A 57671-nucleotide genomic window follows, 5' to 3' on the forward strand; every position below is an offset into this window, starting at 1 on the left:
CAAAATTGTCAGCATTTGGTTCTTTTTCCTTCAAAAATTCCTCCGCTTGCTTTACACGCCAAGGTTTATGAGAAACCCCTCCCAGCGCAATTCTGGCTTCTTTGATAAGGCCATTTTCAAGATCCAAACCTGTTGCCACTGAAACCAATGCAAAAGAATAGGAACTTCTGTCTCTTAATTTTAGATAAGAATAATTATCGGAGAATCCTTTTTTTGGAAGGTCAATTCCAGTAATGATTTCTCCTGTTTTAAGATTGTTGTCAATATCAGGTGTATCTCCCGGAAGCCTGTGAAAGTCTGAAAATTCAATGGTTCGATTTCCATCGTGACCCGAGATATTGACCACCGCATCCAATGCTGCAAGTGCTACACACATATCGGAAGGAAAAACAGCAATACAATTTTCGCTGTGACCCAAGATGGCGTGAATACGATTGTAACCATTGATTGCAGAACAACCAGAACCTGGCTCACGTTTGTTGCAAGGTGTGTGAATGTCGTAGAAATAATAGCATCTCGTTCTTTGCAAAAGATTGCCGCCGTTAGTCGCCATATTCCTGATCTGGGCAGATGCTCCAGCCAAAATAGCTTTCGACAATAATGGATATCTTCCTTCAATCACTGGATGATAAGCTGTATCTGCATTGATCATCAATGCGCCCAAACGAACGCCTCCATTTGGAAGTTCGAGAAGCTCATTTATATCAGAAATTTTGTTGATGTCAACCAATGTTTCGGCTTCAGTAACGAAGTATTTCATCAGATCGATAAGGTTAGTTCCGCCTGCAATAATCTTATTGTCAGCATTTTCATTAATGACAGAAATAGCATTATTGACATCTGTAGCTTTTTGGTAGGAAAAATTATTCATAAGATATGCCTTGTTTTACGGCCATTACCGCATTAATAATTCCTCTGTTAGCACCACATCGGCAAAGATTACCGCTCATCAGATCCTGAACTTCTTCACGCGTTTCTGCTTTATTTTCATTAAGTAAACCTATCGCACTGCAGATCTGTCCTGGTGTGCAATAGCCGCATTGGAATGCATCATGATCAATAAATGCTTGTTGAATCGGATGAAGTTCTCCGTCGTTAGCAATTCCTTCAATCGTTATGATCTCTGTAGCTTCCTGCATCACGGCGAGCGTAAGACAGCTTAATTTTCGTTTTCCATCTATCAGAATGGTGCAGGCGCCGCATTGCCCGTGGTCACAACCTTTTTTGGTTCCTGTCAGATGTATCCTTTCACGGAGTGCATCCAGAAGTGAGACCCAAGGTAATATTTCAAAATGATGGTCTTCACCATTCACTTTAAGTGTAACTGACTTTTTTCCGTGATTTCCCATATGATGTAATTTGGTGTAGCGAACGTATTACAAAAAAAGAACCGTTATGCGAACATAACGGTTAATTGGAATCATTATCAATTGTAGCGATTTTGAAAATTTGCTTTTAGTTGATAGATTTTCTTTTAATTATCAATTCATAATTATTGTTTTGATAATGCCATTAATATTTTGTCTGGTGTAATCGGCAAGTCTCTCATTCGCAAACCGATGGCGTTGTAGATCGCATTTGCAATGGCTGGAGCCGTTCCGATAATTCCCACTTCTCCCAAACCTTTCGCTCCGGATGGATTGATATTTGGATCAGGCTTGTTTATAAAATCAACTTCGATGATCGGCGCGTCTGCATTCACGGCGAAGTGATATCCAGCAAGGTCGTTGGCAATCAATGATCCTAGTTTGGCATCGATTTGATTTTCTTCCATCAAGGCCATTCCAATTCCGCCCACTGCTGCTCCAGACATTTGATTGGCTGCCGCCTGAGAATTGATGATTTTCCCACCATCACCCACTACAGCCAGCTTATCTACTTTAACTTTTCCTGTTCTTTTATTCACGCGAACTTTGCAGAAATGAGCTGAGGACGAACAAAACGCAAATTTCTTTTGCTCATCACCTGGTTTGGATGACACCTCAACTTTCACCTCATCCAGATTATTCTTTTCGAACAGTTCGTTGTAGGAAACAGAAACGGTAGCATTATTTTTTAAGGCAATTTTTGATTCGGTAAGGATAATGTGATCTGCAGGAGCACTTTTAAAACCAGAATTAATGGTCGAAGCGTATTCAGCTAATTTTAACTTTAATTGATTGCTCACTTCGAAAACAGCACCACTCACGGATGACAATCCCGTACTTCCACCCTGACTTGGCGCCGGAGGAAGCGCTGAATTTCCAAGTTCAATGCTGATCTTGTCTTTTGATATTCCTGTGATCTCGTGCGCGATATTCTGCATTCCGGTTCCAGTTCCGGTTCCGATATCGGTCATCGCTGTCTGAACTTTCATACTGCCATCTTTATGGAAAATAATTGCTGCCTTTGCTTCACGCCGTCCAGCGTTCCACATCCCGACAGCCATTCCGTAGCCAATGTACCAATCGCCTTCAATGGTACTTGCCGGTTTAGGTTTTCTGGCGTCCCATCCTATCATTTTAGCACCTCTTTTGAGGCCTTCATCTAGAAAATGAGTCGACCAAGGCAAGCCAGAATCTGGATGTTTTTCTAAGGAGATATTCTTTAATCTTAATTCTACCGGATCCATTTTCAATTTATAACTTAATTCATCCACGGCAGATTCCAATGCAAAAACGCCGGTACAATCGCCTGGTCCTCGCATCCAGGTTGGTGTACTGAGATTCAAAGGGACGATGGCAGCTTCCGTTTTCAAATTGGGAAGTTTATAGATCAATCTGGTAACTCTGGTGATGCCGTCATTAAAATTTTCATACAATGAGGTGCCGTTCTTTGCCTGATGAAGTACACCCAAAAGATTGGCATCTTTGTCTGAGCCTATCTTCAGTCGTTGCCACGAAGCTGGTCTGTATCCTGTGCCTGAGAACATTTGAGGTCTAGTCAACATCAATTTGACTGGTCGGTTCACTTGTTTAGCGGCCATTATTGAGGCTAGGACGTGTGGCCAAACGCGCAATCCGGAGCCAAAGCCACCACCTACAAACTCGCTGAAAACTTCTATATTTTTTTCTGGAATCCCGAACAGTTTACCGATTATTTTCTGAACATTGTTCACACCTTGATTCTTGTCATAAAGCCTTAAAGTGTCATTTCCTGTCCAATGTGCAATCGTAGCGTGCATTTCCATCGGATTGTGAATGTCAGCTTTGATATTGTACTGTTCATCGATAATGAAAGGTAAATTCTGCCACGCCTCCTCACTTCCTCTCTCTTTTCCTTCCGGTTTCAAAGGAATTAATTGTTTTGCAGATTCAAATTCGATAACGAAACTGTCCTTCTGATATTCTGCTTCTACCATGGATGCTGCAAATGTGGCATCTTCCAAGGTTTCCGCAATGACCATCGCAATCGGCTGACCTTTGAAGAAGATCTTATCTGTATGGAAAACAGGCAAACCGAATTTTGACTCTTTGATCTTATCTTCAGTTGCCATCCCAGGAACCAAAGGTTTATGTAGATGTGTGATTATATCGATCACGCCTTCGACCTCTTTGGCTTTATCAACCAAAATTGATTTGATCTTGCCAGACGGAACTGTACTATTGACCAAAACGGCATAGCAGACATTTTTCACCTGATATTCCGCGGCAAATTTTCCATTGCCCGTCACTTTTTCTACGCCTTCTACCCGACCTTCAGGTTTCTTAAATTTATTTGTAATGATATCAATAAATCCCATAATTTCTTAATTTTTAATATAATATAAAACTTATTGATTCAAACAATCTTTTAGGGCTGTGACGATTGCTCCTTGAAGCATTGGTATTTTGTAGGCGTTTTCTGATAGCGGCTTTAAATCCTTTGTGGCCAGTTTTGCCGCTTCTACAAAATTATCTTCCGTCGCACGTTTACCTTTCAGAAATTCCTCCGCATCGTACCAGCGCCACGGCTTGTGCGCAACACCGCCAGAAGCAAGACGAACATCGTTAATCCTCTTTCCATCCAGATCCAATGCTGCTGCCACGGAAACCAAAGCAAATGCGTACGAAGAACGATCCCTAACTTTCACATAACTGAAATTTTTATTGAATTTGTTTTCTGCAACATCTATTTTTGTGATGATTGCATTCGCAGGTAGATTATTGTCCAGCCAAGGCGTTGAATCGGGTAATTTGTGAAAGTCTTTGAAAGGAATTGTGATCTCTTTTTGCTCGGCCGTAACTGCCGTAACAGTGGCATCCAAAGCAACTAAAGAAATACAAAAATCAGATGGATGGACAGCGACGCACTGGTCATTATATCCAGCAATGGCACTCATTCGGTTTCCGCCTTCTATGGCACTGCAACCGCTGTTAGGTGTTCTCTTGTTGCAAGGTGTTGTGATATCATAAAAATAAGGACATCTTGTGCGCTGCAGCAGGTTTCCCGCAGAACTTGCCATATTTCTGATCTGAGGAGAAGCTCCCGTCAAAATAGATTTGGAAATCAGAGGAAACTTGTTGAGGATGGTTTTATCTGTTGCCACCTTATTATTACTGGCCATTGCGCCGATGGTGATTACAGTATTTTTATTCTCGACAGTGTTGGAAATTGCTGTCGTGACATCGATCAATGTTTCGGGCTGGGCAATATTTTTCTTCATCAGATCCACCAGGTTTGTTCCACCAGCGATGTAGTTGCTTTTTGCCGATTTCAGCGCGAGTGCCTCCGGAGCTGAATTTACTTTTTCAAAATTAAATGGTCTCATTGTGCTGCTACTTTTTGGATGGATTGTACAATACCGTTGTATGCGCCACATCTGCAAAGATTGCCGCTCATATATTCTTTGATCTCTTCTACCGAACCTGTGTGACCTTCATTGACGCAGGCGACCGCGGACATGATCTGTCCAGGAGTGCAATAACCACATTGGAATCCATCACATTCAACAAATGCTTTCTGCATCGGATGAAGTTCTTTGCCATTGGCCAAGCCTTCGATCGTTGTAATTTCTTTTCCCTGAGCCATTGAGGCAAGTGTGAGGCAACTTAGCGCTCTTTCACCATCGATGTGAACGGTGCAAGCGCCGCACTGTCCGTGGTCACAACCTTTCTTTGACCCTGTGAGATTGAGTTGTTCGCGGACAAGATCTAGTAAGGTTGTACGCGTATCAACATATAAGGTGTGACTCGTTTTGTTGATATTCAATGTCAGTCTCGATACATTTTTCTTTGGGATCAGATATTGTTTGACATCCTGGTAGAATGCTTTCACCGATGTTGGAACTGCGGCAAATGCTGCCAACAATCCTGAAATCTTGAGGAAACTCCTCCTGCTGTATTGTTCTTTATGTGCCATACTTAGTTGTAACTAATTAAATTCTCTACCGATCTTTTGCATCAAACTTTAAGCCTTGAAATTAATTCTGATGATTCTTACAAATATCTAGTAATTAAATTCTAACAAGCTTATACAGATCACTGTTTCATCTACCATTATTACTGATTTTTAAAACTTAGACCTATAAAATCTATTATTTATGTAAATTTGAATAGAAAGAAATAAATTTAGGCATATTTTTCCATAGAATATTTCTAAATTAGGTTTGAAAGTAATTAACATCAATGTCCAATGAAAGAGATCAATGATATCGTAAAAGCTTACCGAGAAGCAAAGGGCAATGGTCTAAAGACTGCCTTGGCAACGGTCGTGAAGGTTGAAGGTTCCTCTTACCGTCAGCCCGGCGCAAGAATGCTGGTGACGGAAGATGGACAACTTACGGGCGCGATCAGCGGTGGATGTCTGGAAGGTGACGCCTTGAAAAAAGCGGTATTGGCTATTCATCAAAAAAATAACAAGCTAATAACTTACGACACCAGCAATCCTGATGATGTAGAATTTGGTGTTCAGTTAGGTTGCAATGGAATTGTCCATATACTTTTTGAATATATTGATGAAAACGCGGCTCAAAATCCAATTTCTCTTTTGGAAAAGACAGCGGAAGGCCGCAATGAATCGGTTGTTACAACTATATTTTCATTAGAGAAAAAAAATACTCAGATAGGGACCATTGCATCGATCATAAATCAAGAAGTCACATTATTGGATCCAAATACCATTTCAGAAACTGAACTATTGAACTTTTCTTCACAAGTTTTCGAAGGAAAAAAAAATGTGATCAGAAAAGCTTCATCCAATGAGATCCTATTCCAATATATTCCGCCGCAAACCACACTGATCATCGCAGGAGCAGGAAATGACGTTAAGCCTTTGGTAGAGACAGCTTCAATCCTTGGTTGGAAAATAATTCTTGCCGATGGAAGAGCTACCCACGCACAAAAAAAGCGGTTCCCGAAGGCGGACGATGTTTTACTTGCCACGCCCGAGGAGATCATTAACAAGATCGAAATCGACGAGTCAAGCATTTTTGTTTTGATGACGCACAATTACAATTATGATCTGGCATTGCTAAAACTGATCATTCATAAGCCTTTAAAATATATCGGCCTTTTAGGTCCGAAGACAAAACTTGACAGAATGATCGAAGATATTACCAGTTCTGGTATGGTGATTGGTAAGGAAGAGCTAAATAAACTTTTCGGACCAGTCGGTTTGGATATTGGCGCAGAGACTTCGGAAGAGATTGCGATTTCCATAGTAGCGGAAATACAGGCAGTTTTGAATCAACGAAAAGGTCTTTCTCTGAGAGATAAAAAAGAAAAAATTCATACTGATATTGTCAGTAATTAAATAAAAAAAATAATGCTGACCGATCAATTTGGCCGAACCCATAATTATCTGCGGATATCTTTGACCGATAATTGCAACCTGCGCTGCTTCTACTGTATGCCAGAGGAAAATTATGATTTCACACCAAATTCAAAGCTGATGCAGGTGGATGAGATCGATACCATTGCGAAATTATTTGTTAGGCACGGTGTCAATAAGATCAGGCTTACTGGTGGAGAACCTTTCGTGAGAAAAGATGCTTCAAAGATCATTAGTAATCTTGGAAAATTACCGGTTCAATTGACCTGCACCACAAACGGAATTCGCATAGACGATATGCTTCCTGAAATTGTTAAAGCCAATTTCCACAGCATCAATATCAGCCTGGATACTTTAAAAAAAGATAAATTTCTGAAAATTACCCGTCGGGATTATTTTGACCGGGTTTTTCGAAATATCGACCTGCTTCTAAAGAATAACATCAAGACCAAGATTAATGTCGTGGCAATGAAAGGTGTCAATGATGATGAGATCTCGGATTTTATTTCATTCACAAAGAATAATCCTGTGGATATTCGTTTTATCGAATTTATGCCTTTCAGCGGGAACCAATGGAGCAGCAACCAAGTGATGACGCAGATGGAAATTCTGGATATTATTAATGAAAACTATGACTTCATTCCCTTGCCAATTGGTCCGAATGATACCGCAAAAAGTTACAGCATCAAAGGTCACCAAGGAAGTTTTTCCATCATCAGTACGATGAGCGAGCCGTTTTGTAGTGGCTGCAACAGAATAAGACTCACGGCTGACGGAAAATTGAAAAACTGTCTGTTCTCAAAGCAAGAAACCGATTTGTTGACGCCATTGCGAAATGGTCAGGATATTTTACCGATCATCGAAAGTACGATCTGGTCTAAGGCAAAAATACAAGGCGGACAATTGAATGAGCAATTTGAAAAGATCAATGCTTCGATCATCGAAAACAGAAGTATGATCACAATCGGTGGATAAATGAAAAATACTGGACTTATATTATTGGCAGCAGGAAATTCCTCGAGAATAGGAACTGCAAAACAGCTTCTCTCCTACCAAGGAAAAACATTGCTAGACAGAACCATCGATACAGCGCTGGAAGTTTTCAATCAAGACCACATCATCCTGGTGTTAGGTGCCGACCACAATGAGATAGCTTCGAAAATCCAGAATAAAAACATAAAGATTTCCATCAATGATGATTGGCAATCTGGAATGGCTTCATCAATAAAGATTGGACTCGAAGCCTTACTAAAGCAGTTTCAGGATCTGGAGCATTGTTTTATCTCGGTCTGCGATCAGCCTTTTTTGACAAGCAATATTTTCACCAAGATGTTCCAACTAAAGGAGAATTCAAACAAAGAGATCATCGCGGCTCGGTATTCCGATACAATAGGTGTTCCGGCCTTATTTTCTAAAAAATATTTTGAGGTTTTGATGGAACTTTCAGGTGAACAAGGTGCGAAGAAAATCATTCAGCGAAGTATGGAAGATGTCGAAGCATTTGAATTCGAAAAAGGCGCTATTGATATTGATACGAAAGTGGATTACGAAAATTTAAAATTAAAAGAATGATCAGCGTACAGGAAGCTCAGGACATCATCAATCAAAATATTCCGAAAAAAAAACATCAGATTCTCCCTTTAAAAGAAGCATTAGGTTACACGACTGCGGAAGATATCTATTCAAAATATAATATTCCAAATTTTCCCCAATCTTCAATGGATGGTTACGCGATCCGTTTTGAAGATAAGGATTTAAAGCTAAAAATTGTAGGCGAAATGTCTGCTGGAACTACAGAACAGTTTCAACTTGAAAACGGAACAGCTTGCAGAATATTCACTGGAGCGCCACTTCCGATTGGTGCAGATACAGTGGTGATGCAGGAAAAAATTAAAATCGAAAATAATGATTATCTGATTATTGAAGATTCTGAACTCGAAAAAAGTTTAAATGTAAGAGATGCCGGCAGCGATGCGAAAAAAGATACTATTGCAATTAGCAAAGACAGCTATCTTTCAGCTGCAGCAATCGGTTATCTGGCTGGGATTGGCTGTACGGAAGTTCAAGTTTATGCGCAGCCTTCGATTTCATTGATTTTAACGGGGAATGAATTGGTGCAACCAGGAAACGATTTGGAATTCGGTCAAGTTTTCGAATCAAATTCCTATCAGCTGGAAAGTGTCCTGAAGCAATGTGGCATTAATTCGATAGAAAAATTTTGGGTAAAAGATGATCCTCTGGAAGTTGAAAAAACCTTGAATTTAGCGATTTCAAAAACCGATATTGTGATTTTGGTTGGCGGCGTGAGCGTCGGCGACTACGATTACGTCATTGATGCTACAAAAAAATGTGGAATTGAACAGCAGTTCCATAAAATCAGACAAAAACCAGGAAAACCGTTTTATTTTGGAACCAAAGATGAAAAACTGGTCTTTGGATTGCCGGGAAATCCATCGTCGGCGTTGACTTGTTTTTATTTGTACATCGCACCTTTGCTTTCAAAAGTAATGAAGCGTCCGACAATAACTGAAAAAATCAACGCAACTACAACTTCTGTTTACAAGAAAAAAGCTGGCCTGACGCATTTTCTCAAAGCAACGTACGCTAACGGAAAAGTTACGCCACTTCACGCGCAGGAATCTTACCGTCTACAGTCCTTTGCAGAAGCCAATTGTTTGATGATCTTGCCGGAAAATTCAGAAGGTTGTGAAAAAGATGAGGTTGTAGAAATCATATTATTAAAATAAAGATCGAGGAATGAATGTAGAAATATTTTATTTGATTTTATTTGTCATCGCAGCTTTGTATGCGGCAGTCGGACACGGCGGTGCAAGCGGCTATTTGGCTTTGATGGCCTTGTACGGCGTCGCGCCAAAAGAGATGAAACCGACCGCTCTCGTTTTGAATTTGTTCGTGTCATTGACCGCTTTCATACAATATTACAGAGGCGGACATTTCAAACTTCGAACCTTTATTCCCATTGCTATTGCCTCTATTCCACTGGCCTTTGTTGGCGGCATGATCCATATCGAAGACCATTTGTACAAACGGATATTAGGTGTTTTGTTACTTTTTCCTGTCATCCGGTTTTTCTTTTTCAAAAGTCCGGAAGACAGTGAACTCAAGGATCCTCAGATCTATCTATCATTGATATTCGGAGGAATTATCGGTTTACTTTCTGGCATGATAGGCATTGGTGGCGGAATCTTACTTTCTCCGGTTCTGATCCTGTTGAAATGGACCAATCAAAAACAAACGGCAGCCATCAGCGCAGCTTTTATCTTTGTCAACTCTGTCGCAGGATTAGGCGGAATGTTTACCAAAGAGATTTCATTTACAAATGATATGTGGATGTATATTGTTTATGCATTTGCCGGTGGATTGTTAGGTTCTTATTTGGCATCCAAAAAACTACATCAAAATGGATTGAAATATGTCCTCGCAGTCGTACTTTTGATGGCTTCCTACAAATTAATATCAAGCACTATTTAAAAATGAAAAATTTTGTCTTATTAATATCTTTTCTTCTCACTACTTTAAACTTTGCCCAATCGAAAAGCTTTGAGATTATTGATCCTGACAATCAAAAGATAACGGTCACATCTGCGGATTTATCCAAATATTCAAAACATACAATCGATAGCCTTCAGATCACCAATCATTTGAAGGAATATCGCTCGACAATCAAGAATGTGAAAGGTGTTTTGCTTCGAGACGTTCTTTCTAAAGTTTCATTTAAGGAGAAATCGCCAAAGGTTTTAAGCGAATATTACATTGTTTGCGTTGCAGAAGACGGCTACAAAGTGGTTTTTTCCTGGAACGAGATCTTCAATACTTCTGTTGGTGACAGAGTTATCATCATTCCGGAAATTGAAGGCAGACCAAAAGATGGCATCTCCACCTTGTCGCCAACCGATTTTGCAACAGGAAGACGTTATGTCAAAATGCTGAAAACAATCCAACTTAAAAAAATAGATTGATGGCCACTATTAAGATCATAAGCTTTGGCAGATTGAAAGAAATTATAGGTTCAGATCTTGAATGGGAAGCTGAAAACTCAGATGAATTTTTGAATCAGCTTAATGAGAAATTTCCTGAGCTTGAAGATTTAAAGCTTAGAATCGCGGTCAATCAATCGATCATTTCAGAAAATACAGAATTAAAAAATAACGACGTGGTAGCTTTGATGCCACCCTATTCAGGCGGCTAATATGATGTTGAATTTGGAACGATACGACAGACAAATCAAACTCCAGGGTTTCGGAATCGAAGCTCAGGAAAAATTGGCATCAGCAAAGGTTCTTGTGATCGGTGCTGGTGGTTTGGGCTGTCCTGTTCTTCAATATCTGACCGCAACAGGTGTTGGAAATATTGGTATTGTAGATGATGATCGAGTTTCGCTCAGCAATTTGCATAGACAGATCCTCTACACAACGAGTGACATCGGGAAGCTCAAGACAGAAGCTGCATTTGAGAGGCTTAGTTCAATGAATCCTGAAATTCAAATCAATGTTATTACGGAGAGAATTAGTACAAAAAATGCCATTCAGATTTTATCTGATTATGATTTCGTAATTGATTGCACGGATAACTTCCCGACACGCTATTTGCTTGATGATGCCTGCAGGATCTTGAAAAAGCCTTTGATATTCGGGGCGATCTATCAGTATGAAGGTCAAGTCGCTGTTTTCAATGTTGAAGATAACAAAGAATCTTCAACGCATTATAGAGATCTTTTTCCTCAACCACCAAAACCCGGAGAAGTTCAGGATTGTAATGATGCTGGTGTTCTTGGCGTTTTGCCCGGAATTATTGGAACATTGCAAGCGACAGAATTGATCAAGCTGATCACAGGAATCGGAGAACCATTGATCAATAGATTAATGACCATCAATGTTCTGGATTATCAAACTGCCATTTTCGACATACCAGCGGAGAATCTAACTGACAAAAATATTCCTTCTACGATAGCTGAATTTGAGAAGATGGATTATGAAGTTCACTGCGGAATAAAGCAGATTGGAATTAAAAATATTTCTCCTGCAGAATTTTATTCAATTTCAAAACTTCCAGAAACCATCATCATAGATGTACGTGAGATCGATGAATATCCTAAGCTTGAGATTCCTTATTTATCGATACCTTTATCTCAATTAAAAGAGAATTCGACACAAATTCAGCACAAGAATGTCATTGTAGTCTGTCAGTCAGGTAAGAGAAGTCTTGCAGGTGCGCAAGTTTTACAGGAAATTCTTGGTTCTGATTACAACATCAGCCATTTGGAAGGTGGCATCAATCAATTAAATCAAAAGATCAATGAGTAAGATCAAAAATATATTTCAACATTTACCAATTTCGCCGTTGTTCATCGCAGAAAGTATCACAAAACATTCTTCGAAGACGGAAATTGGGGCACATCAGATCTTCTTAGGACAAATCCGTGCTGATAAAATTGACGGTAAAACGGTAAAAGCCATTGAGTACACAGCTTATGAAGATTTGGCATTGAATCAAATAACCGAAATTCGAGAAGAGATCTTCGCTAAATATGACATCACTTGTATGCACATCCATCACAGTCTTGGTATTGTGAATGCTGGGGAAATTTGTTTGTTTGTATTCACCTCTTCCAAGCATAGAAAAGAGGCGACTTTGGCCTGTAATGAAGTGGTGGAACGCATTAAGAAAGAACTTCCGATCTGGGGCAAAGAGATCTTTGAGGACGAAACACATCAATGGAAAATAAACCAATAAGCAATGGTAGATATTACTTTTAAAACTTTCACACTTAGAAAAGCGATCGCTGCGGCGACAATTAAAACTTCAAATATCTCAACTGTAGAAGCCGTGAAAAATGGAACAGTTCCAAAAGGCAACGTCCTGGAATTTGCAAGAGCTTCCGCGTTGTTGGCGATCAAGAAAACAAGTGATGTGATCCCAGATTGTCATCCTTTGCCGGTTGAATTTGCTTCCATCAATTATGAAATGAATGATTTGAATATCAACATTACTGTCGAGGTCCATACCATTTACAAGACCGGCGTAGAAGTTGAAGCTATGCACGGCGCATCTGTAGCTGCTTTAGTGATCTATGATATGTTGAAACCAATCGATAAAAATGTTGAGATCTCCAACATCAAACTTCTGGAGAAGCAGGGTGGAAAAAGCAATCAGGAAAATATTGAGACAGAAAATTTGAAAGCTGCGGTCGTGGTTTGCAGTGATTCTGTTTCGCAAGGCATTAAAGAAGATATTTCAGGTAAATTCTTGGTCGAGTCTCTTAACAACCAAGGAATCAATCATATTGACTACTCTATTGTCCCCGATGATCTTCTGGCCATACGCCTACAAATCGAATTGTATAAAATCAAAGGCTGTGATCTACTCCTATTTACAGGCGGCACAGGTTTGTCAGAACGTGATGTAACGCCAGAAGCCGTGCAGCCATTCATCACAAAGGAAATTCCAGGTGTTATGGAAACTGCCAGAAATTATGGACAAGACCGCGTGAAAACATCGATGCTTTCCAGAGGAATTGCTGGTTTTTCTGATGATATGTTGATTTTAACTTTGCCTGGATCCGCAGGCGCTGTGAAGGAATATGTGCAAGCCTTGTTCCCGCAGATTTTGCACGTTTTTTCAGTGAAGAACGGAGATAGTCATTAACTTTCTTTGCGTAGTTGAAGTACTATTTTCTCGATTTTTTGTATCGCCGTTTCAATCTCCGATCTGGTACTAAATTTACCTAAACTCAATCTAATTGAAGAAAGCGCATCCAGATCACTTATTCCCATTGCCTTCAAAACGTGAGATGGTTTGGATGTTGTCGCATTGCAAGCCGAACCGCTTGATACACAGATATTGCCGAGCGACAAGATCATCTGTTCAGAATTGACATTCGAAAAGCAAATATTAAACGAGTTAAAAATTCGATTGTCCTGATCTCCATTGATGAATGTGTTGGGAATTTTTAATAGAGAATTTTCGAGTTCATCTCTTAATTCTTTAATTTTTCGTGAATCCGACGCCATTTCTTTTATTGCTATTTCCGCTGCCTTTCCCATTCCGATGATTCCGGGAACATTCAAAGTGCCGCTTCGCAAGTTGAATTGCTGAGCTCCGCCGTGGATCTGCGCAAACATATTTTTCTTCAGATGTGACGATACGTACAAAGCACCAATTCCCTTTGGTCCATAAAATTTGTGAGCCGAAAATGCCATTATATCAATTCCAAGATCTTTGACATTCACCGGAATTTTTCCCACGGCCTGCGTCGCATCACAGAAAACAAGACAATTTTTGTCGTGAGCGATTTTGGTAATTTCTGTGATGGGCTGGATGACGCCTGTTTCATTGTTGACAAACATCACACAAACCATTAAAGTTTTATCAGTGATTGCATTTTTCAAATCATCAAAATTGATCAGTCCATCATTTCCTACATCGAGATAAGTTACAGAAAATCCCTGCTCTTCAAGATTTTGACAAGTGTCCAAAACTGCCTTGTGTTCGGTTTTGAATGTGATGATATGATTTTTACCATTCACTTTCTCAATCCCTTTTAAAGCTAAATTGACAGCTTCCGTTGCGCCAGATGTATAAATGATCTCTTTTGGATTTGCCGAAATTAATTCTGCGATCTGTTCTCCAGCTTCATCAATCGCCTCTTTCACAGTAAGCCCAAACAAATGAGAACTTCCCGAATTGGCATACAAAGAATTAAAATAAGGAAGCATCGCGTCGACAACCCGCTGGTCAACAGGCGTTGTAGCATTGTAATCCAAATAAACGAAATCAGTCATATTATTAAAAAATAGAATAATTACAAGTTAGATAAATTTTATAAAATTATCACCAAGTTGATCAATTAAAACGATTCAAATACAAAGCCTCTAAGTCCATCAAAAACCATATCAACAAGTGTGGAATCTAGTGATGATACGCATTTGTCTACACTAATGTCAACACGATAAGTACGGTAAACAGTGATTTTTAGAATAAATTTACTTAAACAATTAAATAGTATTAGATGAAAATCACTACCAGATCTATTGTCGTTTTGGTGACCGCACTTAACATAAGTGTTGCAGCACAAAGCGATAATCTCAAAAAACAAAATGGCTACCTCGCTTCAAAATCGAATGGAAGCATTTCTTTACTATCGCGCTGGAATTCCTTCAAATCGAATCATAAAAACGTAGCCTTTCTCGATCCTCAACAGAAAATGCTTTCTCAAATGGGTCTTCCTACATCTGAATCAAAAGTATTATCCAAAACCAATCAATTTTATGGTGGCGAAGCGTACAAAGGGAATAATGTGCCTTACGCTTCTATAACGGATGCACTTGGGAACACTTACATCACAGGTGGCAGTTCAGATGAAGACCAGGCTTCCGGAGATTTTTTCACAATCAAGGTTGGGCCTAATGGACAGATATTGTGGGAAAAACGTGAGCAGGCAGCGCCTTTTGCTGTGGAATATGGAATGAATATCACATTTGATAATTCTGGAAATATCATTACATCCGGCCTCAAATGGAATGGAAATGATATGGACATCCGCGTGATCAAATATGACACTTCCGGTTCCAAACTTTGGGATTCGACATTTGATAATGGAAATCAAGGTCTTGAGGTTCCAAACAGTATGACCACAGATGCCGATGGGAATGTCTACATCACTGGAATTGCCTGGTCTGGTAGTTCGATAGATTATCTGACCATCAAATATAATAGCAATGGCACGGAGCAATGGCATCATACCGAAAATCCTGCAGGTGGAGAAAGTTGGAATGAGGCGACCGCTGTAGCTGTGGATGCGAATGGTAACGTTTTGGTTACAGGCTACAGTCCGAATGCTGATGGCTGGCTAAACTATCACACCATCAAATACAATTCCGAAGGCTCAAAACAATGGGAACAAAGCTATAATTACGAGAGTGCAGATCCCGAGAATCTTGCTGAAGTGACAAATTCTGTAGCCCGAGCAATTACTACTGATAACGATGGCAGTATCTACGTCACCGGAACTTTTGATACATTCCTAAACAGAATTGGAACCATCAAATATAATTCTGAAGGGCAGCAAGAATGGATTCAAGCTTACCGAAGTGAGAATGAGGGCACAATGGGTTGGAAAATTGGACTAAGAAATGATAAGTTGTATGTCGCAGGAAGCCACTCAGGGAGCTTTTCAGATGACGGAACTGTGTTACTTTCTTATAATAAAACTGGTGAAGTCAATTGGACCAAAGAGACCAGCGACCTCATCGACATTAACAATGCGACATTGACTTTTGATTCTGAAGGCAATATCATCACTTCAGCCAACGGTATGACGCCTGGCGCCGAAGAATGGGAGCAGGATGTTGCGGCACGTGCCTACAAATATTCGGAAGATGGAAACTTATTAGGTCAATCTGCTTTTGTCATTTCCACTGCCACAGGAATGGCAAGTATGGGACAAATGGCTGGAGTTGGAACAGATAATGAAGGGAATATTTATTTTTCGGTCAATTCATATTATACCGAAAAAGGTGCTGTCTATGAAACTGTAAAATCCACATTTGCTACCAGCAGTCCAACCACCGAATGGAACACCGTTTATTCCAATCTGGGTACAAAGGATGCTGCGATGCTCAATTCTTTTAATGATGCCAATGGCAATACATTTTCAACGGGTTCGTACTACACTTACGCCAATGGAATGTTGAATAGCAACTATTTCCTTGTGAAGCACGATGCAGAAGGCAACTTGGCTTGGGATGCGGTCTATAACTCAGAGAATGGTAATGCTGCAGAAGGTATCATCGCCAGAGCTGATGCTAGCGGAAATACTTATGTCTGTCTACTGCCTAGTTTTGAACAAAATCCTCCAGCTTTGAAGGTCATAAAACTTTCGCCAGAAGGCAGTCAACTTTGGACAAAGGCTATCGAGCTGTACAATCCACAAGTTTTTGTAATGGAACCTCAGGCTGATGGTTCTCTCTACCTTGGTGGTACCGCGAAAGAAACTGAAGCTAGTAACAACAGTTCTTTTTTAGGAATCAAATTGGCTGCAGATGGTTCTCAAGAATGGAAAACATACATACCAGGAACAAGCGGCAACAACATTTACCGAGTAAGTGCCGGAAAAGTGGATTCCGACAAACGTTTGATACTTACAGGTGCGCACGGCAGCGGCAGCTTCATCTCGGAGAATGTTAACTTGACTACGGTTCAGTTCAATGCTGATGGCTCTGCTGGATGGATTGCTCCTATTTCTATCAGTGGTGGAAACTCTTATGGAACAGATCTTTACATTGCAGCTGATAACAGTATTTATATCAACGGCTACACAAAAAATAATGATACCTATGCTGATGACATTATCACAGCAAAATTAAGTGCAACTGGAAATATACTTTGGAGTAAAACCTTTGGTGATGCTGATAGAGATGAACGCTCTTACACAATCAAGCCATTTACTAACGGCGACATAGGCGTAGTTGGATACAGTCTCGCATTGGACGGAGACATCCACAATACATTGGTGAAGTACAGCGCAGGTGGTGAGCAGCTTTGGGATTTTGAATCAGAAAATATGCGTTATTACAACGATTTTCACATTGATGCTTCAGACGTCTGCTACATTATGGACCAAGTCCTCATCGACCCATTCCCACACAAGATATTCAATCAGCCATTCCCTATTGCATCTTTGATCAAGGTTGATAAAAACGGACAAAACAGCAGTGAGACCTTGTTTACAGGTCCGGCCTATGCCGAGTTCTTTGGGCAAAAGCTGATTCCACATTCCGATGGTAGACTTTTGTTAGCCGGCAGCGTGGGCAATCAATCTTTCTTCAAAGGACTTTACTTTTTCGAGACAGAACACGATGCTACGCTAGGCCTGTCGGATGAACTTGACGCTTCGACCACAAAAGACGTATTGGGACAAAACTACCCTAATCCTGTTTCAAATATTACAACAATTCCTTTTACACTCGCAAAAAGTGGTCAGGTTGTTTTAAGATTGTTCAATATGCAAGGCAGTCTGATCAAAGAAATAACGAATGCTAATTATGCCAAAGGTCCTGGTAAAGTCACATTTTACACCAACGGTTTGCCGACAGGAGTCTACCTTTACCAATTAGAATCGTCTGGTATCAAACAAACCAAAAAGATAATCATCAAATAGTTTCGATAAGCTAAAAAAAGAGACTCTGGGTAAATATCCAGAGTCTTTTTTTGTTTATGAAGTATAAAAATTTAAATTTGATTATTATACTGAAGATGAGCAAACTAAAATCTATAATAAATCTATGTTTAATTTTACTGTTCGCGCTTTCCTGCAGCGATAATGCGGAACGCACTTTTAAAGATAAAAACTCTCCGAAGAGTACATCGGCTGACCTTAGGAACTTGGGCGATGAGCAGTGGCATCTCGGAAACTATCAGGAAGCACTCCACTATTTTACCAAGGCTTATCAAAAAGTAAAAGCATCTGGTGATGAAGCTGAAACAGCAACCTTGCTCAACAATCTTGGACTGGTGCATTGGCGTCTCGAAAATAACACTGCCGCTATGGAATGCTACACCGAAGCCGCTGCATTGGCAGAAAAAACGGGAATGAAAAGACTATTGGGACTCACGCATACCAACCGTGCGATCATCTTAAAAGAGCAACGAAACTTCAATGAAGCATTTGTTCAAAATAATGAAGCCATCAGGCTTTTCAAAGACATTGATAAACCTAGGGATCTGGCCATTGCATACAACAATCAAGGTCAGATCTACCGCTACTCGAAGGATTATGTTCAGGCCTTGAAATTCTACCTTTTATCATTAGACGAGTGTGAGAAAATAAACTACACAGAAGGTATGGCAACGGCCTATCAGAATATAAGCACCATCTATGCTAAGCAAGGTCATCAAGCGGAAGCACTGGATGCAGCTCGCAAATGTCTGAAAATGAGTTACTCCATCAAAAGTAAAGTGCGTGTGAGTGAGGGATTGTATGAGCTTTCCCACACTTTTGACCTTTTTAAGGTTAAAGATTCTGCGTTGTACTATTACAAGAAACATTATGAGGTAGAAAAAAGTCTGATGAAAGCGAATCAAAGTAAAATATTGTCGCAGTTTCAGGCCAATCTTGGCATCGAGGTCAAAAATCTTCGCATCAAAAATCTACAAAATGAACAGAGGATTGCCAATGACCGATTTATGTTCGTTGGTGCTTGCGTTCTGATTGCTTTGCTGATCTCTGCATTTTTTATCTACCGCTATCTTTCGGTCATCAAATTCAGAAAAAAACAATTGGAATTGGAACTTGAAAATTCTAAACAACTGATCCAAAGCAAGGAAGAAGATCTTAAAACCTACATCATCGACCTTACGGACAAAAACAATATCATCAGCAAACTGCAAAAGCCTGAAAAAGAACCAATCGATATTGATTATGAAGTCAGCGAACTTCTAGAACAAAAAATATTTACAGATGATGGTTGGGATAAATTTAAAAAACGATTTGCAGAAATATATCCGGATTTCTTCATTAAAATTAGACAAAGTGCAATCGCTGTCACGGAGGCTGAGGTAAGGATCTTGGTTCTAATGACATTAAAATTGAACGGTAATGAAATGGCAAACATCCTTGGCATTTCTCCGCAAAGTGTGAGAGCCTGTAAGATGAGGTTGAAGAAGAAATTGCAGGTCAACAACTATGATTCTGTGGAAACTTATCTACAATCTATTTTTGCTTGATGAAATTGATAGTTTAAAAATCTTTATTAAATAAATCATAGAGACTGTTGATAATAAATCTACTTTATCCATTGACCACACGTTCTTGTTTTAGTTTGTCCAATTCTAGTTTAAAGCATCCTAAAATAAATTCGGTGTAATACAATTGGGCATTCACGGCTTTTGTTCGGGAATGCAGATCCAATCTTTCGGACAAGATCACGGTTCCTTTGTAGGAGATGGAAAAATAAGCGTAAAGTTTCTTATTGGATTCTTCCACTGGCGCCGCATAACCTGTGACGGCTATGGACCAATCTGTTTTATACAACTTTGCCACGTTCAATGCCATAGTATCTGCAACAAGGGAAGATACACTGTTGGTGTTCTCTGCCTCACTTGGATCCACCTCCAGAAGGCTAACTTTCTCGTCCTGGCTGTAAACGGTCATTCCGCCGACAAAAAACCTGGAAGCGTCTTTCATCTGTGAAAATGAAAACTGCAGAAAGCCAGAAGTCACACTCTCGGCAATGGATATAGTTTCATCATATTGCAGCATTCGGCTTCCAATATAATTGAGTAAATTTTTCAATTCAACAATAAAAAAAATAAGTGATCTTACCGAAAGTTCATCAGAACTAACACCGATTTGCGATGATTTTAGAATCATAAATAATGGATCTTTTTTAAAGCCACACCGTACTTTTGTACTGTAGCTAAACGAAATTAGCAAAACAAAGACCCTTTTCTTATGACCTCAATCATTTTCATCAAAAAATTAAATTTTATCTGCTTAATAATGAAGTTTGACATCTGTATCCGGCCAGACATTAATCAAAAACAAACAACCAATTTCTGTTTCAAATTTCTAGAGGTATGATATTTGGTAAATTTTGAACAACTTAAAAAGTAGAACAATGTTGAAAAAAGGAGATCACGTGAAATGGAAATTCCAGTTTGGAGAAACACATGGAATCATCACAAATATTCATACCAAGGATTTTGTCTTTATGAACAGGCAAAGAAGAGCAAGCGAGGAAAATCCGCAGTATGAGGTGATGAGTGAAAAGACCGGCAAAACAGCTGTTCATAAATCATCTGCCTTGAAAAAGATATGATTAGATGACTTCTGAGGAATTTTAGGTTAGTAAATTAGCAACTTTTTCCTCAAGTTCATTCAGATCAAATGGCTTTGAGAGGTATGCATCTGCATTAGCTCTGGCGGACAATTGTTCGATATCATTGTTAGCAGTAATAATCATTACCGGAATCTCATTGTAAATCTCCTGGCTTTTTAATAAGCGGGTGGCTTCTATACCGCCAATGACAGGAATGCTAATATCCATCATAATTAAATCTGGCTTAAAAAGGCTGACTTTGGAAATAATATCATCTGCTGTTTCGGCAATCTCAACTTGATATCCCAAATCTTTAAAAATAATCGAAACCACTTCCAGCGTGGCAATATCATCATCAAAGATTAAAATTTTCTTATTACTCATTAAACCTAATTTTGTCAAGTCTCAGGCACAAAAGTAAAAAACATTGCTTTCTATTAATATGATTTGGATCACATCAGTCCGATCATCAAAAATTGAAATTATTAACTTTAGAAATGAGTTAATAATAAGCGTTTGTTATTTTACGATGGAGCGTTGCAAATAATACATAATTTATCTTATCATAATGAAAAATAATATGTTGCGATCCATTACGATATTATTTTGTCTTTTGCCGGCCTGTCTCAATTCGTATTATTTTTCGGCATAAAAATTAGTTGTTCTAAATTTAATTAAATAAACAATTGTATTTAAATATGCTGATACCAGAATTACTACTTAAGGACTATGGAGCTACCGTTGAACATTACAAACAGGGCGATGTCATTTTCAGTGAAAACGAGACACCCAAAAATTATTACCAGATTATCTCTGGAGGCGTCAAATTAAACCATTATAACGAAGAAGGAAAAGAACTCATCTTTGCGATTCTAAACGAAGGATTGAGTGTCTGTGAAATGCTGTTGTTTATAGATCACACTTTTCCCGTCAATGCTGTAGTGTTTGACCACGCGACTGTACTTAGGTTGTCTAAGTCCAAATTCATTAAGATGCTGGACGATCATCCAAAAATATCAAGGGAAATCAATAATTTTCTGGCCGAGCGCTTGTACCAAAAATACATTATGCTTGAGAATAATTCTTCTCTCCACGCCAATGTCAGAATAAAAGGCGTACTGGATTATCACAAAAGTTTCAGCCCGGACCAGAGCCAATTTTCATTTCAAGTTCCTTTGACACGTCAGCAGATTGCTGCAATGACAGGTCTTAGAATAGAAACGGTGATCCGGAATATCAAGAAGTTTGAAAAGGAAGGTATTCTGAAGATTATTGGTGGGAAAATATATTATTGATGCTTTATTAATAAAAGATTTTTCTATTGACTATTTTGACCACATTCTCTCTTTCCATAGATTTCAAGGTTCTGATTGTGGTCTCCACTCTCATCCCTGTCAGGCTGGCCATTTGTTGTCTGGTTAAAGGAACCTGAAACGAAAATGCAGAGATGTCCGTCTGGAGGCCTTTGAGATGATCCATCAAAACCCTGAGTTTCGTTGCAGGATCTTTGATAGACAGAATCTGCCTCATTACGAATTTCAAAAACATAGATTCCGACAAATTCTGAATCATATCCATTTTCAGTTCAGGATGATCATCCAAAATTTTAAAAAATTTGATTTTGGAGATTCTTAAAATTTTGCAGTCAGAAATTGCAACAGCATTTGCAGGATATTTCTTTTTGATAAACAGAAGAAATTCGCCTACACTCTGCCCTTTTGTAACGATGTTTTGGATAGATTCTTTTCCATCCTCGTCATAATTATTAAGCTTTACATTACCCTCAATAATCTGATAATAATAGTTGGGCTCACTACCTTCGGAAAAAATAATATCTCCAGCATCATACGTCTTTACCCTGCCAATTCCTGCTTTCGCAATTAACTCTTCAATAGCCATCGAACTTTCCTTACTTAAAAATTACAGTTTATTGATGAATCGGATAGTTTGGGAAGAGAAATCAGTGGTATTAAGAGAGTAGAAATCGAGCATAGTTTAAATTTTCAATTCAAAAATAAACAGAACTTAGAATGAATATTATGATTAGGGTCATATTATAAACTGAAAAAAAATTTTAATACATTCTGGTTATATTTTATTTCATTCATTATGAGATTGTTTTTGCTGATAATGCTTGGCGGGAATTTTGTATCAAAAAGAACTTAATATGATACTATGAATTGGGACTGGAATAAGATTTTTATTGGTGACCTAGATTTCAGTTTTACGCTGGAAATTGTACTCCGCACGATTATTATGTTCAGCATGGTTTTGCTGATCCTGCGCTTATCGGGTAAAAAAGGCGTCCGGCAGCTTTCACTTTTCGAAGTAGCGATTATCATAGCTCTCGGCTCAGCAGCGGGAGATCCAATGTTTGCTAAGGACACTCCAATTCTTCCGTCTGTCATTGTATTTGTTTCTATCATTGCGCTTTACCGAACGATTACCTACTTCGCTATGAAAAGTGAAAAATTCGAAGATATCATAGAAGGCGAACCATTGTATGTGATAGAAGATGGTAAATTCGTTTTAGGAATCAGAAAGGATCATACGTTTGCCAAGGATGAATTTTTTTCGGAAATGAGGCAGCAGTCTATTGAGCATGTGGGTCAGGTAAAAACTGCCATTTTGGAAACTACAGGCAATATCAGTTTTTATTATTTTAAGGACGAGGAAGTTGTTTATGGGCTGCCAGTTCTACCAAAAGTTTACAAGAAAAAACACATTTCAATTCCAAAAAAAGATGTTTACGCCTGCAGTTACTGTGGTCAAACCGAAGAATTAGAATCGGGAAAGCAGGAATGCGCAAGATGTGGTCGCGATGAATGGGTTGCTGCAATCAATACTTTGAGACTAAGCTAAATTTCAATATTGAAGATAATTTCGATAGAACTTTTTCTGATCAAAATTTATGGAGCTGCTTTTCTTATATCACGTTTAGGTTGAGTGTAATAATGTCGGGAGATTTGTAATAATCGATATCTTCCTCTGCTAACTCAAAACTGAAAGCTGGAAAATGATTGGTTTTTAATGTATAAGTAATACTCTTGGACGTCAAGTATTCCTGAATTGTCATAATTAACTTCTGTATAATCCAGACATTCATTGATGCATTTTGATTGATGAAAAGATCAATGGATTTCCAAATTTTAGTAAATGTCTGCTCTACGATTTCCTCCGCATATTCTTTAGATTTTACGGCTTTTACTGCCAGTCCATACAAGATGCAACTATATCTGGAATACATATATTCAAATCCTGATTTACTTCTTTCTTTGATTAATAAATACAGCTCTGTGTCGGACATTATTGGAAAATTATTTTCAGCCACTGGTCTAATTACTTTTATTGTTGATGTTTTATTGGAAATCAACGGACTCTTTATATAAATGGATCAAATAATTATAAACAAATACTAATATCAAATTAATATCAATCAGTTAATAATAATGTATCCTTTCAATCATTTGTGTTAATTATTCATAAAATCATCAGTCAAATTCTTGTCTGCAAATTGTATGCTAAAAATAACAAGCGGGTAAATACAACTCTATAAACATATTACGAAATCGAGAACAATGCAGATAGAACATCGATATTCAGGCACTTTTCCTTTTTTTTAATTATTATAGTTTCGGATAAAAAAATGTTAAGGTTAGGCAGTTAAATCATATATTTTAAATTAAGAATTTATTTATATTTACTTTTGCTTTTTTATTAGGAATATGATCGAAAATACTTTTGGCAAAAACATCGTGCCTGAAAATGATGCAGAACGTCTCGATGCGCTGCACCGGTACAGGATTACGGATACACCTTCAGAAGATAGTTTTGATGGCCTGGCAAAGTTGGCGACACAAATCTTTGATGTTCCTATATCTCTTCTATCTTTGGTGGATGCAGAATCTGTTTTTTTCAAAGCCAATATTGGGATGGGAAAAGCTAGGGAAGCCAACAGAGGCAAAAGTCTTTGTGCACTAGCCGTCCTGGATAAAGAAGTAACTGTCTTCGAAGATGCTTTAAAAGAGCCTTGTCTGATGGCAAATCCTAATGTGACAGGAGACTTTGGATTGAGATTTTATGCAGGCGCACCACTCATCACACACGACGGTTTTCTGATAGGAACTTTATGCATCATAGACCAAAAGCCTCGCGAGTTTTCTGATTCTGATAGGCTTATCCTGGAAGGTCTTGCAAAAACAGCGATGGATCATATTGAATTGAGAAGATCTTCCCTTGACACGATTGATGAACTTCAGAAATCCAATCAGGATCTTGTAGAAACCCGGCAAAAGGTGGAAGAAGCGTTACAGAATCTTTCAGAATTCAATGTTGAGATGGAGGCTACCAATGAGCAACTGAGCATGGCAAATGAAGAATTGAACAGATCTTCAGAACTAACCACGATTTTAAATAATGATCTTCAAAAAAGTGAACTGAGATTACAATCTTTTATCAGCAAAGCACCGGTAGCCTTTGGTATCCTGACTGGTCCCGATTTGATCATAGAAGTTGCGAACAATATGATCCTCCACATCTGGGGTAAAACAGAAGAAGTAATTGGACAACCAATCACAGAAGCACTCCCGGAACTGAAAGATCAACCGTATTTTTCTCTTCTGAATCAGGTTTTCAGTACGGGAAAAACCTATCTCGGTGACACTGCATTGGTAAAGCTGGAGACAGATGGGAATCTGCAGGATCATTATTTTGATTTTATCTATGAGCCATTAAAAAATGACAAAGATGAAACTATTGCTATTATTGTCATCGCAAATGAAGTCACAGAGCGTATCAATAAAAGATTAGCCCTAGAAGATCTCAACCAGCAGCTTCAGATCGCGTTGCGTGCTGGGGAATTGGGTTCTTATAATCTTGATCTAATCAGCGGAAAAATAAGCTCTTCGGCACAATGCAAGGCTAATTATGGACTAAGCAACGAGCATCCATTTGATTTCGATGAATTAATGACCATCATACTACCAGAATACAGAGATACAATTAAAGAAAAAATTAATCAGTCGATAGAAAACCACACATCTTTTACAGCGGAATATCTCGTACGCTGGCCAGATGAGTCGCTGCACTGGATCAGCGCCTCGGGACAGCCAAGCTTCAATGAGGAAGGTACTGCGACCAATATGATTGGCGTTACGGTGGACATTACGAAACGTAAAAATTACGAAACCCAGAAAGATGATTTCCTCGGGATTGCCAGCCACGAACTCAAAACTCCTATTACAAGTCTTAAGGCAACACTCCAGCTCCTGCAAAGACTACGGGATAAACCAACGCACGAGATGGTACCAAGGCTAATCGACCAATCTGCGAACAGTCTCGAGAAACTCAACAAACTTGTGGATGATCTTCTGAATATCCACCGTGTTACTGGAGGACATCTGGAACTGTCAAAAGAATGGTTTACCGTATCAGAAATGCTGAATGTATGCTGTGACCACGTCCGAATCGATGGAAAGCATGACCTTGTAGTCAAAGGTGATTTGAACGCCAAAATTTATGCAGATGAGCACCGCATTGATCAGGTGGTTGTTAATTTTGTGAATAACGCTGTAAAATACGCACCACACTCAAAAACAATCGAATTGATTGTGGAACAGTTATCAGATGCAGTAAAAGTAAGTGTTAAAGATTATGGAGAAGGAATAGATCCGCAAGTACAACCCTATATCTTTGACAGATATTACAGGGCAAGTCATAAGGGTAAAGGCTATTCTGGACTAGGTCTTGGCTTGTACATTTCCGCAGAAATAATAAGAAAACACGGTGGTGAAATAGGCGTAGAAAGTCAATTGGGAGGAGGAAGTAGTTTTTGGTTTACTATTCCTAATGAACCAAATTATTTATAAATTAAGAGAAAATAAAAAATTTAGGACATAATTAGTACAGGTTCAGAAAGAATAATATTTAGGGGCATAATTTTGGTTTATTCTTTTTTCGAAAAGATCAAGTCGTGCAGTACTTAGTTACGTTACGATAATTAATATAGTATTTAAAACAGTCAACATTGGAAACATATATTGACAGCGGCGAGGTGAATGATAATTTAGATAACAACATTTACCTGCAGGCGCTCAACTCAGCAAAATCAGGCATCATCATTACGGATAACAGGCAGCCTGATAATCCGATCATCTATTGCAATCAGGCTTTTGAAAATATCACCGGCTACGCACATAATGAAATCATTGGTCACAACTGTCGTTTTTTACAGGCTCAGGATCGTACACAACCTGAACGCCAAATCATAAAAGATGCCGTGAAAAATGGAGAAGAATGCAAGTTGGAAATCAGAAATTATAAGAAAAACGGCACGTTGTTCTGGAATGAGCTCACAATCTCGCCAGTAAAGGACAAAGCAGGCAATGTGACCCATTTCATAGGTGTACAAAACGACATTACTGACCGCAAAAAATATGAAACAGAACTGCGCGAAGAAAAAGCATCCGTAGAAAAAAAGATAGAAGAACGCACAAGAGAGCTTAATGAAAATGAAGCGTTTCTTTCCAGTATCATCCAAACCGTTCGAGAAAGCCTTTTGGTTCTAGATGCAGACTACAGAGTACTCAGCGCAAACACACACTTTTTAAATTCATTCAAAGTAACTCCGGAAGATACTGTTGGAAAGATATTATTCGAGCTTGGTAACCACCAGTGGGATATTGAAGCTTTGAAAGTATTATTGACGAAAATACTACCGACTAATAATCCCGTAATCGATTTTGAAGTGGAACACGACTTTCCATACATAGGGAAAAAAATTATGTTGGTTAATGCCTACAGAGTCGAATTTGAAGGTCAATATAAAGACCGCATTCTTATTGCTATTGAGGACATTACAGATAAAAAAGAAATTGACCGCCGCAAGGATGATTTCCTTTCCATCGCCAGTCACGAACTGAAAACTCCGTTGACAACGATAAAAGGTTTTGTCCAGCTTCTGGAAAGAATGGTTCCTGACAATGCTTCAGACAAATTTGTATCAACACTTGGAAAAGTATCCGTGTATGTGGACAGACTTAATAATCTGATTTCGGAACTGTTGGATACTTCGAAGATACAATCCGGAAATATTGAGATTCACAATGAGCCGTTTGATCTCGATAAGCTCCTAAGAGATACCGTTGAAAATCTGGCTTTAGCAACACCGGAATACACAATCACAATCAGCAGTGATACGAATGCTACAATCCTGGGCGATGAACTTCAGATTTCTCAGGTGATCAATAATCTGATATCAAATGCCGTAAAATATTCTCCCAATAACAAGAAGATTGATGTTTATTGCAATCGTGTCGGTACCTTCGTAAAAGTTTCTATTAAAGATTATGGGATGGGAATCAGCCAGCAGGATCAGTCAAAAATATTTGACAGGTTTTTCCGCGCAAGGGATATACAGAAGAAATTTCCGGGAATGGGCATTGGATTATACATCTGCCACGAAATCATTGCCAATCACAACGGAACACTATGGGTAGAAAGCGAAATCGGTTCAGGATCTACTTTTAACTTTACTTTACCGATTATGAAAAACTAAACCATGGAAGGAAAAAAAATAATGATCTGTGATGATGACGCCGGCATCCTGGAAGTGTTGGAAATGATGCTCGAAATTGAAGGCTACACAGTTTATACAGAAAGCAACAGCACCAACTTAATAAAAGAGATCAATAACAATAAGCCGGATCTTTTACTGATGGATCTTTGGATGCCCGTCTTGTCAGGTGATCAACTCCTAAGAACTATTCGCGGAACGAAGGAACTAGAATCTCTGCCAGTCATAATTCTTTCGGCAAGCGTGGATGGAAATGAAATCGCAAGCAATGCCGGAGCCAACGGTTTTATTGCAAAACCCTTCGATATGGATGCAGTTTCATTAAAAATACAAAATATGCTGATTGATAACTAATTACAAGCTATATCTGAAGTAAAATTTATTTATTATTAAATTACAAAGGCAATGAAAAAATAAACTCAGAGCCCTTCCCGATTTCACTTTCTACTGCAATGGAACCATTGTGATGATTGATGATTTCCGAGCATAAATAAAGTCCAATCCCAAATCCGGAGATGAGGTGCATATTTTTACTCTCTACTCTATAATAACGATCGAAAATGTGAGCTGCATCTTTCTTATCAATTCCCCTGCCCTCATCTTTTACACTCACATAAGCAAATTCTCTATCTGAATAGCAGGAAACTTTTATAGTACTTCCTTTCGGAGAATATTTGACTGCATTACTGATGAGGTTATGGATGACCTGCCCTATCTTATTTTTATCAGCATTAACATTGATAGACTCCACAGGATCGAAAATGAGTTGATGACTATCCACTGTTGATATCGATTCTTCCTCAGCTTCCTTGATTGATGCAGCGAGATCAAAAGATTCCTTGTGAATATGTATTTTTCCAGACTCAAGCCTAGAAATATCTAAAAATCCGTTGATCATCGTCGTCATCTTGTTGATCTGATGATCTGCCTTACCCAACATTACTGAAACGCTCTTATCCTCTGTATCCGCAAATTTTCGTTGCATCAGCTGGATATAAATTTTCATAGAAGTCAGAGGCGTTTTCAACTCATGACTCACCATACCTATAAAATCATTCTTTCGGATTTCGTCTAGTTTTTTTTCAGTAATCTCGTTGATGACACCTGTGAAATACTCTTTACCATCTTTGTGCTGTACCTCACCTATCGCGCGTACCCATCTAATTTTTTCATCGTGATAGCCAATGATCTGATATTCCATATCGAATCGGCTGCCCTCAGAAAAAGCACGTTCAACACTTGCAGCCACAGATTCCCGAAAGTCTGGATGTATTTGATTGACCGCAGCATCATAGGGCATGACTTCGTCTGGATGGAATCCAAAAAATTGTTTAAGTTTTGGTGATGCGGTAAAAGTCCGGCCAACGTCGCTGATTTGAAAAGTCCCTAATCCTGCAGCATCAATTGCCATCCTTAAGTTTTCTTCTGCTCTTTTGATCTCAGCATCTGCTAAATACTGGTCCGTAATATCCATCACAATACCGCTGAAAGCAGAAAAATCACCGGAAGGATCTGCTTTTAGATTTCCTATGGCACGCAGCCAGCGGAGACGCTTGTCGTGAAATCCTATCACCGGATAAGTTACATCATAATCTCCATTATTATAAATAGCGTTTTCAAGTTTTTCTGAAACGTATGGTCTGTAATCATCCGTAATCTGTGCCAAAGCCTGCTCAATGGAAAAAGTTTCATCTTCGTGATATCCAAACAATTCCTTGGAACGCGCATCAGTAATGAATTCTCTCGTCGTAGAATGGACAAACCAGGTCCCGAAATTTGCAGCATTCACAGCTAACCGGAATGCAATCTGGCCTTCCTCAATCTTTTCGTTAGCTTTTATCAATTCTTCGTTGATTTTAGCGACTTCAGCGAGACTGATCTCAAGTTCCTGATTGGTATTGGCCAGCTTTTCATTTAATTCCTGCAAAACCTTTGAACTATTTTCCAAATTTTCTTCCCACTTCTTCCTTTCTGTCACATCTCTGGTAGCACCTGCAATGGCCTCCAGATCACCATTTTCATTGATGACAGGTGTGAAGATATAATCATAAACCCGTCTTCCAAGAACTGCGTGGGGAAAGGATACTTCGCCACGGATAGGCAATTTGGTTTCCTTGATCTGATCGATTTCTTTCTCGTGCATTTCTGCATGCCAAGGTTCATAGCCGTTCTCGAGCAGAGTTTTACCGATAGAATCATCCCAGGTTTTACCCCACATGTTCAGCAATGCCTCATTGGCGTAGGTAAAGCGATAATCCAAGTCAAATACGTAGAGAAGATCAGGTGTGGATGAAGTAATGGTTTCATATAGTCTTTTTTGTTGGTCAGATTGTACCTTGGCATTCTGAAGAGCTTCCTCAGCTTCTTTTCTTTGGGTAATGTCTTTCGCTATCCCAAACCATTCTATAATATTGTCATTATCATCCAAAATAGGGATTGCTTTTGAGGAAGTCCAGCCTGGCGTCCCATCCGCACGCAACACACGGTGCTCCAGCTCAAAAATTTTCTTCGTACGAATACATTTTTCAATAGTTGAATTTACCAAATCCATATCATCCGGATAAATATTTACAGATCGCCAGTTTTTTGAGGGTGCCTCCGCATCTTTCAGAAAACCCCTGCCATCCAGCTCACGCATCTCTTCCCAGTCTGGGCTAAGGGAATAAACAACATCAGATGTAGCTTCAATTAAAGCTTTCATCCGGGCATCAGTCTCTGCAGCTCTTTGGCTTTCGGATGTATATTTATTAGAGAAATTTGACATATGATTTTACTTCGTGTTTTAATTGAGTAAAGGTTATATTTTCAACATTCATAAAAATTTGACCTGCATTCCAAGATTTGAAATGTACTAGGAATAAATTATATCTGATTATACGATCATGACATATAAAACTTCAAATTTTCGACGGAAAAGTTACAACAAAGCTTAGAAAGCCAAAAAAAATTTAGAGATTTTAATATATTAAAAGCTTGTGACCATATAAAAAAACATATTTAAAATTCCATATCACTTACTGTAGATGTTTTGATGTAATGTCTTGATAGGATTTTCATCTAATTTTTGTGAGTAAATTCTTAAAACATAAGTTAGTAAAACGACTATTATAAATATTTTACGGCATATTGATTTATAATAGAAGTGACTTTCGTAATTGTCTGAAAAACAACATAATCAATAATGGTATCAAAAAACAATTTAGAAACTGTCTAAATAATATTATAGAAAGCTTTTAGCAACGCCTTTTCCGGGATTGCGTTACCGAATTTTAAAACATATTATCATATAAATACAATACTGATAAAAATAATATTAAATATTTATTAACTCTTGGCACTACACTTGTTAAAGTTATCATAACACTAAAACAAAACGTTATGAAAAAGATTTTTACCCTAGTTGGACTTTTGTCCTCGTTTGCATTGTCTAATGCACAGATTGTTATCAATGAAATTTATACCGGTGGCGGTATTTTTGGAGCCTTATTTGCCAACGACTTCATTGAGTTAAAGAATGTTGGATCTTCTGTCGCAACACTCAACGGAGCAACCATTCAGTATGGTCCTCTATCTGGCCAATTTACACAGTATCACAATTTACCAAATATCACATTATATCCGGGACAAACCTATCTGATACAACAAGCTTCAGATGGTGAAGGCGGAATCAATCTTTTAAATCCTAATTTGATTGTGGGTGTGGTTTTAAACTTAGATGGTTCCGGACCAGTAGTGGGTATTGGATTACAAATTGGGCTGACTTCCGGAAAAGTTGCATTAGCTACAAATAATACCCGTGTTACTGGCCCAACTGCTTCCAACGTGATTGATTTTGTAGGCTATGGTATTGTAGATCAGTATGAAGGATCTGGAGCTGCACCTTCTCCTACCGTTTTCAATTCTATTTCCAGAGTCACTGGAGATACAAATGACAATAGAATAGATTTTACAGTTTCAGACCCGAGTCCACAAGCTACAGATGGTACTTTAGCAGTCGGTGATGTTGGAAGTAGCAAGTCTGTTTTCATTAAAAATACATTAGTAAAAAATAATGAAATCATTTTTGGATCCGATGTGAAAAACATACAGATCTACACAATGTCGGGACAACTTGTAAAAACCACAAATGCAGCAGGAACTACAAAAGTGAATATTGCAGACTTACAAAAAGGTAACTACATTGTCACTGGAACTGTAAATAGCAAAAAGGTGAGTGAAAGAATTTTAAAAGACTAAATTTTTCCTATCATTTCAAGAAAGGAGAGCTATTACGTATAGCTCTCCTTTTTTTTATCTATTAAAAACAAATTGATTATTAAAAAGATATCAGACGATTCTGAGTTTACTCTACTTATCCTGATTTGCATTCACAATCATTCGCAAAGGCTGGTCTTTGGTAAAGTATGCATTCATCCAATTAAAGAATGTCGTGATCTTATTTCTAAGATTGATCAACGAAAATAAGTGCACGAAAACCCAGATCAACCACGCAAAAAATCCATTGAAATGTTTGAACGGTCCAGAGGTAAGGTCTGCCACCGCCCTATTTCTACTGATAATTGCCATCGAACCCTTATCATTGTAAACGAAAGATTTTTGTGCAGTTCCTTTTGCTATTGCATTCAGATTTTTTGAAAGTAAAGTCGCCTGCTGAATGGCGACTTGGGCCAGTTGCGGATGACTATCAGGAAACGCCGGGTCCGCGGTCATCAGACTTGTGTCGCCCAATGCATAAATATTTTCTGTTCCTTGCACTTTGTTGTAAGCATCCACCATCAGTCGTTTTCCTTTGCCATAGCTGGATTCAGGGATTCCCTTGAAAACGAGCGCCGTAACGCCGGCAGTCCAGAGCAGATTTTTTGTTTCAATTTGAGTTCCATCGGCAATGTAGACCACGTCATCCACATAATCTTTGACGAGTTGTCCCAATTTGATGTTGATTCCCATTTTTTGCAAAGATTGTGTTGCGTACTCTTGAGAAGCTTTGCTCATCGGAGCGAGAACCGTTGGCAGACCATCAATCAGGTGGATGTCAAATGTAACATTATTCAGCTCGGGGTAATCTTTGAGGAGGATATTTTGTTTGAGTTCACTCAGCATCCCAGCAATCTCTACTCCTGTAGGACCGCCGCCTGCGACAACAAAAGTTGTAAGTCTTTTTCTTTCTTGAAGGTCGTTTGTTCTGGATGCTTCCTCCAGCCTATCCAAAACTGTATTTTTCAGATGGATAGCATCGTCGATGGTTTTCATCGGTAAGGCATTTTTTCGGATATTTTCATTTCCAAAATAATTACTTACCGTTCCAGTGGCGATTATTAATTTCGAATAGGTCAATTCGCCATTATTCAAAATGATTTTATTTTCTTCTGGTTTGATTTCCAAAAGCTCTCCCATTCTGAACAAAAAATTAGGATGATTCCTAAAGAATTTTCTAAAAGGATAGCTAATGTTCGAAACATCCAAAAATCCCGTGGCTACTTGATAGAGCAAGGGTGGAAAGAAGTTGTAATTATTTTTATCAATTAAAATAATATTGGATTGATAGCCAGATTTTAGAAGTTTTTCGGCGATTTCTATTCCGGCAAAGCCGCCGCCTATGATGATGGTATTTTCTGTATAAGGTTTCATATTAAATGATTAAGGTGTAGAAACAAATTTGCTGTTGCTATGCAAAAATGCAACCGTTACTTACTCAAATTGATATGATTTTGGACACATTCTAATCGTGCAAATACAATTGATTTTCTATGAGGTAAAATCCTTTGAAGCAATCTGGGAATTTGAAATTTTGTGATAGAAATCTCTCAATCGATTCAGTCCATCAGCTAGATTTGCTTTTGTACAGGCGATATTGATTCTCAAAAATCCTTCGCCCGCTTTGCCATACATTGTTCCTGAATTGACCCACAGTTTCTCGTCTTCCAATAAAATTTTAGACAAATCATCAGACGTTTTATTCAATGACTGACAGTCTAACCAGACCAGATAGGTTCCTTCTAAAGGAAGAACTTTGATTTCAGGAAGATTTTCTTTGATGAATTGTAAAAGATACTGATAATTTTCACTGAGATAAATTTTCAATTCATCTAACCAATTATTTCCGTTTTGGTAAGCAGCAATCAATGCGGTGGCCGCGATAGGATTTGGGTAACTCGTCTCCTGAATTTCAAAAGTTTTATGGATCTTATTTAAAATTTCGACGTTTTGAGAAATGACATACGAAATCGGCAAACCCGCAAGATTAAAGGTTTTACAGGGCGAACCGCAAGTCACAGATTCCAGGTCGTAATTTTCAGCGACAGAAGCGAAAGGAATATGTTGATGACCTTCATAAACCAGGTCAGCGTGGATTTCGTCTGACACCACCATTACCTGATGTTTAGCGCAAATTTCCGCTATCTTTTCCAGTTCATTTCTTTTCCAGACTCTGCCCACAGGATTATGTGGATTACACAGTAGCAGAACTTTTGCCTTCGAATCGGATGCTTTTAATTCTAAATCATTAAAATCAATTTCGTAAGTTCCGTTGTTGTAAATAAGATTATTTTCGACCACACCAAATTCACAGTTTTCGAAGAAATTATAAAAATGATTGTAAACAGGTGGCTGAATAATGATATTTTCATCAGGTTTCACATATGTTCTTAAAATCGCGGAAAGTGTGGGAATCATTCCCGCACCAGGCAGAATCCATTCTTTTTTGATACTAAACTGATGAATCTCTTTCCACCAATGGATAATGGCGTCGAAAAAATTGGCTGGCACAAGACCGTAACCAAAAACACCTTGAGACACTTTTTCCACAATTACTTCTGTAATTTCCGGTGCAGTTTTAAAGTCCATATCTGCGACCCACATTGGTAAAACGTCGTCCTTTGCCAAATCCCACTTTACCGAATCGGTTCTGCGTCTGCTGACGATTTCATCAAAATTATATTTTTCAGTCATTTAAATTCTATTTTGAATCCAGGTATTTTTTAAGGTCAGAAATGCTTTTTACTGTCAATTCCTCTGCCTGTTTTTTCCGCATCATCAGGGCATAAGAATTATTAAAACCAAGCGGTTCCAACCATTGAATTCCGTATTGTTTCCTGAATTCTGAATCTACAAATTTATACGTTTTATCGGCACTTTGCGAAACGTTTTGGATGGATTTTGGTGATGGTTTTAATAAAACTAAAAGTCCCGTTCCTGTATATTCAGGGTAAAAATCGATGGCATCGTTCATCAGAGCATCGAAACAGATTTTCGTTCCGCCCAATCCGGTTTTGGTTTCCACTTTATAATTAGTGTAGCCTTCAATCAGTAATTTATACATTTCTGTCAGAATGTACTGCTCGCCGAAAATCTTTGAACCGATTCGAACTGTTCCCGAATTTCCGTTTCTGGAAGGTCTGTACAGTTTATTTTTCATTAAAAAATCCTTGGCAATTTTTTCAGGCGTTTGGTTAAGATAATCTGAACGGTAATTCAAATCGGTCATTATTGAATCGTTGAATTTTCCTGCAACTAAGTTCAAAGTTTTTTCCAGTTCAGGAAATTTCTCCAAAGTTTTCGTCTTGATTATCGGTGCCGCAAAATAGGGTGGAAAAATCTTTTTATCATCCTTCAAAACATACAAATCGAATGCTTTGATTCTGCCGTCTGTAGAATATCCGCTGATTAAATCCAACTCATTTTCGTAAGCGGCTTTGTACATCACGGCATCATTCACAACTTTAGGATTGACATTCAAACCATACACGGAACGCAAACCTAAATCTCCGTCCTGTCTTCCCATAAATTCTGGTGTAAAGCCTGCTTTTAACTTATTTTTATCTGAGACGGAATTTATTAAATAAACAACTCCAAATACCAGTAAAACTGCAGGAATAATGTATTTTAATTTCTTTAAAAACTGATAGCCGGATTTCTGCAGAACAGCAATCGTCTGGTCGAGCAAAATCGCCAATAGTGCTGCAGGAATGGCACCTGCCAAAATCATATTGCTGTTGTTTAAAGAAATTCCACCGAAGATAAATTCACCCAGACCACCAGCTGCAACAAATGAAGCCAGGGTCGCCACACCAACATTGATAACTGCAGCGGTGCGAATTCCTGCAATAATTACAGGCATTGCCAATGGAAGTTCAACTTTGAAAAGCATTTGTTTCCGGTTCATTCCCATAGCTTTTGCCGCTTCGATGACTGTTGGATTAACTCCTGTAATTCCGGTGAAAGTATTTCTGATAATCGGTAAAAGGGCGTAAATCAACAAAGCAACGATGGCCGGAGTTGCGCCGATTCCAAATGTTGGAATCATAAAACCTAATAAAGCGATACTTGGAATGGTCTGTAAAATCCCGGCAAAACCAAGAATAGGATTTGATAATTTTCTTTTTCGGGCAATCAAAATTCCCAGTGGTAAACCGACGATAATTGCTAAAATTAAAGACAGAAAAGTCAAGCCCAAGTGCTGTATAACCTGAGTCAGTAACTTTTCGTGCTGCTCGATGACGAACTGCCAAAGACTTTGCTGCGTCATACGATTTGTAATTTTCGGTAGTCGTTGAATGCCTTAATCAAAATTTCATAAGCATCTGTGTTTTTATGGTCAGAACTTAATTTCTGTAAAGCATTCCAGACGCTGGTTTCTTCTGTAAATTGAAATTCATTGATTAAATTCTTTGAATCAATGAAGGATTTGACATTATTCAAACTTGCGACTTTGTACTCCAATAAAAGTCTGTTTTCGGCAAAAAAATCCTTTACAAAATCATTCTTGGGACGATATAATATTTCTTGTGGAGTTCCAGTCTGAATAATTTTTCCCTTATCCATTAAACAGATTCTTTGTCCCAGCTCAAAAGCTTCCTGAACGTCGTGCGTGACAAGAATAATCGTTTTATTTTTAAGTTCTTCCAGCGATTTGAATTCCGAATGAATATCAGCCTTTGTAATATTATCCAGAGCTCCGAAAGGTTCGTCCATCAACAGAATTGGCGAATTGGCAATCAAAGCACGGGCAATTCCCACTCTCTGCTGTTGGCCACCACTTAATTCGTTGGGAAAACGGAAAAGTACATCTTCAGGAAGGTGAAGTTTGTGCAGGAGCTCTTCTGTTCTGTTTTGAATTTTTTGCGTGTCCCATTTTAATAATTCCGGAACAACGGCGATGTTTTGCTTAATCGTATAATGCGGAAACAATCCGGAATGTTGCATCACGAAACCTATTCCCATTCTCAGCTCTTCCACTTTTTGGTCACGGATATTTTTTCCGTCAATCAAAATATTTCCCGAATCTGCTTCTATCAGGCGGTTAATCATTTTCAAAGTGGTTGTTTTTCCGCAACCACTCGTTCCCAAGAGCACCAATATCTCTTTATCATTGGCCTGAAAAGAAATATTATCCACTGCTGGTTTTCCGCTGAAAATTTTTGAAACCGAATCTACTGTAATCATAAGAAGTTATTGAGCAAGTCTGATTCCGGTAAACTGCCACTTTAAGCCGGTCTGAAAGAAGTTGCGGTATGTATTTCTGCTGTGTCCGCTTGGCGTTGCATCTGAAGCGCCACGCAAAACCATTTGATTGACCATAAATTTGCCATTGTACTCTCCTACTGCGCCGGCTTCTTTTTTAAATCCTGGGTAAGGCAGATAGGCAGAGTTCGTCCACTCCCAACGGCTTCCCCACTCAAAATGATTGGAGGCAACTTCCCACTCAGCTTCGGTTGGCAGACGCATTCCCTTCCAGGAGGCGAAGGCTGAAGCTTCATAAAAGTTGATGTGACAAACGGCATCATTTAAATCTAATTCCTGAAGTCCATTTAAAGTATAATTCATCCATTGCCCGTCAATCAAATGCCAGTACAGAGGAGATTTAGCTTCATTCTGTTTCACCCAATCCCAGCCTTCGGCGTGCCAATATCTGAAATCATCGTAGCCTCCAGCTTCCATAAATTCTAAATATTCCTGGTTTGAAACTAAACGGTCAGCAATTTTAAAATCATTAAGATACACTTTATGTCTTCCCAGTTCATTATCAAAACTGAATCCTTCTCCTTGAAAACCGATTTCATAAACTCCTTCATCAAAGTGAATCATTTCGATAGTTTCAGAATGTTCTTTCTTCGAAATATCTTCACTTTTATACGCCGGAAAAAGCGGATTGTGACCTAATATATATTTGATATCTGTTAACAACAATTCCTGATGTTGCTGCTCGTGATTGAGACCAAGTTCGAGTAAAGGTTTGATTTCTTCCGTTAAATATTCGCTTTGGAGGAATGCATCCATTTGCTCATCAACATATTTTCTGTATTGATAAATGTCAGAAACGGAAGGACGGCTCAAATTTCCTCTGTCGGTACGGATAACTCTTGCGCCAATTGTTTCATAATAACTGTTGAAAACAAAGTTATACTGAGCATCAAAAACCTGATAACCGGGAAAATTGGGTTCCAAAATGAAAGTCTCGAAAAACCAGGTCGTGTGACCCAAATGCCATTTCGGTGGACTTACATCGACGATTGGCTGAACCACATAATCCTCAATTTCCAGAGGCTCGCAGATTTTAACGGAATGATTTCTAATCTCTGAATATTTTTCTGCCCAATTGGTTATGGAATTCGATTTTGTAAGAACGGAATTTTGTTTCATTGGAGTTAAATTTAAAATTAAAGAACTTGCCAAATAGAATCTACAAACCAGTTTTTGGAATCGGTAATCTCATCAATGATATGAAATTTTGCATCTCTGGCGAGTTTGCTGATGTCATCCTGAGAAAATTTTTGTGAGATTTCCATATCGATCAATTCATTTTCTTCGAAGCGAAAAATCTGGTTTCCGATATGTACATTTTGTTCCGTCAAACTCACAAGATAACTTTTGCAAGCTCCTGAAATCGGGTCGTAGGTTTGGTAATGCTGGAAATTCAAAACATCGAAATCCGCTTCCAGTTCACGGTTCATTCTGATAAGAAGATTAAGATTGAACGATGACGTGATTCCTGCTTCATCATTGTAGGCATCAAGAATGGTTTGTGGATTTTTCTTCAAATCGAAACCAATCAGGAGAATGTCGCCACGATTGAGTTTTCTTCTCAGTTCTCTGCAAAAATGGTAAGATTCTCCCATATCCATATTGCCGATGTTGCCACCCAAAAACAAAACCACTTTTCGTCTTTGCGAAATGGTCATCGCCTTGTCAAGCATATCAAAATAATCGCCTTCCAAGGTGATGACATCCAACTCGGGCAAATCTCTGCTGAATTTTTCACTTAATTCATCTAAGATATGTCCCGAAATATCAATTGGCATATAAGTAAAGTCGATATTTTTTTTGGTCAAATGCTCCAGCAGATAACTGGATTTCATCGCATCGCCGGCTCCCAATTCTATCAAGTCGAAAGGCTCATCATCTATCAAAATACTTTTTGTTAGCAACTCAGTTTTATTTTTAAAAATATCTAGCTCGCAATTGGTGAGATAGTAGTCGGACATATTCATAATCTGTTGAAAAAGCCTGTCGCCTGCCTCGTCATAAAAATATTTTGAATGTAATTTTTTCGGACTGCTGTTCAAGCCTTCCAGAACGTCCGCCAGAAAAGTTTCCTTGGAATCGTTTTGCGTCTGAAACTCTGTTTCCACCTGTGAATTCATAAATCTTGTTTTTTGGTTTTTAAGGAACTACAACTATCTTGCCGCCAGCGGAATTGGATTCCATAAAATGGTGAGCTTCCACAAATTCTTCTGTTTTGAAGTCTTAGTTTTTAAAATGGGAAAGGCTTATTTAACTATTTATAATAAATCTTAAAGTATATGCCTAAATTATTTAGCAATTTTTAATTATAATTACATTATTTGAATTTTAAAAGAATTATTTTTAAGCACTTGCAAAATGAGACTAAGAATTCTCTTAAGCAGTCAACAAAAAAGAGGACTAATATTATATAATTATAGCCCAGATTATAAAAACCAACTATGAAAACATCAGTATTTACCTTTAGCATTTTTCTTGTATTTATATCATTATCTTTAAGAACGAGCGCACAAATTCCATTCGAGATCAATAGTAATGGGCACATTATTATCAAGGCAAAAATTAACGATGTGGAAGGAAAATTCATTCTTGATACAGGAGCAGGCCTCAATGCTGTATTCACAAAATTCTCCAATAAAATCAAGAATGAAAAGACCCCTAATTTTTTTGTAGGACACAGGGCAACTGGTGAAGAATTGAATGTTGACCTCTACAACGCAAAAAGTATGGTAGTCAACAATCAAAAATTTAATGATCAGCAATACACGATTGTAGATTTGGAATTTGGAGATATTGATGGGATGATCTCACTGCAACCGTTCAGAAATACACCTATTACGATCGACTATAACCAAAAAAAAATCCTTTTCAACAAATCTACTAAAGGGGAAAAAAGCATTGAGATCCAAGTAGCAGATTATGCAGGGAAAGCTATCGATATCTTTACCTACATTGACTTGAATGACACTGTGAAGATCCAAACATTGCTAGACAGCGGTGCTGGAAAAAATTCCTTTTGGTTCAGTTCTAAGCTGATGGAAGTTATGGCTTTGAACAAAGCAGATTTTAAATCAGTTCCTATTAAAAGCGATTTCAAGAAGGAAAACAATTATTACATCGGAAAACTATCAAAAATAAATACAACAAATAAACAACGTAAGGTGGAAAATTTGAACGTCGCCTTCGTAGATGGATTGATCTATGAAGGTAAGACAAGCATAGATTGGCTGGGTTCAGTTTTGACCATTGATATTGCCAAGAAGAAAATATTCATCGTAGATTAAAAGCATTTTTAGCATTAGGCAATTAAGAGATTTGAATCTTGGATAAAAATACGACTCGAAGCAAAGAATTGATTCTTATAAACGACTCTAAAGTCCAAACGATAAAAGTTTTTTTACCCCAAGAATTTGATGAACGACCGGAAATTTTCAAAAATTAGTAGCTACAAACTAAAATTTTAAAATCACTTTTTCACTTCTTTATATATCAAAAATGGAAAAATCAAAGCAATACATAGTAACCGCAGTGATCAGCATAATGACGTATCAATCTCTATCAGCACAAAAGGTGTCGGCAAAGCAAGAACAACCCGTTTACACCATAGAAAATTGTGTGAATGCGTTTGATCTGTCAAGGACCAAGGAAACTAAATCAGGCTTTCAATATTGGTTTGCGGATAAAAATTTCACGCAAGAGAATACGCTGAAGATGAGCATTGTGGCGCCTGGAAAATCCACACACCCGCCCCATCGTCATCCTGAGGAGGAATTATTTTATATTCTTGAGGGAACAGCAACATTTTATCTGGACGGTAAAACGGTTGAAGTGAGGCCAAATACAAGTTTATACTGTCCTCCTAATTCTGAACATGGCATCAGTAATTCCGGAATAAACGATTTAAAGTATCTGGTCATTAAAAAGGATCTGCGTTAATATTAGTACTATAAAAAATCAATGTCAATGATAACAATAATAAAGGGAGATATCACAAAAGTGAGTGCGGATGCCATTGTAAATGCTGCAAATTCGTCATTGCTTGGAGGCGGAGGTGTTGACGGTGCAATCCATAAAGCAGGCGGTCCAGAAATTCTGGAAGACTGCAGAAAGATCATCGCGAGAGAAGGTGGCTGTAGGACTGGACAGGCTGTAATTACTACTGCAGGCAGGTTGCCAGCAAAATATGTGATCCATACAGTTGGACCGGTGTGGAATGATGGGTTTTCAAATGAAAAAGAAAAGCTGAAGAACTGCTACCAAAACTCATTATCTCTGGCTGTGGAAAACCACTGTACATCTATAGCATTTCCAAATATCAGTACGGGTATCTACGGATATCCGAAAGAACAGGCTGCTGTTATCGCTATCAAAACGGTTAAAGATTTTTTAGACAACAATCCATTATTGGAAGTCATATTTGTTAGTTTTGATGATGAAAGTGAGCAGATTTTAAAATCAGTACTTAAAAATAACTGACATCATTATTATCGCCAGCGATTTTAGTGACTTTAGTTATAAGATGAAAAATTTACTTATCTATCCAAATGGCAAATTTTCCATTGCTTGAATATTTAAGACAAAGATCATCGGAATATTTGATTGCGCCCCTTAGGATAAATTGTAGAAATGCATCCGCTTCTTCGCGAATTTCAGGGACGATGTATACTTTTTTACCATCGATTGTTCCATCTGCATTATTGATTTGTTCCTTCTTATTTTGTAATGCTTCTTCGTAATTCATAATGAATTTAGTTTTTAATTAATAATACATCGTTTACTAGGTAGATACTATCAAAATGCAAACCCTTTTTAATCACTCATTGTAGGAGTTGCAGCACAACGAATTTTTCTTTCTAAAGATGATGGCATAAATGACCTGCTCTGCGAAGGATAACTTTTATATTGCTTTTTGTCTATCAGCAAACAAATACATTATTCTTAATCATAAAACAACTATCTTTACTAAAATTTGTCAAAATGAATATCCTTAAGAGAAATAATGTTATTGTACGTGGAAGCGGTAACGATATAATGATGTTTGCTCATGGATTTGGTTGCGACCAAAATATGTGGCGTTTTGTGTATCCCGCTTTTGAAGATCGCTACAAAATTATTCTGTTTGACCATGTGGGTGCCGGAAACTCTGACCTCTCAGCATATTCTTATGAAAAGTACGACAATCTTGAAGGATATGCCACAGATATTATAGAAATAGCTAATGAATTAAATGTTAAAGACGGGATTTTTGTCGGACATTCTGTAAGTGCGATAATGGGACTCATAGCTGCCAATAAAGCGCCTGAGATTTTTAAAACTTTAATTTTGGTTAGTCCTTCCCCTTCTTATATCAACGATAAGGATTACATTGGCGGATTCAGCAAAAGCGAAATCAACGAACTCCTAGATTCTATGAACAAGAATCATTTGGGATGGTCTATGTCCATAGCGCCAGTCATTATGGGCAATCCAGAGAGAGAAGAGCTCACGGAAGAACTTGCTAACAGCTTTTGCAAGACAGATCCGGAGATCGCTAAGCACTTTGCAAAGACAACCTTTCTGACAGATAAACGGGAGATTTTAAAACACACCAAAGTCTCTGTTCTCATCTTACAGTGCAGCAGTGATATCATTGCCCCTGTAGAAGTAGGCCATTATATGAACAAGCAAATCCTCGGAAGTAAACTGGTTGTGATGGACGCTACAGGACATTGCCCCAACTTAAGTGCTCCAGAAGAGACCATCCGCTCGATTAACAATTTTCTATATGCCTAATGACTTATTACCATCTTCAGCTGAGGATTTTGACGACTTCTTTGAATCTTCCCTTTGCGGATTCATCACCACTGATAGTAATGGCGTAATTGTCCGGGTTAATAAAAAAATAGGTTCATGGCTCAATATAGATCCTGAAAAACTCACCGGAAAAAGATTTTCTGATATTCTGGCTGTAGCTGGTAAAATATATTTTGAAACCCATTTGTTTCCATTACTCAGAATGCAAGGATATTTTGACGAGGTTGCGGCAGAGCTTACCGATACTGGGAAGGGTAAAATTCCTGTTTTCATCAATGGATATGAAAAAAGGGATGAAAACAAAAAGCCATTATTTATACGCTTTACACTCTTCCGCGCATCCGACCGGAGAAAGTACGAGGACAATCTGCAAGAATCAAAACAACAAGCCGAATCAAGTTTGCTTACAGAGCAACAACATGCTGTTATAAGGGAACAGTTCATCGCTGTCTTAGGGCACGATCTTCGAAATCCATTGGCAGGTGTGATGAGCGCCGCGCAAATGTTGGCTAGAAATAACCTAAATGAAAGGGATTCCAAAATGGTCAACATCATTCAGACTGGTTCCAAACGGATGCTGGAGATGATCAATAATATTATGGATCTAGCCCGCGGAAGACTTGGAGGTGGCATTACCATTGAACCAGTACAGACAGATCTGAAGAAATTACTACAAAGTATTGTAGATGAATTATCAATAGCCTGGCCAGATAGAATCATCCATTCCACCTATGATATTGATCAATCTGTAGAATGCGATCCCGCACGTTTCTCTCAGCTGATATCCAATCTCTTGTCCAATGCAATCACGCACGGTGCTGATGATGATCCAGTATTTCTAAAAGCCACTGTCGATTCACGGTCTTGGGAAATATCAGTTATTAATAGTGGAAAGGCTATCCCGCAATCAATTTTAGATCATCTGTTCCATCCTTTTCACAGAGATACAGATCATTCTAGCAGCAATGGCCTTGGTCTTGGTCTCTTCATTGCGTCAGAGATTGCAAAAGCTCATCAAGGAACTCTTACTGTACAATCCGATGAAGTTCGGACTTGTTTCACTTTCCAAAAAAAATTATTTACAGAAGATCAGATCGATTAGAGATTGAGCCTTTTAGTCTTAATATAAAGGAACAACTATTTTTTTTTCAATCTTAAAATAAAAATTAAAGTATTGACGACTAGGTTTCCGCACCTATTTACCAAATTACTTTTGGGGATCTGACAATTTTATATTTAATGGTGCCGTAATTGCTTAGCCTAAGTATGAAAAAGATAACTTTGGTTGAGGATGACAATGCAATTCGGGAATTTTTAGTAATCTTTTTGGAATCAGAAGATTATGCAGTGAGTTCTTATGCAACTGTCGGTGAGTTTTCAAGACGTGATGTGATGTTTATCCCAGATCTTTATTTGTTTGATGTTATGCTGCCAGACGGCTCTGGCATTGATCTTTGTAAAAATATAAAAGACAGCCGCGAAAATAGTGGCATCCCAGTCATCATTATGAGTGCACATGCGCAACTTATACAACTGAAAAGTCAGTGTGATCCCGATGATTTTATTGCAAAACCATTCGATATTGATATTATGCTAAATAAAATTCGAAATCAAATCTTATAATTATTCAGGTTTGTTCGAAATTTTACTGCTTATTTATGTATTAAGTGAAATGACCTCAAATTCACTTACTCGTCATTAGAAAAAATAAGCTTTCTCGCAAAATTCCCAAGCCATATTTTAATGAATTTTTAAAACTGATAGAACTTGATTGTTCATTATAGATCGTTGGGCAGGAGATCTCACCTATCGAAAATCGATGTTTTATCACAGACAGTAGAAATTGATTATCAAAAATAAAATCACTACTGAAATTTCGATAATTTATCTGTTTCAATACGTTGATGGAATACGCCCTGTACCCTGTGTGATACTCTGAAAGTTTAGAATTAGTTATAAGATTTTGGAACAATGTCAGACATCGGTTTGCAACATATTTATAAACAGGCATTCCGTTTTTGACGGCACCTGAGGTTATAATTCTGGAAGCAATTACGACATCATAGATTTTGGTTTTCAACATCTCTGCCATAGATCGGCAAAGCAAAGGTGTGTACTGCCCGTCTCCATGAACCATTATGATGAATTCGTATTCTGCTTTTATAGCATAATCATACAACGACTTCTGATTTGCACCATAACCCAAATTTTGACTGTGTGCAATAATATTGATTTCAGGATAATTTTCCATAATAAGCGCTACGCCTCCATCTCTAGAAAAATCATCACAAATCACAATGTTTTCAAAACCCTGATCTTTAATTTTTCTCAAAACTTCAATTATCGTTTTTTCACCATTGTATAGGGGAACCACCACAAGTACGTCGTCAAACATTATTTCCAATTTTGTAGTTGCAATCGTATTTTTTCTGCATCATCTTTCTTATTTTGAGAGAGATAGTTTTCATAGAGAAAGCCAAGATTTTTTCTGATTAATTCTGATTTTTTTGGATTTTCGTCGGGCAACATTCTGCTGGATTTCAAAACATTTAAAAATAATTTTTCGGATTTTTTAAGATTAGACTTCGGCATTTGACCGGCATACACTCTCTTCTGAATAATCAATGCGTAGTTCTCCTGATAGTCTCTGTTTTTTGGATTTTTCTTGTAGGCAAGTTCCGTGTACGAAAATGCTTTGTCCTGATTTCCTTTCACAGAATAAGCAGTTCCAAGAAGAAAGTCGGCATATGAGTTTTTGTGATCAGTCTGCTCAGCCAGATGGAGATATTCGATAGCCTTATCGATATTTCCAAGATTCTGTCCGTAAAGTTTTCCTAAGGAAGTATAACAAAGACTTTTAAAGGTCGCGAGATCTTTCAAATATTGTATAGGCTTATAAGAATCGGTAATTTGATATGCAGCCTCCGCAGTTCTAAGATACATCAGGCGAACTTTGACATCCAAAGTTTCCTGATCACCCAGTATTTTATTTGTCCTCGCAAGATTGAACCATACCAATCCGTACATTGGATAGACATCCAAAGCTTCTTTATAATAAGGCAAAGTTTCTTTTAACAGAGCAATTTCTTCTGCTGTTTCTTCATCTGTCAATTCACGCTGCTCAATTTGTATTTTGAGAGATTTTTTATAAATATTTTCCAGAACAACCTCTCCATAGTCTGATTTGACTTTTGCACTATTTTTTGATATTTTGATATCATGAGAAAACAAAGTCAAGTTGTTTTTCCAGTCAAAATTTCTTTTGAAGGTGATTCCTATATAAAAAATGGATAGTATTGTAACCAAACCTAAAACTAATTTTAATCCAGTTTTGTCAATTAATATGATTATTAAGGATGAAAATGCGATCAGAATGCCCACAGATGGCATAAACATAAAACGCTCGCCCATATTGGTTCCGATTGGGAAAAATAAATTCGAAACTATCGAAAATGTAATAAAGTAAAAAAGAATTCCATAACTGTAGATTGCTTTTTTCCTTAATCCAAAAATTGCCAGAGCGAGAAGTCCGAGATTAATAATTAATGCAAATAAGACATCAGGCTCGGAAAAAGATTTTACAGAAATGTACCTTGGATAATAGTCGTACGTAAGCGATGTCGGTAGAATCAATAATTGAAGATATTTTCCAAAAGTGTAGATATTAGTTGCCAGCTCATTCGCGAATGGCATTTTTTGAATACTCTGAAAAGTTGGATTTTGGAGAACCATCACATCAGAACCTTCCAAAAGTGGTTTGAATTCTGCATTTTTATTCATTATCAAAAATGGATTATTCATCAGATCCATTTTATCTTCCATTTTGAAACTAGGAAATCCGGTAGCATTTGTTCTCAGTCCAAAATAAACTAAAAACACAATTACAAAAGCTACAGATGACCATAGAATCTGAGGAAACTTAACTTTGCTAAAAAACCAAAGCGTCAGCGGAATAATGATCATAAACATTACCGCATTTTCTTTAGCTAACAAACCGATAAAAAGAAAAATCGCTGATAAAAAGATTTTTAATTTTTTGTTGGAAGAGTTTCCCTGAAAAGCTTTGAAGGCGTACGTTGCAGCTAGCAGGGAAAATAGCAAGGACAAAATCTCATCGCTGCCCTTAACATTGGCGACGACTTCTGTGTGAATTGGGTGTACTGTAAATGTTAAAACTGTTAAAAATGAAAGTAAGAATCGGTGTTTATGCTTTTCAAAAATAAGAAGGAGAAACTGATACAAAATCCAGCAAAGCAAAGCATAAAGCAATACATTGAGAACATGCATCAGATTAGGAAATGTTGTGTTTTCTGAGAGGTCATTGAGTGAATTTCCATTTTTATCTCTTTGGATTTTAGCCGTCAAAATATTAATCTCAGGCTTTGCTAAAATGTCTGAAAATACGGCGTAAATCGCTGGAGTCAATGGTCGCCAACGCCCACCGGAAATGGCCTCGGTATTATTTCCCAGACTTCCATACATAAAGTCGTGTGTAAAAATATCAGGTATTCCAGCAATGCCACGTTGCACCAATTGATTTTTTTGAATTACAACAACATCATCTACAGCCCACTTATTTGGAATTGTATTGATGTAAATCACAACCGCCAGAATGATGATTGTGATTCCGGCCTGTTTGGTATTGCTGATAAAATCCCAGAATTTATGCATTGGTTTTAGTTTTTTTAAATTGAAAGAAAATTAACAGTAGAATTGAGAAAAAAGAAACAGCCGAAATCCAAATTCCAACATCTTTGAATGGTGGCGAATACTTCAACTTGATATGATGTTTTCCTTTCATTAAAACTAAAAAAGTAAGTCCGCCAAACGCTTTGTAAAGTTTTATGGATTTGCTATTGTCAAAGGCTTTCCAACCTTCATCAAAAGGCATCGATAAAAAAAGGAAGCGCTTCTGATTCAGACTGATTGTTCCAGAAATATGATTATCACGAAATTCATTGATGCTTAAAATATTCTTTTTCCTATCAGTTATATTTTCTTCTGTACTTTTTAAAATTACAGGTTGCGAAATAAAATCTGATCGTTCAAAATCACTCGAATCCGCATGTTCAATTACTAAGGTCTGAAGGCTGAGCTGTTCTTTATTTTCCTTTGAATGAGAATTAAAATCTTTAATTCCTAAAATTTTGTCATAGCAAAATCCGAAAGGAAGAAAATTATCATCTTTTAAAACCCTGAAATTTCCGGTATTTTCGATTTCATCAAATCCTATTTTGGACAAATTTTCATTATCAGATTTCGAGGTGAGGAAATATTTCACAGAGCATAATTTCATTAAATATGGCGAGTTTCTGATGCCTGTAACAAATCTGGTTTCCGGTTCATTGTTTGGTTTTATAATTCCAAAAGTCTTCAGAAAATTGATATAATTAGAATTGTTAAAAGAATTATAAACCGACGAAGAATAATAATTCTGAATCTTCGCCTCATTATAAGATGCCAGCCAGGAAACACCTGAGTAAAAATCTTTTTCAAGGCGAAAAAATAAAGAGTCTTGCTTGTAGATTTTTGAAATGCTTTTCGATGAAGAATCTTGGTAACCTTTTACAGTGATATCATTTTGGTCACATATCCCACGTTGACCAATTGTATGAGACGAGTTAATTATAAGTTCTACGGATATTAATAAAAGAAAAAAAACCGATAGCCTATTCAGCGGAAATCTGTTTCTGAAGGTGAGCAACAGTGTAAAAATCCATATAAAAATGACAGGAATAAAAAATGAAGAACTGCCTTCGACTTTTATGTCAATAAAGCCATAAACTAAAACAATGGTAGAAAGTGATGCGGTGATAAGTAATGGCCGAATGTACAATTTGCCTTTATTTACAATTTTTGAGAGAATAAAAGTGGAGATGATAATTAATATCAAGACAAAAAATAGATTTAGTATCCGATAATAATCCCCAGAACGCAACCACACAAAACTTCTTAAAAGCGGCGACAAATAAATTAAAGTGACTATTGAAATTGCAGCCAGGGCTACAATCCTACCTCTTTTTTCAAGCAGATAAACTTGTGATAAAAGAAGCACTGTCAAAAGTCCACAGCATAAAAGAGGTGCCTCGAAATAATTTCGGTAAGCAGAAAAATGCGCTGCATCACCTAATAAATTTGGAGAAAATAATCTGTAAATCGTGGAAATCAATTCACCTTTTCCTGCAAGCCATTGTGGTTGTGATTCGAATGCTGAAACTTTTCCAATAGCTCGCGGACTTTGTAACATCAGATTTAAACTGCTTAGCAACATCCAGCTGCTAGCTCCAATGCCCAGAAAAATATAGATAATAGAACTGAGAATTCTTTTTGGAAAATCAGATCCGTGATTGATCAGGTAAAATTTGATGATAAAATAAATAACAAAAATGATAATTGCAAAAAACAAATTAACTGGGTAACTGATTCCGATTATTGCAAAGACGATTGCCAACCAGAAGTATTGTTTTCCCGAGGCTGCTCTCTCTAAAGCAAAAAGTAGAAAAGAAAAATGAAATGCATAAGGAGAAAACAAACTTACGGACCAACTACAAGCCAAAAGAAAATATCCTGAAAAGGCCCAAAGCAAACTTCCAGATATCTTCGCATAAAAATGGATTTTGTGCTCCGAGAAAAAAATAAACATCATTAATCCTGATAGATAAATGTAGATCAAGGGTAAAATCAACATGACACTTTCTGCAGAAGTATTGCTAATTCTGAATAATATCCAAGAAATTGGCTCAAATGAGTAAGGATAAATATTTTCTCCCAAACCATTATGAAATGACCAGCCTATCAGAAAATTTTGTTTCGCTGCAATAATCCTGGTAACGAGAGCCGGATAATCATTCACGTAAGAATCAGAACCCAGATCCTTGAAAATAAAGTAAAGGTCTCCAAAAAGAAATTCCCGGAAAATTATCATTTCCAGAAAGATCATTATTAAGGAAAAAAAGAGGATTTCTTTAGTTCTCATCAATGGTGTTATTAAAAAAATCGCACACCTGAATTATCAGAGTGTGCGACCTCATCTGTGGAATATGACTATTTGATTTTTATAATCTTAATAAAATTTGCCTTACTGCTTGTAAGCTGGTTTCCCTGAACTGTAGAACTTGGCATAGCCCTGACATAAAAGAAGTCGTTGGCGTTCATATAAACCATTCGTTGCAATGTACCGCGCTGTTTGTAAGGACTTTGTCCCGTAGTAGAATAACTGGCACCTACACCAAAATAGCTGGTTTCGACATTTCCCAAACCTTTGAAATCCAGCATAGGAACAGGTGATACCAAATTGTCTGTTAGCTGGATATCTACAAAATATAAACCTGCAGTTTTAGCTGTAAACTTGCTGATTAAATTGCCATTTGTATTAGTTGTAGTTGGACTGACAGCGCTTGGATCCACAACATTTTCCCAAACATTACTTCCAGTAAGAACTGCTGGTTCAACATTAGCGGAAAAATTGATTGGAGAAGGCAAAGCTAGAGAAGATCCTACAGATGTTGTCTGTGCCGTCGTAATAGTTGCATAGACTTCATAGCTGGAACCGCCGCCTGAAGAAGTTCCCCACGAAAGGTCTGTTCCGTTTGTAGTCAAATATTTACCTTCATTGCCTGTTTGTGCAGGCAAGGATGTTCCGCTAGGAGGTGATGACCAGCTGCCGTCACCACGAAGATAAGTGTTTGCATTGGCAGTTCCTGTAGCTGATATTTTATCCTTTGTCACACTAGCATCAGCCAATTTTGCTGTTGTCACGGCGCTATTTGAGATTACCGTTACAGCAGTACTGCTGATTGTCACATCACCTGTTACAGTTGCAGGATTTTGAGCTGCATAAGGTGCGGCAGATCCGGTCAATACAAGCTGTCCCGCTGCTGTTCCGTTTTTAAAACCGTTATCTGCAGATTTCGAATTTAGTGCATACGGCACACTCAATAGTTGTTGTGTACCGCTGATATTATAATTTGTTCCGCCAGTAGGATCTATTTCTGTTTTAATGAAATATTTATCCGCACCCCAGTTGATTGAAGAAAGTGTTCCTGTAACTGCAGTTCCCCTACCCACTTCTGTGCTCAAAAGTCCTGTGGCATTCGTTGTTGTAGTTTGTGTTTCTGCATAAACTACTGTTCCGGTTGCTGACGTTTTCAGGATCGAAAATTTAATTCCAACCGACTGATTTTTGATAAGATCACTATTTGCGTTTCTTACTACCGACTGATAACTCATCAGATCCGGGGATTGTGCCAGTAAAAATGAAGCGAGTAGAAAGGCTGCAAGAGTAAAGATATTTTTCATTGTTGATTATTTTTTAATGATTTTAAATGTTTTGATTGTCTTCTGATTTTGCTTTACAGACAGAAAATAAATTCCAACCGGATAATTTGACATCGGGACCTTTGAATCTTGTTCTTTCGTACTTTGTGCCTGCAATCTTGAACCTTTTGAATCGAACAACTCGTAATAACAATCTGCCGGGTTTTTGGAATCGATTCTAAGATGTAGATAGTCTGTTACAGGATTTGGATAGATTGCCATTTCCAGTCTTACGAAGCTTTGATTTATTCCCAAAGTTGGCGTTATAACGAAGGAATCTGTAGTTCCCGGACTCGATGAGCCGCCAAGCCCAGAAAGTTCTTCGTAAAATACATTTCCCAAAGCATAAACAGCACTCCCTCCAGTTCCATCTAGGTTTCCTCCAGCTGTATTTTCAGAACTTTGTGCGTAGGCCGACACCGTCGCCATCAAAAGAAAAGCCTGAATTGTCATTTTGGTTTTCATACACATTAATTTTTTTTAAAATGTTTAGTTTTATTGTTTCTAACAGTCTGCGATATCCTGTATTCCACTATGATCGGTTAATCGCAAAAATGCAACAGCACGGATCGATGAAATCATCTCAATGATTATATTTGCTGCGAAGTAAGCAGTATTGTTGATTTGAATCGCTACCCATTGAGGTAGTTCTGTTGAAAAAATGATACTACCCTTTTGGGTAGTCAATTATAATAATTTGACTATCAAATGATAACCTATAATTTAAAATCAAAAGGCAAAATGCTGGAATGAGTTATTAACTGATTTACTGATTTTGAAATCGATAATTTTATTTGAATATTAATGTGTCATTTATATTGTAAAAGCATTATTTTTGCGCACTTACTTTTATGAAATTAAAATTTTATTCTTTTTTCTTCACCATTTGTTCGGTTTTTCTCTTCAGCCAATCATTGAATTTTAATGAATTGGAAAAGACGATTTATCGCAATAATCAGCTCGGAAAACATCAAGTATCACAGCAGAAATTACTTGACGTTTTGAAGAGTGCAGATCTTGAACTAACAGATCAGGTGAAAGTAAACCTACTCCTTGCAAAAACATTCAGGAGCATTAATGACTATGCAACTTCTATTAATTATCTTGAAAGAGCTCAGACGCTTTCAAAAAATCTGACATCGCAAGACTCTCTCAAGATGGATATCAAAGCAGAATTGGCATTTGCAACTTTTGATGATCACAATTACAGGGAGGCGGCCAAAATAATGCAGCAAGTTGCTTCGGAAAAGTATAAAAATCTTCCAAAAGACAGCAAGGCTTATCTGATTATGCAAGAGGCTTACATTAATTTTCTTCAGAAAAATTATGATCGGGCAGAAATCCAGTACCGTACTTCACTAGCCATTTTAAAGGAGATTTCCCCATGCAATCTGCCTCCGGTTTTAGTAAAACAAATGCAACTGTACGGTGAGAAAAAGGAATTCGAAAAAATGGAACTTACCTACAGGCAAGTACTTCGAAAAGCAGATTCCTGTTCTATCCTCAAATATAAAATCTATGCTACTGAGGAAATTCAGAACGTGTACAAGGCTAATAAAATGGTAGGAAAAGCCTTTACAGCCAGCAAACTGTTGGACTCTCTAAAATTAATTGCCGGCCGCGAAGACAATCTGTCAGAAATGCATGTTGAAAACGAAACTTTTCTGCAGCAGCAAAATCAAGAAGAAAAGGACTACTCTTTCCGCAACACCATTATTTTCACAATACTTTTAGTTATTTTGATTGGATTCGGAATGTATTTTTTCAGAAAATCAACCGTTCATAAAAAGGAAAAAGAAAAATTTGAACTGGAATTGATTCAGATGAAAGAAGTTCTGAAAGTCTATTCCCAGCAGCAATTTTCAAATGACAATACCAATAATAGTATTCTGAAAACAGAATTACTAAACGAAAGACAAAAGCAGCTTCTGGAACTAATGTCAGAAGGGCTGTCGAACAAAGAAATAGCCGATAAACTTTTCATTTCGGAAAATACGGTGAAATACCATATTAAAAACATCTACGTCATCCTTGATCTGAAGGACAGAAAAGATCTTTTAACTAAAATTAAAAAATAAAATATTCTTAAACGTAATTTCTGTTTCTACTTTAAATATTCTTAAAAGCAAATAATAAAAAGTTATAAACCGAACAGTTTAAAATAGTATATTTGCAAAGTTATGGCAAGAAAAAAAGAATTTGAATACGAAGGAAAGCTGGATGTAGCAATGAACCTCTTTTGGGAACAAGGCTATCACGTGACATCTCTCAGTGATCTGGAAAATCATTTGAAGATCAACCGAAGCAGTATTTATCCTACTTACGGTGATAAGAAAGAACTTTTGTTGAAGTGCCTTGACAGATATCAAAAATCTAAATTACTGGAATACCAAGCTTTCCTCGATCACAGCGATAATAATGCATTAGAAGATCTAAAAAAAATATTGAATCTATCCGTTCGCCAAAGTATCAACGACAATAAAGTCTGTCTGGCTGTCAAGATGATCTTTGAAATTGCTTTGGTGGATAAGGAAATCAATCAGATGCTTGTTGCGAATGAGAAAAAAATTGAACAGGTCTATCTGGCGATCTTACAACGGGGTAAACAGCAAAAATTAGTAAAAGAGGAATTCGATGCAGAAATTACGGCCGCCCTTTTTGCCAGCTCATCTACTACTCTACTTAAGAATTACGTCTTATATAAAAATAAAACAAAAGTTGACTCAATGATCAATCTACTAGTTCAATTGATCAGCCGATAGAGCACTTTAAAATTTGACAGTTGCTCTGTTTGCTGTCATCTAATTTATATACATATATTTTTTATCCTATTTTAAACCGTTCAGTTTATTATGAAAACAAAGCTAAATAAAAGAATTGCCTACATTGGATGTTTAGGCGTCATCGGAATTATCAGTACAGAATTTGGTGTGATTGGCATATTACCTCAGATCGCTGAATATTACAATATCAATATTGCCACGGCCGGATATCTTCTTAGTGCATTTGCATTGTTCATCGCGATTACGGGACCATTTACTGTATTATTCGCTTCAAAATTCGATAAGAAAATAATTATGCTAGGTGCGATGGTTTTGTTTTTCATTTCAAATTTCTTCTCCATCTTTAGTCCACCGTTTTGGATTTTGATGCTGCTAAGAATACTTCCTACTTTCCTTCACCCCGCATTCTTTTCTATGGCAATAGCCGCGGCTGCAAAAGGAGCATCACAGAAAGAACAAATGCATCTGACATCCATTATTATCGGAGGAATTGCTCTTGCGCAAGTGACGCTGATTCCTCTGAGTACATTTTTAGCCAGTTTGTATTCTTGGCAGGTGACCTATGCAATTCAGGGATTCATTATCCTTATAACAATATTTATTATTCTTAAGTTTCTTCCATCAATGCCTAATGAAAAACCGGCATCTTTTAGAAGTCAGCTGTCGATATTGACCCGACCAAGATTCATCTCGGGTACACTTTTGAATCTATTTTTAATAACGGCCTGGTTTTGTTCATACAGCTATTTCGCAGATTATTTAGGTAAAGAAAAGCATATGAGCGAAAAAGAAATAAGCCTTTTACTACTGCTATTTGGAGCAATGGGCGTGGTTTCTAATTATGTGGCTGGTAAACTCTTAGGGAAAAATATGTTGTGGACTACTCTATTTTTTACTGCAGGCATATTTATAATACCTTTTGCATTTGAATATACTGGTAATTCGTTCTTTGATGTTGCCTTCGTCACTGCTATTTGGGGAATTATGTATGGACCTTGCTTTCTAATTGGTGTCGGCTATATGATTTCAGCTGCGCCGGACGCTAAAGAATTTGCCAATAGCCTTCAAACCTCATTTGGAAACCTGGGTGTTTCACTTGGGACATCTGTTGGCGGCTTCTTTATTTACAGATTTGACATTTCAATTACACCTTGGATTGGAATTGTCTTTGGCGCATTAGCAATTATGGCTATTATTTGGCGAGCTTATTTAGATAAACATTATGTGGAAGACAAATAGTTTTTTGATTTCAACTCATTTAAATTTTGAGATCTGTTAACATCTTAAGATTTTAAAGGCGGCACTTTAATTGGTGTTTTTTTACCATTAAATTTATCAAATTAAATTTTTGATAATATTAACTTCATCTCAAAAATAAATCATAATGAATCTGGCAAGTAAGTACTCCGTTGTTATTCTACCATCGTTTAAAGCAATTCAAAAGGTTGGTGAACTAAAATTTAAATTATTTACAAAATCTGGAAAAGACTATTCCAGTCGAAAATCAACTGCGCACGTAACAGTTCAAGAATTTTGGGCGACTGACAGTCAGCTAAAAAAAATAATTTTGAAATGCATCAGAGTTGCACAAGAGCAGAAAAATTTCCGAGCAGAATTTGATAAAGTCATATGTTCCGAGCAAACAGTATTTTTCTCACCCACAGCTAATAGCAAAAATGACTTTAAAAAATTAATTGAAAGGCTGAGATTAGAAGTTAAAGGTCTTATTAAAAGCAGTGCTCACATAAGTATTGGACGTGGACTCTCACCACAGCAGATTGAGATATCCCGCAATATTTTTTCTGATGAAACACTTAATTTTGACTGCAATAGAATTGCTTTGAGGAAATATAATGATACCATAAAACAATTTGAAGTTGTGCAGATTTTTCCATTTTTGGGCGAAGAAATTTCTGTCAAACAACTGACACTATGGTAAATAAAATTTATAATTCATTACTGTGTGTATTCCTCCTCCGTCACAGGCTGCAACCAAATCACCGCTTCCTTATTACTGTTTCCAATGGCCAAATGCGAAAAATGACTGTCGATACTCGCGCCGTGCCAGTGCTCTACGTTGGGCGGACATTTGATGACATCGCCTTTTCGCAGAATTTTCTTTGCCTGTCCTCTTTCCTGATAGTAGCCGACGCCGTCTGTCACCAATAAAATCTGTCCACCCGGATGTTTATGCCAGCGGTTTCTTGCGCCCGGTTCGAAAGTGACGTTGCCGACGGTAATTGGATTTTCAGGGTCATTCGTTACCAACATTTTCAGGTAAGCGGTTCCTGTAAAATTTTCGTTTTTTACTTTTTCGCCTTTTTCAAACAGGGTTTTAGATTCCGTCTGCATATTTTTTTGAGTTTGAGACTTCAGTTGACTGTTTGAAAAAATAAGAATCACAAAACTTAGAGACGTCAGAAATGAAGCTTTTTTCATTTGTAAAATTTTAAATTTATTTTGATTTTCTTGTTTTTAAAACTTCTTTCAGAACCGTGGCAGCCGCTGTTGATTTTTCCTTACTGATTGTCGGAGTGATAACATTGACAAATTCATTCAACTGTTCGGGCGACCAACCGACATTTAATGAAAGTCCCAAATGCGACTGCAACATTGGGTCCGCATCGCCAATGGCGGTGATAATGGAAATGGTTACCAATTCTCTCTGTTTAAAAGTCAACACATCTCTTTCGAAAATATCTGCAAACAGATGTTCCTTTAAAAAAGTATCAATCGCAGGTGCAAATGCAGAATATCCTGAAAGTTTATCGGGTTGGGGCGCGCCAGAAAGTTCTCCTAAAATCTTTTTACCTCTTTCGTATTTGGTTGTGTCATCTACAATCGGCGAAGCTTCAGCTCCCACATTGTCCTTAATGCCTTTTGTTTTCCGCTCTTCCACGACTTCCATAAAAGTCTGCAAACCTCTGATACTTCTAGGAAAACCGCAGTAGGCATAAGAATGAACCAGCATTTCTTTGATTTCGTTGATGGTCAAACCGGAATCAAGGCCTGCATTTAAAGCTGTTTCCAGTTCACTCAGTTTTCCTTGCGCCGTGAAGGATGAAATAGTGATGATGCTTTTTTCTTTTGAATTTAATTCTGAATTTGATGTTGACATTT

54 protein-coding genes (2 of these 54 cut by a window edge) are annotated in these 57671 nt (G+C 37.7%); 29 read left to right on the plus strand and 25 right to left on the minus strand.

All coding sequences use genetic code 11. The features are described 5' to 3' along the window. The 5 genes from PQ459_11550 to PQ459_11570 form a co-directional block, all read right to left on the minus strand. Nucleotides 1-871 carry the 5' portion of a xanthine dehydrogenase family protein subunit M gene (locus tag PQ459_11550; protein ID WDF45531.1) on the minus strand. The gene continues 149 nt to the left of window position 1, outside the view, so the window shows 871 of its 1020 coding nt (coding positions 1-871); the start codon lies at nucleotides 869-871; its stop codon lies beyond the left edge, outside the window. Further along, nucleotides 864-1349 carry a (2Fe-2S)-binding protein gene (locus PQ459_11555; GenBank protein WDF45532.1) on the minus strand — a complete coding sequence of 162 codons (486 nt, stop codon included), beginning with the start codon at nucleotides 1347-1349 and terminating at the stop codon, nucleotides 864-866. The genes PQ459_11550 and PQ459_11555 overlap by 8 nt, the downstream gene beginning before the upstream one ends. Nucleotides 1350-1492: 143 nt before the next feature. After that, entirely contained in the window at nucleotides 1493-3721 is a 2229-nt protein-coding gene (locus PQ459_11560; GenBank protein ID WDF45533.1) for a xanthine dehydrogenase family protein molybdopterin-binding subunit, read from the minus strand. 30 nt (nucleotides 3722-3751) lie between these two features. After that, the gene (locus tag PQ459_11565) at nucleotides 3752-4729 is read right to left on the minus strand and encodes a xanthine dehydrogenase family protein subunit M (protein ID WDF45534.1); all 978 of its coding nucleotides are present in this window, start codon (nucleotides 4727-4729) and stop codon (nucleotides 3752-3754) included. Beyond that, nucleotides 4726-5319: a (2Fe-2S)-binding protein gene (locus PQ459_11570; GenBank protein WDF45535.1), complete on the minus strand. Its 594-nt coding sequence runs from the start codon at nucleotides 5317-5319 to the stop codon at nucleotides 4726-4728. Before PQ459_11570 ends, PQ459_11565 begins: the two co-directional genes overlap by 4 nt. Nucleotides 5320-5592: 273 nt before the next feature. Here PQ459_11570 and PQ459_11575 point away from each other — a divergent pair, with 273 nt between their 5' ends. The 10 genes from PQ459_11575 to moaCB are packed head-to-tail and all read left to right on the plus strand — an operon-like array spanning nucleotide 5593 to nucleotide 13395. Further along, nucleotides 5593-6711, plus strand: coding sequence for an XdhC family protein (locus PQ459_11575; protein WDF45536.1), 1119 nt, complete (start codon nucleotides 5593-5595; stop codon nucleotides 6709-6711). A gap of 12 nt (nucleotides 6712-6723) precedes the next feature. Beyond that, on the plus strand, nucleotides 6724-7704 hold the full coding sequence (gene moaA / locus PQ459_11580; GenBank protein ID WDF45537.1) for a GTP 3',8-cyclase MoaA: 981 nt from the start codon (nucleotides 6724-6726) through the stop codon (nucleotides 7702-7704). Beyond that, nucleotides 7705-8301 (plus strand): nucleotidyltransferase family protein, encoded by a 597-nt coding sequence (locus PQ459_11585; protein ID WDF45538.1) that lies wholly within the window; start codon nucleotides 7705-7707, stop codon nucleotides 8299-8301. Continuing rightward, a complete protein-coding gene (locus PQ459_11590; GenBank protein WDF45539.1) occupies nucleotides 8298-9476 on the plus strand; it encodes a molybdopterin molybdotransferase MoeA in 1179 nt (392 codons plus the stop codon). Before PQ459_11585 ends, PQ459_11590 begins: the two co-directional genes overlap by 4 nt. Nucleotides 9477-9486: 10 nt before the next feature. Next, the gene (locus tag PQ459_11595) at nucleotides 9487-10221 is read left to right on the plus strand and encodes a sulfite exporter TauE/SafE family protein (GenBank protein WDF45540.1); all 735 of its coding nucleotides are present in this window, start codon (nucleotides 9487-9489) and stop codon (nucleotides 10219-10221) included. A gap of 2 nt (nucleotides 10222-10223) precedes the next feature. After that, nucleotides 10224-10709 (plus strand): molybdopterin-binding protein, encoded by a 486-nt coding sequence (locus tag PQ459_11600; protein ID WDF45541.1) that lies wholly within the window; start codon nucleotides 10224-10226, stop codon nucleotides 10707-10709. Beyond that, nucleotides 10709-10939 (plus strand): MoaD/ThiS family protein, encoded by a 231-nt coding sequence (locus tag PQ459_11605; protein WDF45542.1) that lies wholly within the window; start codon nucleotides 10709-10711, stop codon nucleotides 10937-10939. Before PQ459_11600 ends, PQ459_11605 begins: the two co-directional genes overlap by 1 nt. Before the next feature lies 1 nt (nucleotide 10940). Further along, complete coding sequence (locus PQ459_11610) at nucleotides 10941-12053, plus strand: HesA/MoeB/ThiF family protein (GenBank protein WDF45543.1); 1113 nt, start codon at nucleotides 10941-10943, stop codon at nucleotides 12051-12053. Then, a complete protein-coding gene (locus PQ459_11615) occupies nucleotides 12046-12483 on the plus strand; it encodes a molybdenum cofactor biosynthesis protein MoaE (protein WDF45544.1) in 438 nt (145 codons plus the stop codon). Before PQ459_11610 ends, PQ459_11615 begins: the two co-directional genes overlap by 8 nt. Nucleotides 12484-12486: 3 nt before the next feature. Then, nucleotides 12487-13395: a bifunctional molybdenum cofactor biosynthesis protein MoaC/MoaB gene (gene moaCB / locus PQ459_11620; protein WDF45545.1), complete on the plus strand. Its 909-nt coding sequence runs from the start codon at nucleotides 12487-12489 to the stop codon at nucleotides 13393-13395. On the opposite strand, the gene PQ459_11625 is transcribed toward moaCB, so the two are convergent. After that, nucleotides 13392-14531 (minus strand): cysteine desulfurase family protein, encoded by a 1140-nt coding sequence (locus PQ459_11625; GenBank protein ID WDF45546.1) that lies wholly within the window; start codon nucleotides 14529-14531, stop codon nucleotides 13392-13394. The two genes, moaCB and PQ459_11625, sit on opposite strands and share 4 nt — an antisense overlap. A 227-nt stretch (nucleotides 14532-14758) precedes the next feature. Here PQ459_11625 and PQ459_11630 point away from each other — a divergent pair, with 227 nt between their 5' ends. Together PQ459_11630 and PQ459_11635 are read left to right on the plus strand one after the other, a co-directional pair. Beyond that, entirely contained in the window at nucleotides 14759-17908 is a 3150-nt protein-coding gene (locus tag PQ459_11630; protein ID WDF45547.1) for a T9SS type A sorting domain-containing protein, read from the plus strand. 95 nt (nucleotides 17909-18003) lie between these two features. Next, a complete protein-coding gene (locus tag PQ459_11635) occupies nucleotides 18004-19473 on the plus strand; it encodes a tetratricopeptide repeat protein (protein ID WDF45548.1) in 1470 nt (489 codons plus the stop codon). 64 nt (nucleotides 19474-19537) lie between these two features. Here the strand turns inward: PQ459_11635 and PQ459_11640 are convergent, their stop codons facing one another. After that, nucleotides 19538-20041 (minus strand): CinA family protein, encoded by a 504-nt coding sequence (locus tag PQ459_11640; GenBank protein WDF45549.1) that lies wholly within the window; start codon nucleotides 20039-20041, stop codon nucleotides 19538-19540. A 325-nt stretch (nucleotides 20042-20366) separates the two neighbouring features. On the opposite strand from PQ459_11640, the gene PQ459_11645 reads away from it, so the two are divergent. Further along, nucleotides 20367-20567 (plus strand): DUF2945 domain-containing protein, encoded by a 201-nt coding sequence (locus PQ459_11645; protein WDF45550.1) that lies wholly within the window; start codon nucleotides 20367-20369, stop codon nucleotides 20565-20567. A gap of 21 nt (nucleotides 20568-20588) precedes the next feature. Here the strand turns inward: PQ459_11645 and PQ459_11650 are convergent, their stop codons facing one another. After that, on the minus strand, nucleotides 20589-20951 hold the full coding sequence (locus tag PQ459_11650; protein WDF45551.1) for a response regulator: 363 nt from the start codon (nucleotides 20949-20951) through the stop codon (nucleotides 20589-20591). A gap of 314 nt (nucleotides 20952-21265) precedes the next feature. On the opposite strand from PQ459_11650, the gene PQ459_11655 reads away from it, so the two are divergent. Further along, nucleotides 21266-21862, plus strand: coding sequence for a Crp/Fnr family transcriptional regulator (locus tag PQ459_11655; protein ID WDF45552.1), 597 nt, complete (start codon nucleotides 21266-21268; stop codon nucleotides 21860-21862). 7 nt (nucleotides 21863-21869) lie between these two features. Here PQ459_11655 and PQ459_11660 read toward each other — a convergent pair whose 3' ends face one another. After that, complete coding sequence (locus PQ459_11660) at nucleotides 21870-22466, minus strand: Crp/Fnr family transcriptional regulator (protein ID WDF45553.1); 597 nt, start codon at nucleotides 22464-22466, stop codon at nucleotides 21870-21872. A gap of 276 nt (nucleotides 22467-22742) precedes the next feature. Between PQ459_11660 and PQ459_11665 the strand changes: the two genes are divergently transcribed. After that, the gene (locus PQ459_11665; GenBank protein ID WDF45554.1) at nucleotides 22743-23429 is read left to right on the plus strand and encodes a DUF421 domain-containing protein; all 687 of its coding nucleotides are present in this window, start codon (nucleotides 22743-22745) and stop codon (nucleotides 23427-23429) included. 64 nt (nucleotides 23430-23493) lie between these two features. Here the strand turns inward: PQ459_11665 and PQ459_11670 are convergent, their stop codons facing one another. Beyond that, nucleotides 23494-23874 (minus strand): sigma factor, encoded by a 381-nt coding sequence (locus PQ459_11670; protein ID WDF45555.1) that lies wholly within the window; start codon nucleotides 23872-23874, stop codon nucleotides 23494-23496. A 418-nt stretch (nucleotides 23875-24292) separates the two neighbouring features. Here PQ459_11670 and PQ459_11675 point away from each other — a divergent pair, with 418 nt between their 5' ends. The 3 genes from PQ459_11675 (at nucleotide 24293) to PQ459_11685 (ending at nucleotide 28494) form a co-directional block, all read left to right on the plus strand. Further along, nucleotides 24293-26434 (plus strand): ATP-binding protein, encoded by a 2142-nt coding sequence (locus PQ459_11675; GenBank protein ID WDF45556.1) that lies wholly within the window; start codon nucleotides 24293-24295, stop codon nucleotides 26432-26434. Between the two features lie 158 nt (nucleotides 26435-26592). Beyond that, complete coding sequence (locus tag PQ459_11680) at nucleotides 26593-28122, plus strand: PAS domain-containing protein (protein ID WDF45557.1); 1530 nt, start codon at nucleotides 26593-26595, stop codon at nucleotides 28120-28122. Nucleotides 28123-28125: 3 nt separating this feature from the next. Further along, nucleotides 28126-28494 carry a response regulator gene (locus PQ459_11685; protein ID WDF45558.1) on the plus strand — a complete coding sequence of 123 codons (369 nt, stop codon included), beginning with the start codon at nucleotides 28126-28128 and terminating at the stop codon, nucleotides 28492-28494. Nucleotides 28495-28534: 40 nt separating this feature from the next. Here PQ459_11685 and PQ459_11690 read toward each other — a convergent pair whose 3' ends face one another. After that, nucleotides 28535-30904, minus strand: a complete 2370-nt coding sequence (locus tag PQ459_11690) for a PAS domain-containing sensor histidine kinase (GenBank protein WDF45559.1) — start codon at nucleotides 30902-30904, stop codon at nucleotides 28535-28537. Nucleotides 30905-31518: 614 nt separating this feature from the next. Between PQ459_11690 and PQ459_11695 the strand changes: the two genes are divergently transcribed. Further along, nucleotides 31519-32376: a lamin tail domain-containing protein gene (locus PQ459_11695; GenBank protein ID WDF45560.1), complete on the plus strand. Its 858-nt coding sequence runs from the start codon at nucleotides 31519-31521 to the stop codon at nucleotides 32374-32376. Between the two features lie 111 nt (nucleotides 32377-32487). Here the strand turns inward: PQ459_11695 and PQ459_11700 are convergent, their stop codons facing one another. From PQ459_11700 to PQ459_11725, 6 genes are all read right to left on the minus strand, one after another. Then, entirely contained in the window at nucleotides 32488-33768 is a 1281-nt protein-coding gene (locus tag PQ459_11700) for an NAD(P)/FAD-dependent oxidoreductase (protein WDF45561.1), read from the minus strand. A gap of 117 nt (nucleotides 33769-33885) precedes the next feature. Then, a complete protein-coding gene (locus PQ459_11705) occupies nucleotides 33886-35088 on the minus strand; it encodes a pyridoxal phosphate-dependent aminotransferase (GenBank protein WDF45562.1) in 1203 nt (400 codons plus the stop codon). A 7-nt stretch (nucleotides 35089-35095) separates the two neighbouring features. Then, on the minus strand, nucleotides 35096-36664 hold the full coding sequence (locus PQ459_11710; GenBank protein WDF45563.1) for an ABC transporter permease/substrate-binding protein: 1569 nt from the start codon (nucleotides 36662-36664) through the stop codon (nucleotides 35096-35098). Next, on the minus strand, nucleotides 36661-37581 hold the full coding sequence (locus PQ459_11715; GenBank protein ID WDF45564.1) for an ABC transporter ATP-binding protein: 921 nt from the start codon (nucleotides 37579-37581) through the stop codon (nucleotides 36661-36663). Before PQ459_11715 ends, PQ459_11710 begins: the two co-directional genes overlap by 4 nt. A gap of 6 nt (nucleotides 37582-37587) precedes the next feature. Beyond that, nucleotides 37588-38778 (minus strand): ergothioneine biosynthesis protein EgtB, encoded by a 1191-nt coding sequence (egtB, locus tag PQ459_11720; GenBank protein WDF45565.1) that lies wholly within the window; start codon nucleotides 38776-38778, stop codon nucleotides 37588-37590. Between the two features lie 17 nt (nucleotides 38779-38795). After that, nucleotides 38796-39779: an L-histidine N(alpha)-methyltransferase gene (locus PQ459_11725; GenBank protein WDF45566.1), complete on the minus strand. Its 984-nt coding sequence runs from the start codon at nucleotides 39777-39779 to the stop codon at nucleotides 38796-38798. A gap of 321 nt (nucleotides 39780-40100) precedes the next feature. Here PQ459_11725 and PQ459_11730 point away from each other — a divergent pair, with 321 nt between their 5' ends. From PQ459_11730 to PQ459_11740, 3 genes are all read left to right on the plus strand, one after another. Next, the gene (locus PQ459_11730) at nucleotides 40101-40943 is read left to right on the plus strand and encodes a retropepsin-like aspartic protease (GenBank protein WDF45567.1); all 843 of its coding nucleotides are present in this window, start codon (nucleotides 40101-40103) and stop codon (nucleotides 40941-40943) included. 211 nt (nucleotides 40944-41154) lie between these two features. Next, nucleotides 41155-41595 (plus strand): cupin domain-containing protein, encoded by a 441-nt coding sequence (locus tag PQ459_11735; protein ID WDF45568.1) that lies wholly within the window; start codon nucleotides 41155-41157, stop codon nucleotides 41593-41595. Between the two features lie 21 nt (nucleotides 41596-41616). Then, entirely contained in the window at nucleotides 41617-42135 is a 519-nt protein-coding gene (locus PQ459_11740) for an O-acetyl-ADP-ribose deacetylase (GenBank protein WDF45569.1), read from the plus strand. A 52-nt stretch (nucleotides 42136-42187) separates the two neighbouring features. Here the strand turns inward: PQ459_11740 and PQ459_11745 are convergent, their stop codons facing one another. After that, nucleotides 42188-42400: a hypothetical protein gene (locus PQ459_11745; GenBank protein WDF45570.1), complete on the minus strand. Its 213-nt coding sequence runs from the start codon at nucleotides 42398-42400 to the stop codon at nucleotides 42188-42190. 236 nt (nucleotides 42401-42636) lie between these two features. Between PQ459_11745 and PQ459_11750 the strand changes: the two genes are divergently transcribed. The 3 genes from PQ459_11750 (at nucleotide 42637) to PQ459_11760 (ending at nucleotide 45075) form a co-directional block, all read left to right on the plus strand. Then, a complete protein-coding gene (locus tag PQ459_11750; protein WDF45571.1) occupies nucleotides 42637-43431 on the plus strand; it encodes an alpha/beta hydrolase in 795 nt (264 codons plus the stop codon). After that, nucleotides 43424-44554, plus strand: coding sequence for a PAS domain-containing sensor histidine kinase (locus PQ459_11755; protein WDF45572.1), 1131 nt, complete (start codon nucleotides 43424-43426; stop codon nucleotides 44552-44554). The genes PQ459_11750 and PQ459_11755 overlap by 8 nt, the downstream gene beginning before the upstream one ends. Before the next feature lie 164 nt (nucleotides 44555-44718). After that, entirely contained in the window at nucleotides 44719-45075 is a 357-nt protein-coding gene (locus PQ459_11760) for a response regulator (GenBank protein WDF45573.1), read from the plus strand. 61 nt (nucleotides 45076-45136) lie between these two features. Here PQ459_11760 and PQ459_11765 read toward each other — a convergent pair whose 3' ends face one another. The 5 genes from PQ459_11765 to PQ459_11785 form a co-directional block, all read right to left on the minus strand. After that, nucleotides 45137-45847 (minus strand): glycosyltransferase family 2 protein, encoded by a 711-nt coding sequence (locus PQ459_11765; protein WDF45574.1) that lies wholly within the window; start codon nucleotides 45845-45847, stop codon nucleotides 45137-45139. Then, nucleotides 45847-48123, minus strand: a complete 2277-nt coding sequence (locus tag PQ459_11770) for a hypothetical protein (GenBank protein WDF45575.1) — start codon at nucleotides 48121-48123, stop codon at nucleotides 45847-45849. Before PQ459_11770 ends, PQ459_11765 begins: the two co-directional genes overlap by 1 nt. Further along, complete coding sequence (locus PQ459_11775; protein WDF45576.1) at nucleotides 48116-50428, minus strand: YfhO family protein; 2313 nt, start codon at nucleotides 50426-50428, stop codon at nucleotides 48116-48118. The genes PQ459_11770 and PQ459_11775 overlap by 8 nt, the downstream gene beginning before the upstream one ends. 68 nt (nucleotides 50429-50496) lie before the next feature. After that, nucleotides 50497-51750, minus strand: coding sequence for a hypothetical protein (locus tag PQ459_11780; GenBank protein ID WDF45577.1), 1254 nt, complete (start codon nucleotides 51748-51750; stop codon nucleotides 50497-50499). 6 nt (nucleotides 51751-51756) lie between these two features. Next, on the minus strand, nucleotides 51757-52233 hold the full coding sequence (locus PQ459_11785; GenBank protein ID WDF45578.1) for a T9SS type A sorting domain-containing protein: 477 nt from the start codon (nucleotides 52231-52233) through the stop codon (nucleotides 51757-51759). 386 nt (nucleotides 52234-52619) lie between these two features. Here PQ459_11785 and PQ459_11790 point away from each other — a divergent pair, with 386 nt between their 5' ends. From PQ459_11790 to PQ459_11805, 4 genes are all read left to right on the plus strand, one after another. Next, entirely contained in the window at nucleotides 52620-53846 is a 1227-nt protein-coding gene (locus tag PQ459_11790) for a LuxR C-terminal-related transcriptional regulator (GenBank protein ID WDF45579.1), read from the plus strand. A 102-nt stretch (nucleotides 53847-53948) separates the two neighbouring features. Continuing rightward, entirely contained in the window at nucleotides 53949-54530 is a 582-nt protein-coding gene (locus PQ459_11795) for a TetR/AcrR family transcriptional regulator (GenBank protein ID WDF45580.1), read from the plus strand. 90 nt (nucleotides 54531-54620) lie between these two features. Then, nucleotides 54621-55790, plus strand: coding sequence for an MFS transporter (locus tag PQ459_11800; protein WDF45581.1), 1170 nt, complete (start codon nucleotides 54621-54623; stop codon nucleotides 55788-55790). A 145-nt stretch (nucleotides 55791-55935) separates the two neighbouring features. Next, nucleotides 55936-56490: a hypothetical protein gene (locus tag PQ459_11805; protein WDF45582.1), complete on the plus strand. Its 555-nt coding sequence runs from the start codon at nucleotides 55936-55938 to the stop codon at nucleotides 56488-56490. A gap of 17 nt (nucleotides 56491-56507) precedes the next feature. On the opposite strand, the gene PQ459_11810 is transcribed toward PQ459_11805, so the two are convergent. Together PQ459_11810 and PQ459_11815 are read right to left on the minus strand one after the other, a co-directional pair. Next, nucleotides 56508-56990, minus strand: coding sequence for a cupin domain-containing protein (locus PQ459_11810; GenBank protein ID WDF45583.1), 483 nt, complete (start codon nucleotides 56988-56990; stop codon nucleotides 56508-56510). A 16-nt stretch (nucleotides 56991-57006) separates the two neighbouring features. After that, on the minus strand, nucleotides 57007-57671 hold the 3' portion of the coding sequence (locus PQ459_11815; protein ID WDF45584.1) for a carboxymuconolactone decarboxylase family protein. 79 nt of this gene lie beyond the right edge of the window; 665 of the gene's 744 nt are visible here — the last part of the coding sequence; its start codon lies beyond the right edge, outside the window; its stop codon occupies nucleotides 57007-57009.

The sequence above is a fragment of the Chryseobacterium sp. KACC 21268 genome (assembly GCA_028736075.1).
In the GTDB taxonomy this organism is placed as follows: Bacteria; Bacteroidota; Bacteroidia; order Flavobacteriales; family Weeksellaceae; genus Epilithonimonas.

Excerpts from the sequence above, each read along its gene's own strand:
- PQ459_11685 (WDF45558.1), top strand. The coding sequence starts at position 28,126 with ATGGAAGGAAAAAAAATAATGATCTGTGATGATGACGCCGGCATCCTG.
- PQ459_11575 (WDF45536.1), top strand. The coding sequence starts at position 5,593 with ATGAAAGAGATCAATGATATCGTAAAAGCTTACCGAGAAGCAAAGGGC.
- PQ459_11565 (WDF45534.1), bottom strand. The coding sequence starts at position 4,729 with ATGAGACCATTTAATTTTGAAAAAGTAAATTCAGCTCCGGAGGCACTC.
- PQ459_11635 (WDF45548.1), top strand. The coding sequence starts at position 18,004 with ATGAGCAAACTAAAATCTATAATAAATCTATGTTTAATTTTACTGTTC.
- PQ459_11670 (WDF45555.1), bottom strand. The coding sequence starts at position 23,874 with ATGTCCGACACAGAGCTGTATTTATTAATCAAAGAAAGAAGTAAATCA.
- PQ459_11585 (WDF45538.1), top strand. The coding sequence starts at position 7,705 with ATGAAAAATACTGGACTTATATTATTGGCAGCAGGAAATTCCTCGAGA.
- PQ459_11570 (WDF45535.1), bottom strand. The coding sequence starts at position 5,319 with ATGGCACATAAAGAACAATACAGCAGGAGGAGTTTCCTCAAGATTTCA.
- PQ459_11760 (WDF45573.1), top strand. The coding sequence starts at position 44,719 with ATGAAAAAGATAACTTTGGTTGAGGATGACAATGCAATTCGGGAATTT.
- PQ459_11630 (WDF45547.1), top strand. The coding sequence starts at position 14,759 with ATGAAAATCACTACCAGATCTATTGTCGTTTTGGTGACCGCACTTAAC.
- PQ459_11605 (WDF45542.1), top strand. The coding sequence starts at position 10,709 with ATGGCCACTATTAAGATCATAAGCTTTGGCAGATTGAAAGAAATTATA.
- PQ459_11770 (WDF45575.1), bottom strand. The coding sequence starts at position 48,123 with ATGCATAAATTCTGGGATTTTATCAGCAATACCAAACAGGCCGGAATC.
- PQ459_11645 (WDF45550.1), top strand. The coding sequence starts at position 20,367 with ATGTTGAAAAAAGGAGATCACGTGAAATGGAAATTCCAGTTTGGAGAA.
- PQ459_11740 (WDF45569.1), top strand. The coding sequence starts at position 41,617 with ATGTCAATGATAACAATAATAAAGGGAGATATCACAAAAGTGAGTGCG.
- PQ459_11655 (WDF45552.1), top strand. The coding sequence starts at position 21,266 with ATGCTGATACCAGAATTACTACTTAAGGACTATGGAGCTACCGTTGAA.
- PQ459_11730 (WDF45567.1), top strand. The coding sequence starts at position 40,101 with ATGAAAACATCAGTATTTACCTTTAGCATTTTTCTTGTATTTATATCA.
- PQ459_11660 (WDF45553.1), bottom strand. The coding sequence starts at position 22,466 with ATGGCTATTGAAGAGTTAATTGCGAAAGCAGGAATTGGCAGGGTAAAG.
- PQ459_11665 (WDF45554.1), top strand. The coding sequence starts at position 22,743 with ATGAATTGGGACTGGAATAAGATTTTTATTGGTGACCTAGATTTCAGT.
- PQ459_11590 (WDF45539.1), top strand. The coding sequence starts at position 8,298 with ATGATCAGCGTACAGGAAGCTCAGGACATCATCAATCAAAATATTCCG.
- PQ459_11745 (WDF45570.1), bottom strand. The coding sequence starts at position 42,400 with ATGAATTACGAAGAAGCATTACAAAATAAGAAGGAACAAATCAATAAT.
- PQ459_11805 (WDF45582.1), top strand. The coding sequence starts at position 55,936 with ATGAATCTGGCAAGTAAGTACTCCGTTGTTATTCTACCATCGTTTAAA.
- PQ459_11725 (WDF45566.1), bottom strand. The coding sequence starts at position 39,779 with ATGAATTCACAGGTGGAAACAGAGTTTCAGACGCAAAACGATTCCAAG.
- moaCB (WDF45545.1), top strand. The coding sequence starts at position 12,487 with ATGGTAGATATTACTTTTAAAACTTTCACACTTAGAAAAGCGATCGCT.
- PQ459_11735 (WDF45568.1), top strand. The coding sequence starts at position 41,155 with ATGGAAAAATCAAAGCAATACATAGTAACCGCAGTGATCAGCATAATG.
- egtB (WDF45565.1), bottom strand. The coding sequence starts at position 38,778 with ATGAAACAAAATTCCGTTCTTACAAAATCGAATTCCATAACCAATTGG.
- PQ459_11755 (WDF45572.1), top strand. The coding sequence starts at position 43,424 with ATGCCTAATGACTTATTACCATCTTCAGCTGAGGATTTTGACGACTTC.
- PQ459_11775 (WDF45576.1), bottom strand. The coding sequence starts at position 50,428 with ATGAGAACTAAAGAAATCCTCTTTTTTTCCTTAATAATGATCTTTCTG.
- PQ459_11705 (WDF45562.1), bottom strand. The coding sequence starts at position 35,088 with ATGACTGAAAAATATAATTTTGATGAAATCGTCAGCAGACGCAGAACC.
- PQ459_11790 (WDF45579.1), top strand. The coding sequence starts at position 52,620 with ATGAAATTAAAATTTTATTCTTTTTTCTTCACCATTTGTTCGGTTTTT.
- PQ459_11560 (WDF45533.1), bottom strand. The coding sequence starts at position 3,721 with ATGGGATTTATTGATATCATTACAAATAAATTTAAGAAACCTGAAGGT.
- PQ459_11695 (WDF45560.1), top strand. The coding sequence starts at position 31,519 with ATGAAAAAGATTTTTACCCTAGTTGGACTTTTGTCCTCGTTTGCATTG.
- PQ459_11750 (WDF45571.1), top strand. The coding sequence starts at position 42,637 with ATGAATATCCTTAAGAGAAATAATGTTATTGTACGTGGAAGCGGTAAC.
- PQ459_11610 (WDF45543.1), top strand. The coding sequence starts at position 10,941 with ATGATGTTGAATTTGGAACGATACGACAGACAAATCAAACTCCAGGGT.
- PQ459_11625 (WDF45546.1), bottom strand. The coding sequence starts at position 14,531 with ATGACTGATTTCGTTTATTTGGATTACAATGCTACAACGCCTGTTGAC.
- PQ459_11555 (WDF45532.1), bottom strand. The coding sequence starts at position 1,349 with ATGGGAAATCACGGAAAAAAGTCAGTTACACTTAAAGTGAATGGTGAA.
- PQ459_11785 (WDF45578.1), bottom strand. The coding sequence starts at position 52,233 with ATGAAAACCAAAATGACAATTCAGGCTTTTCTTTTGATGGCGACGGTG.
- PQ459_11595 (WDF45540.1), top strand. The coding sequence starts at position 9,487 with ATGAATGTAGAAATATTTTATTTGATTTTATTTGTCATCGCAGCTTTG.
- PQ459_11700 (WDF45561.1), bottom strand. The coding sequence starts at position 33,768 with ATGAAACCTTATACAGAAAATACCATCATCATAGGCGGCGGCTTTGCC.
- PQ459_11795 (WDF45580.1), top strand. The coding sequence starts at position 53,949 with ATGGCAAGAAAAAAAGAATTTGAATACGAAGGAAAGCTGGATGTAGCA.
- PQ459_11600 (WDF45541.1), top strand. The coding sequence starts at position 10,224 with ATGAAAAATTTTGTCTTATTAATATCTTTTCTTCTCACTACTTTAAAC.
- PQ459_11800 (WDF45581.1), top strand. The coding sequence starts at position 54,621 with ATGAAAACAAAGCTAAATAAAAGAATTGCCTACATTGGATGTTTAGGC.
- PQ459_11810 (WDF45583.1), bottom strand. The coding sequence starts at position 56,990 with ATGAAAAAAGCTTCATTTCTGACGTCTCTAAGTTTTGTGATTCTTATT.
- PQ459_11780 (WDF45577.1), bottom strand. The coding sequence starts at position 51,750 with ATGAAAAATATCTTTACTCTTGCAGCCTTTCTACTCGCTTCATTTTTA.
- PQ459_11650 (WDF45551.1), bottom strand. The coding sequence starts at position 20,951 with ATGAGTAATAAGAAAATTTTAATCTTTGATGATGATATTGCCACGCTG.
- PQ459_11615 (WDF45544.1), top strand. The coding sequence starts at position 12,046 with ATGAGTAAGATCAAAAATATATTTCAACATTTACCAATTTCGCCGTTG.
- PQ459_11715 (WDF45564.1), bottom strand. The coding sequence starts at position 37,581 with ATGATTACAGTAGATTCGGTTTCAAAAATTTTCAGCGGAAAACCAGCA.
- PQ459_11765 (WDF45574.1), bottom strand. The coding sequence starts at position 45,847 with ATGTTTGACGACGTACTTGTGGTGGTTCCCCTATACAATGGTGAAAAA.
- moaA (WDF45537.1), top strand. The coding sequence starts at position 6,724 with ATGCTGACCGATCAATTTGGCCGAACCCATAATTATCTGCGGATATCT.
- PQ459_11690 (WDF45559.1), bottom strand. The coding sequence starts at position 30,904 with ATGTCAAATTTCTCTAATAAATATACATCCGAAAGCCAAAGAGCTGCA.
- PQ459_11710 (WDF45563.1), bottom strand. The coding sequence starts at position 36,664 with ATGACGCAGCAAAGTCTTTGGCAGTTCGTCATCGAGCAGCACGAAAAG.
- PQ459_11675 (WDF45556.1), top strand. The coding sequence starts at position 24,293 with ATGATCGAAAATACTTTTGGCAAAAACATCGTGCCTGAAAATGATGCA.